This is a genomic window from Nostoc sp. (assembly GCF_036917155.1).
Classification (GTDB): Bacteria; Cyanobacteriota; Cyanobacteriia; order Cyanobacteriales; family Nostocaceae; genus Nostoc.
Map to the genome: position 1 here is coordinate 1 of NZ_JBALDZ010000161.1, position 57,671 is coordinate 57,671.

Annotated in this window: 49 protein-coding genes and 2 pseudogenes; 25 read left to right on the forward strand and 26 right to left on the reverse strand. The window is 42.4% G+C overall.

Features of this window, described 5'->3' with window-relative positions; genetic code table 11:
• Positions 1-136 precede the first annotated feature (136 nt).
• Both V7K67_RS21365 and V7K67_RS21370 read right to left on the reverse strand, forming a co-directional pair.
• Positions 137-673 carry a peroxiredoxin family protein gene (locus tag V7K67_RS21365; protein ID WP_334731996.1) on the reverse strand — a complete coding sequence of 179 codons (537 nt, stop codon included), beginning with the start codon at positions 671-673 and terminating at the stop codon, positions 137-139.
• A gap of 252 nt (positions 674-925) precedes the next feature.
• Positions 926-1,537 carry a peroxiredoxin gene (locus tag V7K67_RS21370; protein WP_179072718.1) on the reverse strand — a complete coding sequence of 204 codons (612 nt, stop codon included), beginning with the start codon at positions 1,535-1,537 and terminating at the stop codon, positions 926-928.
• Between the two features lie 131 nt (positions 1,538-1,668).
• Here V7K67_RS21370 and V7K67_RS21375 point away from each other — a divergent pair, with 131 nt between their 5' ends.
• Positions 1,669-4,074: an amylo-alpha-1,6-glucosidase gene (locus tag V7K67_RS21375; RefSeq protein WP_335168304.1), complete on the forward strand. Its 2,406-nt coding sequence runs from the start codon at positions 1,669-1,671 to the stop codon at positions 4,072-4,074.
• A gap of 25 nt (positions 4,075-4,099) precedes the next feature.
• Here the strand turns inward: V7K67_RS21375 and V7K67_RS21380 are convergent, their stop codons facing one another.
• On the reverse strand, positions 4,100-4,519 hold the full coding sequence (locus V7K67_RS21380; RefSeq protein ID WP_334731998.1) for a DUF2358 domain-containing protein: 420 nt from the start codon (positions 4,517-4,519) through the stop codon (positions 4,100-4,102).
• Positions 4,520-4,530: 11 nt separating this feature from the next.
• Positions 4,531-5,676 (reverse strand): glycoside hydrolase family 10 protein, encoded by a 1,146-nt coding sequence (locus tag V7K67_RS21385; RefSeq protein WP_335168306.1) that lies wholly within the window; start codon positions 5,674-5,676, stop codon positions 4,531-4,533.
• Positions 5,677-5,894: 218 nt separating this feature from the next.
• Here V7K67_RS21385 and V7K67_RS21390 point away from each other — a divergent pair, with 218 nt between their 5' ends.
• The 4 genes from V7K67_RS21390 to V7K67_RS21405 all read left to right on the forward strand — a co-directional run bounded on the left by V7K67_RS21390 (position 5,895) and on the right by V7K67_RS21405 (position 9,319).
• Positions 5,895-6,758: an alpha/beta fold hydrolase gene (locus tag V7K67_RS21390; RefSeq protein ID WP_334732000.1), complete on the forward strand. Its 864-nt coding sequence runs from the start codon at positions 5,895-5,897 to the stop codon at positions 6,756-6,758.
• Positions 6,759-7,048: 290 nt separating this feature from the next.
• A complete protein-coding gene (locus tag V7K67_RS21395; protein WP_334732001.1) occupies positions 7,049-7,513 on the forward strand; it encodes a pentapeptide repeat-containing protein in 465 nt (154 codons plus the stop codon).
• Between the two features lie 318 nt (positions 7,514-7,831).
• Positions 7,832-8,077: an MFS transporter gene (locus tag V7K67_RS21400; RefSeq protein WP_335168308.1), complete on the forward strand. Its 246-nt coding sequence runs from the start codon at positions 7,832-7,834 to the stop codon at positions 8,075-8,077.
• A gap of 57 nt (positions 8,078-8,134) precedes the next feature.
• On the forward strand, positions 8,135-9,319 hold the full coding sequence (locus tag V7K67_RS21405; RefSeq protein ID WP_335168311.1) for an anion transporter: 1,185 nt from the start codon (positions 8,135-8,137) through the stop codon (positions 9,317-9,319).
• 84 nt (positions 9,320-9,403) lie between these two features.
• Here the strand turns inward: V7K67_RS21405 and V7K67_RS21410 are convergent, their stop codons facing one another.
• The 3 genes from V7K67_RS21410 to V7K67_RS21420 form a co-directional block, all read right to left on the reverse strand.
• Entirely contained in the window at positions 9,404-10,807 is a 1,404-nt protein-coding gene (locus tag V7K67_RS21410; RefSeq protein ID WP_335168313.1) for an RNA polymerase factor sigma-54, read from the reverse strand.
• Between the two features lie 66 nt (positions 10,808-10,873).
• The gene (locus V7K67_RS21415; RefSeq protein WP_334732005.1) at positions 10,874-12,199 is read right to left on the reverse strand and encodes a sigma-54-dependent transcriptional regulator; all 1,326 of its coding nucleotides are present in this window, start codon (positions 12,197-12,199) and stop codon (positions 10,874-10,876) included.
• Positions 12,192-13,652 carry a sensor histidine kinase gene (locus V7K67_RS21420; RefSeq protein WP_335168315.1) on the reverse strand — a complete coding sequence of 487 codons (1,461 nt, stop codon included), beginning with the start codon at positions 13,650-13,652 and terminating at the stop codon, positions 12,192-12,194. Before V7K67_RS21420 ends, V7K67_RS21415 begins: the two co-directional genes overlap by 8 nt.
• Before the next feature lie 148 nt (positions 13,653-13,800).
• On the opposite strand from V7K67_RS21420, the gene V7K67_RS21425 reads away from it, so the two are divergent.
• Positions 13,801-14,763 carry a hypothetical protein gene (locus V7K67_RS21425; protein WP_335168317.1) on the forward strand — a complete coding sequence of 321 codons (963 nt, stop codon included), beginning with the start codon at positions 13,801-13,803 and terminating at the stop codon, positions 14,761-14,763.
• A gap of 475 nt (positions 14,764-15,238) precedes the next feature.
• On the opposite strand, the gene metK is transcribed toward V7K67_RS21425, so the two are convergent.
• Entirely contained in the window at positions 15,239-16,513 is a 1,275-nt protein-coding gene (gene metK, locus V7K67_RS21430) for a methionine adenosyltransferase (protein WP_334732008.1), read from the reverse strand.
• A gap of 434 nt (positions 16,514-16,947) precedes the next feature.
• A complete protein-coding gene (locus V7K67_RS21435; RefSeq protein ID WP_334711242.1) occupies positions 16,948-17,952 on the reverse strand; it encodes a phosphoribulokinase in 1,005 nt (334 codons plus the stop codon).
• A gap of 1,202 nt (positions 17,953-19,154) precedes the next feature.
• Between V7K67_RS21435 and petH the strand changes: the two genes are divergently transcribed.
• The 6 genes from petH to V7K67_RS21465 all read left to right on the forward strand — a co-directional run bounded on the left by petH (position 19,155) and on the right by V7K67_RS21465 (position 24,549).
• Positions 19,155-20,501, forward strand: coding sequence for a ferredoxin--NADP reductase (petH, locus tag V7K67_RS21440; RefSeq protein WP_334732009.1), 1,347 nt, complete (start codon positions 19,155-19,157; stop codon positions 20,499-20,501).
• Between the two features lie 250 nt (positions 20,502-20,751).
• Complete coding sequence (locus V7K67_RS21445) at positions 20,752-22,038, forward strand: homoserine dehydrogenase (RefSeq protein WP_334732010.1); 1,287 nt, start codon at positions 20,752-20,754, stop codon at positions 22,036-22,038.
• A gap of 162 nt (positions 22,039-22,200) precedes the next feature.
• Positions 22,201-22,986 carry a Uma2 family endonuclease gene (locus tag V7K67_RS21450; protein ID WP_335168320.1) on the forward strand — a complete coding sequence of 262 codons (786 nt, stop codon included), beginning with the start codon at positions 22,201-22,203 and terminating at the stop codon, positions 22,984-22,986.
• Positions 22,987-23,039: 53 nt separating this feature from the next.
• Positions 23,040-23,867 carry a Uma2 family endonuclease gene (locus tag V7K67_RS21455; RefSeq protein WP_335168322.1) on the forward strand — a complete coding sequence of 276 codons (828 nt, stop codon included), beginning with the start codon at positions 23,040-23,042 and terminating at the stop codon, positions 23,865-23,867.
• Positions 23,868-23,884: 17 nt separating this feature from the next.
• A complete protein-coding gene (locus V7K67_RS21460) occupies positions 23,885-24,199 on the forward strand; it encodes a hypothetical protein (RefSeq protein WP_335168324.1) in 315 nt (104 codons plus the stop codon).
• A 152-nt stretch (positions 24,200-24,351) separates the two neighbouring features.
• Positions 24,352-24,549, forward strand: a complete 198-nt coding sequence (locus V7K67_RS21465; protein WP_334708787.1) for a hypothetical protein — start codon at positions 24,352-24,354, stop codon at positions 24,547-24,549.
• 294 nt (positions 24,550-24,843) lie between these two features.
• On the opposite strand, the gene V7K67_RS21470 is transcribed toward V7K67_RS21465, so the two are convergent.
• The 6 genes from V7K67_RS21470 to V7K67_RS21495 form a co-directional block, all read right to left on the reverse strand.
• A complete protein-coding gene (locus tag V7K67_RS21470; protein WP_335168326.1) occupies positions 24,844-26,112 on the reverse strand; it encodes a serine/threonine protein kinase in 1,269 nt (422 codons plus the stop codon).
• Positions 26,113-26,254: 142 nt separating this feature from the next.
• Positions 26,255-27,289 carry a serine/threonine protein kinase gene (locus V7K67_RS21475; protein WP_335168327.1) on the reverse strand — a complete coding sequence of 345 codons (1,035 nt, stop codon included), beginning with the start codon at positions 27,287-27,289 and terminating at the stop codon, positions 26,255-26,257.
• Positions 27,290-27,382: 93 nt separating this feature from the next.
• The gene (locus V7K67_RS21480) at positions 27,383-27,610 is read right to left on the reverse strand and encodes a hypothetical protein (protein ID WP_335168329.1); all 228 of its coding nucleotides are present in this window, start codon (positions 27,608-27,610) and stop codon (positions 27,383-27,385) included.
• A 19-nt stretch (positions 27,611-27,629) separates the two neighbouring features.
• Entirely contained in the window at positions 27,630-29,987 is a 2,358-nt protein-coding gene (locus V7K67_RS21485) for a heavy metal translocating P-type ATPase (protein ID WP_335168331.1), read from the reverse strand.
• 173 nt (positions 29,988-30,160) lie between these two features.
• The gene (locus V7K67_RS21490; RefSeq protein WP_335168333.1) at positions 30,161-30,367 is read right to left on the reverse strand and encodes a hypothetical protein; all 207 of its coding nucleotides are present in this window, start codon (positions 30,365-30,367) and stop codon (positions 30,161-30,163) included.
• Positions 30,360-30,554, reverse strand: a complete 195-nt coding sequence (locus tag V7K67_RS21495; RefSeq protein ID WP_292720653.1) for a heavy-metal-associated domain-containing protein — start codon at positions 30,552-30,554, stop codon at positions 30,360-30,362. The genes V7K67_RS21490 and V7K67_RS21495 overlap by 8 nt, the downstream gene beginning before the upstream one ends.
• Before the next feature lie 685 nt (positions 30,555-31,239).
• Between V7K67_RS21495 and V7K67_RS21500 the strand changes: the two genes are divergently transcribed.
• Positions 31,240-32,679, forward strand: a complete 1,440-nt coding sequence (locus V7K67_RS21500) for an RtcB family protein (protein ID WP_334733829.1) — start codon at positions 31,240-31,242, stop codon at positions 32,677-32,679.
• Positions 32,680-33,877: 1,198 nt separating this feature from the next.
• Here V7K67_RS21500 and V7K67_RS21505 read toward each other — a convergent pair.
• Positions 33,878-35,002, reverse strand: a complete 1,125-nt coding sequence (locus V7K67_RS21505) for an ATP-binding response regulator (RefSeq protein WP_334733827.1) — start codon at positions 35,000-35,002, stop codon at positions 33,878-33,880.
• Between the two features lie 26 nt (positions 35,003-35,028).
• Positions 35,029-36,364 (reverse strand): annotated as a pseudogene (locus V7K67_RS21510) (ATP-binding response regulator).
• Positions 36,365-37,448: 1,084 nt separating this feature from the next.
• On the opposite strand from V7K67_RS21510, the gene V7K67_RS21515 reads away from it, so the two are divergent.
• Positions 37,449-38,171 (forward strand): response regulator transcription factor, encoded by a 723-nt coding sequence (locus V7K67_RS21515; RefSeq protein ID WP_179064032.1) that lies wholly within the window; start codon positions 37,449-37,451, stop codon positions 38,169-38,171.
• A gap of 165 nt (positions 38,172-38,336) precedes the next feature.
• On the opposite strand, the gene V7K67_RS21520 is transcribed toward V7K67_RS21515, so the two are convergent.
• Complete coding sequence (locus V7K67_RS21520; protein WP_334733826.1) at positions 38,337-39,686, reverse strand: lipid-A-disaccharide synthase-related protein; 1,350 nt, start codon at positions 39,684-39,686, stop codon at positions 38,337-38,339.
• A gap of 254 nt (positions 39,687-39,940) precedes the next feature.
• On the opposite strand from V7K67_RS21520, the gene V7K67_RS34485 reads away from it, so the two are divergent.
• Positions 39,941-40,069, forward strand: a complete 129-nt coding sequence (locus V7K67_RS34485) for a hypothetical protein (protein ID WP_375495423.1) — start codon at positions 39,941-39,943, stop codon at positions 40,067-40,069.
• 196 nt (positions 40,070-40,265) lie between these two features.
• Positions 40,266-40,856, forward strand: a complete 591-nt coding sequence (locus tag V7K67_RS21530; RefSeq protein ID WP_334733825.1) for a Uma2 family endonuclease — start codon at positions 40,266-40,268, stop codon at positions 40,854-40,856.
• A 69-nt stretch (positions 40,857-40,925) separates the two neighbouring features.
• Here V7K67_RS21530 and V7K67_RS21535 read toward each other — a convergent pair whose 3' ends face one another.
• From V7K67_RS21535 to V7K67_RS21550, 4 genes and pseudogenes are all read right to left on the reverse strand, one after another.
• Complete coding sequence (locus tag V7K67_RS21535) at positions 40,926-41,720, reverse strand: hypothetical protein (RefSeq protein ID WP_335168335.1); 795 nt, start codon at positions 41,718-41,720, stop codon at positions 40,926-40,928.
• 150 nt (positions 41,721-41,870) lie between these two features.
• Positions 41,871-42,512, reverse strand: a complete 642-nt coding sequence (locus V7K67_RS21540) for an HAD family hydrolase (RefSeq protein ID WP_334733823.1) — start codon at positions 42,510-42,512, stop codon at positions 41,871-41,873.
• A 17-nt stretch (positions 42,513-42,529) separates the two neighbouring features.
• Positions 42,530-43,501: an ROK family protein gene (locus V7K67_RS21545; protein ID WP_334733822.1), complete on the reverse strand. Its 972-nt coding sequence runs from the start codon at positions 43,499-43,501 to the stop codon at positions 42,530-42,532.
• A gap of 92 nt (positions 43,502-43,593) precedes the next feature.
• Positions 43,594-44,854 (reverse strand): annotated as a pseudogene (locus tag V7K67_RS21550) (RNA-guided endonuclease InsQ/TnpB family protein).
• 46 nt (positions 44,855-44,900) lie between these two features.
• On the opposite strand from V7K67_RS21550, the gene V7K67_RS21555 reads away from it, so the two are divergent.
• Positions 44,901-45,179 (forward strand): hypothetical protein, encoded by a 279-nt coding sequence (locus V7K67_RS21555; protein WP_334733821.1) that lies wholly within the window; start codon positions 44,901-44,903, stop codon positions 45,177-45,179.
• Here V7K67_RS21555 and V7K67_RS34490 read toward each other — a convergent pair.
• Genes V7K67_RS34490 through V7K67_RS21560 form a run of 3 tightly spaced genes read right to left on the reverse strand, consistent with a single transcriptional unit; the run spans position 45,157 to position 46,198 of the window.
• Entirely contained in the window at positions 45,157-45,333 is a 177-nt protein-coding gene (locus V7K67_RS34490) for a DUF6887 family protein (RefSeq protein ID WP_334706098.1), read from the reverse strand. The genes V7K67_RS21555 and V7K67_RS34490 overlap by 23 nt on opposite strands.
• Positions 45,330-45,545 carry a DUF6888 family protein gene (locus V7K67_RS34495; protein WP_442943889.1) on the reverse strand — a complete coding sequence of 72 codons (216 nt, stop codon included), beginning with the start codon at positions 45,543-45,545 and terminating at the stop codon, positions 45,330-45,332. Before V7K67_RS34495 ends, V7K67_RS34490 begins: the two co-directional genes overlap by 4 nt.
• Before the next feature lie 38 nt (positions 45,546-45,583).
• Positions 45,584-46,198, reverse strand: coding sequence for a Uma2 family endonuclease (locus V7K67_RS21560; RefSeq protein WP_334733820.1), 615 nt, complete (start codon positions 46,196-46,198; stop codon positions 45,584-45,586).
• Positions 46,199-47,547: 1,349 nt separating this feature from the next.
• Here V7K67_RS21560 and V7K67_RS21565 point away from each other — a divergent pair.
• Complete coding sequence (locus tag V7K67_RS21565) at positions 47,548-48,525, forward strand: sucrase ferredoxin (protein ID WP_335168338.1); 978 nt, start codon at positions 47,548-47,550, stop codon at positions 48,523-48,525.
• A 140-nt stretch (positions 48,526-48,665) separates the two neighbouring features.
• On the opposite strand, the gene V7K67_RS21570 is transcribed toward V7K67_RS21565, so the two are convergent.
• A complete protein-coding gene (locus V7K67_RS21570; protein WP_334733818.1) occupies positions 48,666-50,261 on the reverse strand; it encodes a helix-turn-helix domain-containing protein in 1,596 nt (531 codons plus the stop codon).
• Positions 50,262-51,283: 1,022 nt separating this feature from the next.
• On the opposite strand from V7K67_RS21570, the gene fdxB reads away from it, so the two are divergent.
• From fdxB to V7K67_RS21605, 7 genes are all read left to right on the forward strand, one after another.
• Positions 51,284-51,577 (forward strand): ferredoxin III, nif-specific, encoded by a 294-nt coding sequence (gene fdxB, locus V7K67_RS21575; protein WP_190730863.1) that lies wholly within the window; start codon positions 51,284-51,286, stop codon positions 51,575-51,577.
• A gap of 530 nt (positions 51,578-52,107) precedes the next feature.
• A complete protein-coding gene (locus V7K67_RS21580; protein WP_335168340.1) occupies positions 52,108-53,097 on the forward strand; it encodes a cytochrome c oxidase subunit II in 990 nt (329 codons plus the stop codon).
• A gap of 140 nt (positions 53,098-53,237) precedes the next feature.
• Complete coding sequence (gene ctaD / locus V7K67_RS21585) at positions 53,238-54,923, forward strand: cytochrome c oxidase subunit I (protein WP_334733816.1); 1,686 nt, start codon at positions 53,238-53,240, stop codon at positions 54,921-54,923.
• A gap of 204 nt (positions 54,924-55,127) precedes the next feature.
• A complete protein-coding gene (locus V7K67_RS21590) occupies positions 55,128-55,727 on the forward strand; it encodes a cytochrome c oxidase subunit 3 (protein WP_292700158.1) in 600 nt (199 codons plus the stop codon).
• Positions 55,728-55,827: 100 nt separating this feature from the next.
• Positions 55,828-56,313, forward strand: a complete 486-nt coding sequence (locus V7K67_RS21595; RefSeq protein WP_334733815.1) for a hypothetical protein — start codon at positions 55,828-55,830, stop codon at positions 56,311-56,313.
• Between the two features lie 199 nt (positions 56,314-56,512).
• Entirely contained in the window at positions 56,513-57,124 is a 612-nt protein-coding gene (locus tag V7K67_RS21600; protein ID WP_335168342.1) for a cupin, read from the forward strand.
• A 56-nt stretch (positions 57,125-57,180) separates the two neighbouring features.
• Positions 57,181-57,666: an ArsC/Spx/MgsR family protein gene (locus V7K67_RS21605; protein ID WP_334733813.1), complete on the forward strand. Its 486-nt coding sequence runs from the start codon at positions 57,181-57,183 to the stop codon at positions 57,664-57,666.
• Positions 57,667-57,671 lie beyond the last annotated feature (5 nt).

Sequence of the window (57,671 nt, forward strand, 5' to 3'; positions counted from 1 at the left end):
TCTTGCTCTAAACGGTTAGTCTGGTCAGGTGAAGTCTCCTACAAGCCCCTAGCTTCAGCTATGGGGTTGGTACTCAACTAGAGAACCCTGACAGTTTCATAAGTAAGGCGGACAATGCCAATTTTATACCTTATACTCAATTGAATTGTTCTAACAATATCTCAACGCTAGCATTATGATCCAGAAAAGAAAATAAATGCCAGTAGCGGAGTTTTCCTTCTTTATCTAATACAAACTGTGCTGGCAAAGGCGCTCCCAGTGCCTGTCCTACTTGATAGGTACGAAATACTCTACAACTAGGATCACTCAATAATGGCATTTGTAAGCCTAAATCTCTCACAACTATTTGACTCTGCCGTTCATCGGTACTAGTAATCATTAAAACTTCTATACCAAGTTTTTTAAATTGTTCATAGTTTTCATTTAACTCTTTGATGTGAGGAAAACAAAAAGGACAATATTGCTTTTCAGTAAAGATGCGAGTAAAGGCAATTAACACAGGTTGTTTGCCTTTATAATCAGACAATTTTACTAATCTTCCGTTGGTAATATCTGGTAATTGAAATTCTGGTGTTCCCACTCCCAATCTGAGTTTATTGCTAGCTGGAACTGGTAAAAAATTACGGAAGAAACGCTCATTTAATAAGCCACGAAAATCAGTTGAAGTAAGCATAATAAAATTTTAGATTTTGGATTTTGGATTGTTAAAGAGGGATTTGATACGCTTTTGAGCGCTTCATCGGTAAGAATCAATGTCAAAAATGTATTATTTTTTCACATTGATATTGTTTAAATACCATTTAATGAAAAAACCATAGATATATACGGAGGTTGACATTGTTGAATGTATATCTCTGTTTATCTATGGTTTTCATTGATTTTGCTCTCAACTCCAACAGTATGGATTAGAGTTTGCTAGCGAAATTTAGACAGCAGAGAAGTAGACTTTAGACTTCACTGGGTCAGGATTCATTGTCTTGTCACCAGGTTGCCAACCAGCTGGGCAAACTTCGTCGGGGTGAGACTGAACATGCTGAATTGCTTGTAATGTCCGCAAGGTTTCATCAACGCTACGACCAAAAGCTAGATTGTTAATGGTAGCGTGCTGTATGATACCATCTTTATCGATGATGAACAGACCACGCAATGCAATGCCTGCTGCTGGGTCAAGAACGTTGTAAGCGGCGCTAATTTCTTTCTTGATGTCGGAGACTAGAGGATAATTCAAGTCGCCAACACCACCAGACTTACGATCTGTTTGAATCCAAGCGAGGTGGGAGAATTCACTATCAACGGAAGCCCCAAGGACTTCAGTATTGATTTTCTTGAATTCTTCGTAGCGATCGCTAAATGCTGTGATTTCAGTAGGACAAACAAAGGTAAAGTCTAGTGGGTAGAAAAACAGGACGACATACTTACCGCGATAATCGGAAAGTTTGATTGTCTTAAATTCCTGATCTACCACAGCGGTTGCTGTGAAATCGGGAGCTTGTTGACCAACGCGGAGGCTTCCTTCGGTTCCGTAAGTAAGGGACATTAACCTAATTCTCCTTTATCGGTTTAGTAGCGTTGGAATTCGGGTCAAGTAAAACTCACCCATCTACGCTCTCACAGTTTAATTACGATCTGTTACGACTATATCATACTCATAACGATTTTGAGTAGCAAATGCCTGATTTAGATACAAGAGAATGGTTGCTTACCAATGGCTTAGGAAGTTTTGCCAGTGGTACTGTTTCTGGCGTCCGCACGCGTACTTATCATGGTTGGCTGTTTGCCGCGACAAACCCGCCTTCTGGGAGGACTCTGCTGTTTTCGCACCTAGAAGCTAGTTTGGAAGTATTAGGGAGCGTTGTGTCACTAGGGACAAATTTCTGGGGTAAAAATCAGATTGAGCGGACAGGCTACGAACTGCTACGCAATTTTGATATTAACCCAGTTCCAAAATGGACTTGGGGTCAAGATAACTGGCAGTTAACCAGAGAATTGGTGATGCCTTATGGGTTGGTGGGGGCTGGGGACTGGGGACTGGGGATTGGGGGCTGGGGATTGGGGACTGGGGACTGGGGACTGGGGGCAAGGGGACAAGGGAACAAGGGGACAAGCAATGCCCCATGCCCCATGCCCAATGACGCCAGTTGCTTCAAGTCGGCAAAGCTGCCCAACGCACTGGCTCCCCAATGCCCAATTCCCAATTCCCCTGCCCAATTTTGCCATCGAATTTTAATTCAGTATCGCTACGAGGGAAGTCATACAGCGATTTTACGGTTGCGACTGTTGATAGCAGAACGTGACTTTCACCACCAGCAGACATATAGTCAAGAATTAAAGTTCTCACAATTACTAGGGCAACAGCAAGTCTGTCTACAAGCAATCAATTCTGGACATTTCGGTATACCTTGGCACTTGCGCTGGACACAGGGAAATTATCAACCAGATGCCGTTTGGTATTGGGATTATGGATTGTCTGAGGAGACGAAACGGGGATTAGGCGATAAGGAAGACCTCTACAGTCCTGGTTACTTGATAGTCACACTGCAACCAGGAGATACAGTAACTCTAGAAGCACGAGTAGGTTTTCCCGACTCGGTGTCAGGTATTCTCACCCCCGAAACCTTTGTAGAAGCCGTGGAGGCAGAGCAAGAAAGGCTCTCAAAGATTTTTGGATGGAGTGGGGGAGGTAGAGGGGCAGGGGAGCAGGGGAGCAGGGGAGCAGAGGAGCAGGGGAGCAGAGGGGCAGGGGAGCAGGGGAGCAGGGGAGCAGGGGAGCAGGGGAGCAGGGGAGCAGGGGAGCAGAGGGGCAGGGGAGCAGGGGAGCAGGGGAGCAGAGGGGCAGGGGAGCAGGGGAATAATTACGAATGTCCAATACCCAATGCCCCATGCCCAATGCCCCATGCCCAATCCCCAATCTGGCAACAATTACTCAAAGCAAGCGATCAATTTATCGTCTATCGAGCCTCAATTGCAGGCCCTACGGTGATTGCTGGTTATCACTGGTTTAATGACTGGGGACGCGACACATTAATCGCCTTACCGGGGTTGGCACTAGTTCCACAACGCTTTGATCTGGCAAAAGGAGTATTGCGAACTTTTGGGCATTATTGTCGCCACGGTTTGATTCCTAATGCATTTCCTGATGTCAATGGTGAACCCATTTATAACAGTATTGATGCAGCCTTGTGGTGGATTGAAACTTTAGGACTTTATTTAGAAGCAACTCAAGACTGGGATTTTTTGGCAGAGCAATTCCCCGTAGTACAGCAAATCTACAAAGCATTTGTCGGTGGTACACATTTCAATATCCAGGTCGATGCTACTGATGGGCTAGTTAGTTGGGATACTCGTGGTGTAGCCCTCACTTGGATGGATGTGGTAATTACGTCATATCCCGTCACTCCCCGTCACGGAAAGCCAGTGGAAATCAATGCCTTGTGGTATTCTGCTTTATGTTGGCTGAGTCAGTGGGCAGAGCGCTTGAGCCAACTTGAGTATGGCTCGCCAGTGCGTCTCACTAAGCAATCACAGCGTTATGCTCAACAAGCACAACTTGTAAAAACCTCGCTGCAAAAGTTTTGGAATCCTCAGCTAGGTTATCTATACGATACTATTGAGCCGGACGATCGCCGGAATTTTCAAATTCGTCCCAATGCCGTTTTGGCGCTGTCGCTGCACCATTGCGGGTTTGCTGAACAGCAAGGGTGTCAGATATTAGATTTGGCAACTACCAGCTTGCTCACTCCCTATGGTCTTCGTAGTCTCGATCCAGGAGATCCTGAATATAAAGGGAAATATGAGGGCAACCAAGAGCAACGCGATCGCGCTTATCATCAAGGTACTGTTTGGACTTGGCTAATTGGGCCATATATTCGGGCTTGGCAACGTTTTTATCCGCAACAATCGCTGCCTTTTGATTGGCAACCCCTGCTAGATCACTTCCGATTTGACGCTTGTATTGGTTCTATTTCTGAGATTTTTGATGGTGATTCACCTCACACACCCAGAGGAGCGATCGCTCAAGCTTGGTCGGTTGCCGAAGTAATTCGCCACTACAGGGGATTGGGTAATGAGGGCTAGAGATTGGTAAAAATTTGGTATCTAATTAGCTACTTTGCCAAAACTGCCGTAAAATCTCACCAGGTTTGCGATCCCAGGTGTCGATATGCTCGTATATAAAATTATCTTGATTGAGTTTATATGTTGAATAGCCATTAAAAAGCAAACCTGCTTTCCAGGGAACGCGTAACACTCCGCGCACTGTCCACTTTGCTAAAATCGTATCTTCGCCTGACTGATAAACCTCATGTACATCAAAGTAAATTTGGGTAAAAAATAGCCGAGCGTGAAATCGCAAAGTCCAAAATATAATGCGATAGTTAAATTTATATTTGAATGTATTCACCGGGTCTTTAAAATAGATATCCTGTGTATAAATGTAATATGAGATATCTTTTTCAAAGAGTGTTGGTAAATCTTTTCTTAGAGTTTTAATGACCCGTTCCACCGATAATTGAGATCCCACGCGTATTTTCCTTAAAAAATCTTTTTTAACAACCTTTGCCAAATTGAAGATGTACTTTTATCACTTACGCTACCCACACTTAAATCTGAGAGAGTTGGAAATGATGCAGACTTAGCATAAGGCCCATTTCGCAGAACTTTAGCTAGACTATTATTATTTTCGCTCAAACCCTCGTAAAAAAAGAATACCTCTCCTTGAATACCAAGTTGACGATTGTACTCAATTGCCTGCACCAGATATTCTGGACTAATACAGTAAGAGCCAAGCTTCATCAGTATTCCTGGTGCTAACTTGGGCAGAGTTACATCTGTGAACTGCTGGTTTACCAGTTTATCAGCGATCGCCTGATAACTCCTAAAGTCACGGCGATAAATCTGCGGCTGAATCAGATCAACTATTCCCCGCTTCAGCCATGTAGGCGAGTCTTGCAGATATTCCTGGAATGCCCAATCATAAATATTAGGTGCGATCGCTACTAGCAAATTAGGATTCACCGCTTTCACTTCCCTGTAGAGACGCGCCAAGAAGTCAGTCAGAATATCTACACGCCACCGTAACCATTGCCTATCCTTGGGGTTCTGTGGCGGATTGCGATCGAATTCCTGGCGATAACGGCTGACAGTTCCCTCATCATACCCACCTTCAGAGGGTAATGCCGGGAAGCGATCGTCACCTTGAACACCATCCACATCATAATTATTTACAACTTCCAGTACCAAGTTCAAAAAGAATTCCTGCACCTCTGGATTGAGTGCATTCAACCACTCAAAGCCGTTTTTCTTCAGTAAATTGCCGTTATAATCACGCGCCGCCCATTCCGGTTTTTTCTGTAAAAGTACACCGCCATTCAAATTGTAGGAACTGGCAAAGCCGTATTCAAACCAAGGAATGACTTTCAACCCAACTCGCTGCGCTTCAACTACCACTTCTTCTAAGGGGTCGCGACCTACAGATAGAGGGTCAATTTCAACTCCAAAAGTCTGCCGCATTGTTTGACTAGGATACAAAGTTACTGCCTTGTTCCAAACAACGGGAAACACCACATTAAATCCCGTCTCGGCCAGAAAATCCATCGCCTCAGCAATTCCTTGCTTTGACCTGAGAACTTTACTATCGGTAGTAGCCAGCCAAATACCACGCGTTTCTATTATGCTCATTTTATTTGTATCTCAAATGAATGAAGAAACTACTAAATAACTTTCATCAAGGGCATTTTGTTAATCCAGGTTGATATATTCTAGTATTTGTATGAAACTCTGTTGATTTATTATCAATATCTATCTAAAGGTGAATTGCAATTTTCAACCTATCTTTTAACAGATGTTTTGAAGAAAAATATTACACATAATAACTATCATCAACAAAAACACAACACATGTCTGTAATAGAACGAACTTGGAAACACGATTATATAACTACAAATGGGGTGAACCTACACTACGTTACCCAAGGTGAAGGCCCCTTAATGTTGATGTTGCATGGTTTTCCTGAATTTTGGTACTCTTGGCGGCATCAAATACCCGAATTTGCTCAAGATTTTAAAGTCGTCGCCATTGACTTGCGTGGCTACAACAATAGTGATAAGCCAAATGAGCAATCAGCTTATGTAATGGATGAATTTATCAAAGATGTTGAGGGAGTAATTAAAGCATTAGGATACCAAAAATGTGTTTTAGCTGGACATGATTGGGGCGGTGCGATCGCTTGGGCTTTTGCTTATGCTCATCCCGAAATGGTAGAGCGATTAATTATCCTTAACCTGCCTCATCCTGCCAAATTTGCCCAAGGCTTCCGCACTCTCCAACAGTTGCAGCGTAGTTACTACATCTTCCTCTTTCAACTACCCTGGATACCAGAAATATTCTTACAATCTTCAGACTATCAAGCAATTGAAACAATTTTTAAAGGTACAGCAGTTAACAAGAGTGCTTTCACCAAATCGGATATTGACGCCTATAAAGATGCTGCTGCCAAACGCGGTGCCCTCACAGCAATGTTGAACTATTACCGCAATATTTTTCAGCAGAGAATGCTAAATCCAAATTGGGACGTTCTAGAAGTGCCAACACTGATGATTTGGGGAGAAAATGACACTGCACTCGGTAAAGAACTAACCTACAACACCGCCGCTTATGTCAGGGATTTTCAAATCAAGTACATTCCTAATTGTGGCCATTGGGTGCAGCAAGAACAGCCTGAATTGGTTAATCAGTATATGCGAGAATTTCTGAGGAATTAAGCTCAACCATAAATTGATAAAGTATAAATACTTATCAAACCAGCTATGGCGAGTAAATCCAGTTTTTCAAAAGATTTAATACTGGCTTTTTTTGAGGAATTATCTGGTAAAAATCGCCATAAATCAGAATTAATAGAATTTGTTACATTACTTTATATTCCTCTTTCAGATCACAACTAACCTGTCAGGAGATAGATTGTCACAAGATAGATTGACCTTACGAAGTTTAGTGAGATAATAGAGTTGTGAGGGACAGAACGGACGCAACTTGATTATTAAGGGGGAAAATTATGAAACTCCAGCTATTAGCGGCCATGGTCTTAGCAACTCCCCTATTTTTCGCTAGCTCGGTTAGAGCCGAGAATCCACAGGATTTACAAAAGCTGCTTTCAACCGGGGAATGTGTTAAGTGCGATCTATCAGGAGCTAACCTCAATGGCGCTCATTTAATTGGTGCTGACTTGAGAGGCTCGAAGCTCCAAGGAGCCAACCTTGTAGGAGCTAACCTCGAAGGTGCTGACTTAACTGGTGCAAACTTGGCAGGTGCTAACCTAACATCTGCTTATGTAACCAATGTGAATTTGAAGCAAGTCAATCTCAACGGAGTAAATTTTACTCGCGCTACGATTCACGATTCTAACGTGTATCAAGCATCAATGAACGATCTCAACCTTACCGATGCAGAAGTATTTAACACTGGAATCGGTATTGGTGGAGAAGATTCCAGCGGCCCCATCATTCCTGATTGGAAATAGCCTCAATAAGTTGGCAGGTTAAAATCAACACAACATCGGTTTTGGCGGGTTTTAAATTAAATAAACTAGTTTTTTGCCAGAATTATCCTTAAAACCTGCCTCTACAAAAATATTAAGATAAATGAAACCCCTCTGCCTTGTAATCACTTTACTATGACAAAAGCAGAGGGGGTTTCTTTTTGCGATCGCACTGATATCCACACAAAAAAGTGCAATCAAAATCTAAAAATCTTTACCTGGACTTGATATGATTTGGCACGATTTTTGCATAAGAGTATTGTGACCTCTCCATAGCTCACAAAATATCACTAAAGACTTATGCAAAAACAGCGAAGACTGAGTAAGGAGAGTTTGCGATCGCTTGATTACTTGAATGTGTTTCTCGCAGATGTGCGCGATGGTGTTGGGCCATATTTGAGTATTTACCTGAAAGCTTCAGCAAATTGGAACCCAGCCCAGATTGGATTGGCGATGTCAGCTTCGGCAATTGCCACAGTTATTGCTCAAACACCAGCGGGTGCATTGGTTGACAGGCTACGTCAGAAACTGACCAATGACCTATGACCAATGACCAATGACCAATGACCAATGACTACTTAATCAAAAGCATCTAGCGAAATCATGATTTTTTTCAGATACATCATCATTGGGCTGACTTATATCGGTTTGGGTTTAGGATATATCCCTGGTTTGCGGATGAACCGAGCCAGTATTGCTTTAGTTGGTGCATCTTTGCTGATGGCATTCGGGGTATTAGACCTCAAAGAAGCATGGCAAGCCATAGACTATAAAACGCTGATTTTCCTGTTTGGCATGATGGTCATCAGCACAAACTTAGCTTACGCTGGTTTTTTTCAACTAACCCTTGATACAGTTACACATTTTACTCGCAGCCCTTTGGGTTTGCTAATTGTTTTAACTTTTGGCAGTGGAATTCTCTCCGCTTTTTTTCTGAATGATACTATCGCTTTAATTTTGACTCCTTTGGTTCTCGGTTTAACCCAAACTTTGAGCCTCAATCCTATTCCTTACTTACTGGCCTTGGCGGGAGCAACTAATCTGGGTTCAGTGGCTACCTTAAGTGGTAATCCGCAAAATATTTTGATTGGTTCCTTCTCTGGTATCAGCTATCTCGATTTTGCGAAAGCATTGACTCCCATCGCATTAGTAAGTTTATTGATCCAAATTGGGTTATTGTGGTGGCTTTATCCTGATGTTCGTTCTACTAAGTCTTGTCCGAGTGTAACCCTCGTGCGTTACCGGATATTTAAACCGTTGCTTACTAAAAGCCTATTGATCACCGGAGGACTATTAATTGCATTTTTAATTGGGATACCTCCAGCCCAAGCAACACTTGTAGCTGCTGCTTTACTGTTTATTACTAGGCGAATCAAACCGCAACGAGTTTTAAATAAAGTAGATTGGGATTTACTGGTGATGTTTTCTGGACTGTTTATTGTTACCGCTGGAGTAGAAAAATTAGGAATATTGAATTTATTTAGCGGTTTAGTTTATACTCCTCTGAACATATTAGGAATCACTGCTCTCCTTTCAAATTTAGTTTCTAATGTTCCAGCAGTATTGTTACTACAACATTTAATTCCCCATCCAGATACAAAAACCTGGTTACTATTAGCAGCAGGATCTACCTTAGCAGGTAATCTAACTTTGTTAGGTTCAGTTGCTAATTTAATTGTTGCTGAGGCTGTTGCAAAACTTGGTTATCAATTGTCATTCTGGGAACATCTGCGTTTTGGTCTACCGTTAACTGTACTAACTCTCATTCTGGCTTATTTTTGGATTTAGTCATTAGTCAACAATCAAACTTAAAATTTCAGGCTCAAAGGCTCAACGTTTAGGTTCAAAGGCTCAACGTTCAGGCTTAAAGGCTCAATTTTGATATTTCAAGAAACTTCCTTGCTTCCTGCTCTTGCTTCCCATCTTTTTATCAGTCAACTTGCGCTGATGTGATGACTTTATCTCAGCAATTTTACGGTATTTTGTGACTGTTCTGCGAGTGATTGGGAGACAAAATCGGATTTTCAAAAGCTGGGCTAATTGCTCATCAGTATAAGGATTGGCGGGTGATTCTTCTACAATTAACTGTAATAGCATCTGTTGGATTTGTTGAGGAGTACGTCCGCCTATTCCTACAGGAACACATAGTGAATGCAACGGAATTATCCGACTGTTTTGGTTACAAACTAATATATACCGTCCCCGCACAATCCGGCTGACTGTAGAGTTACTAAGTCCCACCGATTGAGCTACTAGTTGCTGAGGGGTAGACACTAAGTCTAATTTATCCCGACTATGCAAAAAAGCTTGCTGGCGCTCAACTAAAAATTTACCAACTTTGAGCAGATTTTCTTGCCACTGTTGCAAAGCTGTGAGTAAATTTCTAGCTTTTTGTAATAATGCTTCTAGTTGTTGGGTATCTCGCCTTGCTTTCGGTGATTCCTGCAAAAGCTTAATGGCTTCGGAATTCAGACAAAAACGTTGTTTGACTTCATAGGCTAAAGAAATTTGCCAACTTCCAGCTATTAACTCAACTTTTAAATCAGGGGTGACGATGGGAGCATCCCTACCACCGAAGTTTCTGGCGGGACGGGGTTCTAATTCTTGAATCTCATGAATAGCATCGGTGATTTTATCGATGTCAATATCAATATTTTGGTGATTTTGATTCAGTTTTTGCAATAGTACTTGACAATTGTGCTTTGACTCTGAAGTATTACCAATACAATTTGCTATGTCTTCTAAATAATTTTTAACTAGTAGAAAAGCTAGACTTTCAGGCTGGTCTTTGAGTTGTACTAACAGACATTCTTGTAGGGAGCGCGTACCAATTCCAGGTGGATCTAAACTTTGGAGGAGAGGCACAATAGCCTCTAATTCTTTTGCACTCCAGATACTACCATCTGCCCAAACTTCTGGCGTTTCTTCTAAGTAACCGGAGTTTGATAACCACTGAGTTAGATAGGTGAATGCTTCACGTTGTCTTGATGGGATTGATAAAGCTGATATTTGTCCAAGAAGATGCTCGCTTAAACTTAATTCCTGGGCGATGGGACTATACCAATTAGGTAGAATATCGTCTAAAAGTGCTTCGCTGTTCTGGAAATCAGAATTTTCTATTATAAATGGATTGTGTTTAGATTCTTCTCGAAGATGGTCGAATACTCGTTTACCATCCCACGGCAAAAAGCGAACTAAATACTGTAGGGTTGGGTAAATAACAGTTTGAGTTTCTAGGTGTGTTTCTAGTGTAGATGCGGAGTTTAAGGAATTCATGATACGAACCGCAGAGGCGCAGAGGACACAGAGAGTAGGAAAAATGCTTAACTCAAGGGTATTGTGCTATAAATTCCATTGTTGCTTTTTTTGCTCAAAGCTTTCGGCGGAAATTCCTAATGCTTTGTGGGGTTCTTGGGGATAAAGTGCTAAAGCATGGCGGATAAAGTTTATTTCTAACTGAGCGATCGCTTGTTCTAAGTTCAAATTCATCTGATATTCTTGATTAAAAATGAGATGCTCTGAAAGAATGGTTCTTCCTCCAGAAAAAACTGCTGCTCTCTCTAAAGTATTTTGTAGTTCTCGCACATTTCCTGGCCAAGCGTAATCTCTGAGTTTTTCTAGGGCGGTTGAGGTGATTGCTAAATTTTTAATCCCATTTCTTAGGGCAATAGAACTTAGAAAATGTTGGGTAAGTTGTTCTAAATCTTCGGGGCGATCGCACAAAGGTGGTAGTTCAATTCGTACTACATTAAAGCGATAGTAAAGGTCTTCTCGAAACTGATTGAGGCGTACCAATTGTTCTAAATTCCGATTGGTGGCAGCTAAAATGCGGACATCTACAGTTTTGGTTTGATTACTACCCAAGCGCTCGAAGGATTTATCCTGTAATACTCGCAACAATTTTCCTTGAATAATCTGGCTCAATTCTCCGACTTCATCCAGAAAAATTGTGCCGCCATTGGCTTGTTCAAAGCGACCAATTCGCAAGTGATTAGCTCCAGTGAAGGCTCCTTTTTCGTGACCAAATAATTCTGCTTCTAACAAATGTTCTGGAAGGGCTGCACAGTTAACTTTTACCAAAGGGCCGCGACTGCGAGGACTAGCATTATGTAGTGTGGAAGCGACTAACTCTTTGCCTGTACCTGATTCGCCAACAATCAAAACTGTGGTGTTTCCTTGGGCAAGTCTACCAATAAGTTTAAAAACTTCTGCCATTTTAGGCGATCGCCCCAACAGTTCTTCTGGCTGTCCGAGATTTTGGGTATTTGCTTCACCAATTTGCTCGGCTGATGCTTGGGAATGAGCTAAAGCTTTTTGCGCCAAGTTGACTAAATCTTCTAAATCGAAGGGTTTAGTCAAGTAATCATAGGCTCCCAACTGCATAGCTTCAATGGCTGTACGACTTGTTCCATAAGCTGTCATCACAATGACTGGCAGTTCAAATAGAATCTTACTACCTAAAGCTTTTAAAACAGCATTACCCTGAGTTTTAGGCATTTTCAAATCCAGAAACACCAAGTCAGGACGAGATGTGATATCTTGTTGAATTATCTTCAGTCCTTGCTCTCCGTCTCCTGCCTCTACAACGTCGTGACCTTCATCTTTTAAAATTTGCGCCATCGCTTGACGCAAAGCTTTTTCATCATCAATAATCAAAATTTTAGCCATCGTTGTGATTCTTCGGTAAATAAACGCTAAAAACGGTGCAACCTGGTTGAGATTTCAAATCAATATGCCCTCCGTGTCGCGTGACAATCTCGTGGCTAATCGCTAAACCTAAACCTGTTCCTTGGGGTTTTGTGGAATAAAAAGGATCGAAAATGCGATCGCATTCTTCTAGTGCTAAACCTGCGCCAGTGTCTTTTACCCAAGTCACTAAGTAGTCTTGCTCTTGGCTTACACCAATCTCAACTTCGCTTTCTGATGGACTTGCTTGGATGGCATTTAAGATTAAGTTAACCATTACCTGTCCTAACTCGCGACGGCGTAGTGGTACTTGGGGCAAAGGTTCAGCAGCAGAGCGATAAAAAAGTGTTACTCCCTGTTCTTCGGCTTTGAGACGCAACAGAGAAACTGACTCAAAAGCGATCGCTTCTAAGGAAGAAATTACCATTTCTTCTTGCTGATTTTGGTCAAAATACAATAGCCGTCGCACCAGCATCTCTAAACGGTCTACTTGCTCTAGTAAACTAGCGATCGGTAAAGTTGTAATTCCCTGTTTTTTTAATTGTCGTTCTGTATATTGCAAGTTGAGACGCATACTAGCTAAGGGATTGCGGACTTCGTGAGCTACCCCCGCCACCAGTTGTCCCAGAGAAGCCAAGCGCTCAACTCGGTGCAAGCGCTGCTCTAACTCTTGGCGGTGGTATTGCATACTATTTATTGCAGTTCCCAACAGTCCCATTTCTGCGGGTAGGGGAGGAATGAGTGAAGCTTTATCCTCTTCCATTGCTTTAATACTTTGCTGGAGTCGCTGCACTCCCCACTGAAGTTGTAAGGCAATATAAAAAGTCCAAACTCCTACGACTAAAATTCCTAAAACCACGAAAACACTTAAAACTTTTTGATTGCTATCTTCTAGATGAGGCATACGTTTCATCGTCCACACTGCACCCCACAGAGGTAGAGGATCAGCCCGCAGTACCAAGATATCAAGACCAGGGTGCAGTACTAATTCCTGGGGTAAACCTTGGCTTGTGGCTCTCCGAGTCAATTGCAAAATTGTGTCTCGTTCAACGGGAGGAATATCTTTTTTGGGGATAGGACCACCGTGGGTAGGATAGGCATAGCCTAAAAGCTGGTCTTGTTGCAGCAGGTAAAATCCCCCTTCCACCCTTGGGAAAGCAGTTAGGGCATCGTTTGAGAGTTCCGCCAACGGTTTGCTTGACTGCTCACTTGGCTTTGGTATTTGCCCAAGATTTGATTCCCAAAACAACTTAATTAGTCTGGTGTTGGCAAAGGCTAGTTCTCTCTGATTTCTGGCAACAACAGCACCTTCCAGACTTTGAAATAGTTGTACTACTAACCACAAAGCAGCTCCACTTAAACCTAAAAAAAGGATGCTGAGGATTGTTAGCTGTCGCCGCAGTGTCCAACGTTGAGGTAACACAATAGGTTGCATGGAATAAGGGTTAGAACTTCTAGAAGTGCAAAAACTATGCCAAATTCCAGTCGCTTATTTTTCATCCTGCCTTACTAACTAGCGAGTGTCTTGTATCTATGGCACGAGTTTTGCACTCTTACAGTTCAGGGTAATTGAATTAAAGCAGATGAATAACTCCAAAGTTCGCATTCCGAAAGAAATTGCTCCCGATGTTTTTGCCTTGGCGGCTCAGTTGTATGCCCAAGAAAATCAGGATTATTCTTTAGAAGAAATCATGCAAGCTGGTGCAGAAGTACAAATTCCTCCAGAGGTGATTCAACAAGCTATACAGCAGATTCAAGCCAAGCAAATTCGAGAGCGCGATCGCCAAGGCAGGTTAAAGTTAATTTTAACTAGTGGCGGCATCGGAGCCGCGATCGCACTTTTCGGTTTTTGGACATACAATACTTTCGCTAGTAATGCTACACCAAGCGGGCGATCGCTAGAAGCTAATCTCCCAAGTGCCAATTTAGCCAATGCTAATCCTCTAGATATTCCTCCAGCACCCCCACCAGGATTACCCCCCGCAGTCGGAACCACTTTCACCGGAGAGGTAAAACAGTATCTTCTCAACCCTGAAGGTAAGGTGGATGGGCTATTACTCAATAACGGGCTACAGGTGAAATTTCCTCCCCAGATGGCAGACAGTTTAGTGGGGATGATTATCCCAAACACGAAAGTGAGCATTTTTGGCGATGCTGGCTTTTCAACTCGCTTCGGACAGGAAGTGAGAGCCAAAAGCATCACCAATTCTCAAACTAGACAGACTTTAGTCGAACAACCTCCCACAACCGCGCCTCAACCCCCCACCTTGAACAACTACAGTACCTTATCTACGGAGGGAACTGCTCAGAATTGGTTGGTGGGACATCGAGGAGAAATTAACGGAGTCATTATCTCTAATGGCACAATTGTCAAATTCCCGCCCCATGTAGGCGAACAGCTAGCCAGTATGGCAAACATCGGAAACACAATTCAAGCCAAAGGATTTGGTACTCGCAATCGTTACGGCCAGATTTTAGAAGCCACGGTGTTGTCAGTTAATGGGCAATCTGTATCTTTGCAACCAAAAGCCATCACCGGCCCGTAATACCATTGACAAAAATCTTTGCAACAGATGAATCTGCTGTCGGGGTGCCTAGCCAATACGGTTCGGTTAGGGTTTTTTGATGAAAATTCTAGATCACAAAGACGCGATAAATCGCCGTCAAGACGAAGAACTGATTATTGTAGAGACGGCGATTTATCGCGTCTCTTGCCTTAACCGAACCGTATTGGGTGTCTAGCTTGACAAAATAGTAGTTTTACTAAACGGGTTTCCGGTTTAAGTATTGCCGAAAGGATGGATGATTTTAAGGTACGTCGATGAACTAAGAAACGAGCGTGTCTTCTCCCTTGGCGTTAGCCTCTCCCTTTGGGAGAAGGGGAGACGCCAAGGGCGAACAGACCTGAGAGTGTCAATTTTCGATATTCACTCGGCGAACAAAAAATGAGGGCATCGGTAACTTGTTAAGTTACCAATACCCTCACGTAGATAAACTAAGTTTTTGCAGTAGCGTATAAGTCTAAGTTACTGCCTGAGCAACTACTGCCGAAAGTGACTCCTTTACTGCTTGCTTCAACAACTCGGCTTTATCGGTCTGTTCCCAAGGCAAGTCTAAATCAGCCCGCCCAAAATGACCGTAAGCCGCGACGTCCTGATAAAAACGTCCGCCTCGTTCACTTGGTAAGTTGCGTAAGTTGAAAGTATGGATAATCCCCGCTGGACGGAGTTCAAAGTGCTTATTGATTAATTCCAGTAAGGTTTCTTCATCCACTTTGCCAGTACCAAAGGTATCCACTAGGATACTTGTTGGTCGTGCTACGCCAATCGCATAGGATAGCTGGATTTCAACTTTGTCTGCCAATCCGGCAGCGACAATATTTTTTGCCACATAGCGAGCCGCATAAGCAGCAGAACGGTCTACCTTCGTGGGGTCTTTGCCAGAAAAAGCACCGCCACCATGCCGTGAATAACCACCGTAGGTATCAACGATTATTTTCCGTCCTGTCAGACCAGAATCTCCCTGAGGGCCACCAACGACAAATTTGCCAGTGGGGTTGACTAAAAAACGTGTCTGATCGTTAGGCTTAATGTCAATATCGCCAAAAACAGGTTCGACCACTGCTGACCAGAGGTCTTGTTTAATTTTGGCTTGTACCGCTGCCTCATCTGTGATTTCCCCAATAGTGGCTGCATGTTGGGTAGAAATCAGAATAGTATCAATACCTACTGGGCGTCCATCTTCGTAAGCTACAGTTACTTGGGTTTTGCCGTCAGGACGCAGGTATGGCAATTCCCCCGTTTTGCGGACTGCTGCCAATCGGCGGGCAATGCGGTGCGCGAGACTGATGGGCAATGGTGTCAGTTCGGGTGTTTCGTTGCTAGCAAAACCGAACATTATACCTTGATCGCCCGCACCAATTTTGTCGAATTGTTCATCACTATCTTGCTCGCGGGTTTCTTGGGCGGTGTTAACGCCTTGAGCAATATCAGGTGATTGTTCGTCTAAAGCTACCAGAACACTGGTGCTGTTGGCAGAAAAGCCATTATCGGCATTGGTATAGCCAATTTCGGCAATTTTTTTGCGGGCGAGATTGACGAAATTCACATTGGCTTTGGTGGTTATTTCACCAGTGATTAGCACCAAACCAGTGTTAACTACTACTTCAGCAGCAACACGGCTACTGGGGTCTTGTGTCAATAGAGCATCCAGGATGGTATCAGAAATCTGATCGCAAATTTTATCTGGATGACCTTCGGTGACTGACTCGGAGGTAAATAAATATCGACGAGACAAAGGAAATTCCTCCATCGAGAGTTTTTCGTTGACTAAATGTGAGTATTTAGTTCAACTACTAATTTATGAAATCATAACAATATTTATACTTCAGTCGTTAGTATCTTTTCGATATTGATAAAAACCACTAACCATAAGGTAAATATCCGTAAATAATATAAATATATGGTGATTCTTTTTCAATAAAAATGTATTTAATAACACAAAAAAAGGGGACACCCGGAAGCATTGGTGTCAACTTCAGCCCCGGCGAATGGAATTCGCGGCTACACTGGCATTGTCCGCCTCCGCGGACTAAAGTCAAATTAAGGGTTTGAAACCCACGGAGGTGGGTTTTGTTTGTGTAGACGCGGTTTCTAACCGCCCGTTTCGCGTTAAGTTGACACCAATAACCCGGAAGCGTCCCCACAAGCTTTGACACAAACACTGCTGCTTTAAACCTGAACCGCTAACTTTGCTTCCGTAGCTGTCAAACGCTCATAGGCAGCACGCATCTTCAAACCTGTAAGCACTTGGAAGAAACCAGTACCATTATTGGAACCTGGATACTCGCGGTGCTGGAGTAACAAGTGAGTCAATTCACCCTGATATTTGGTGGATGTATTGCTGAGATGGGTTTCGATGTAAATTACTTCTTCCAAGTTGTCAAATTGACCATCCACCTCTAGTACTGAGACATAGCGGCCGTAGTAAACATCTGAACCGTAGTACAACTGCATACCAGGGTAAGAACAGGTCAGTTTGCGTCCACAAGGAGTCCAATTAATTGTTGACCCTTCATCAAATAGATAGGTTGGATCAAAGCCTTCCTTACCTTCACGCTGGAGCATGCGTACCCTTAAGACTCTACGCTCGGTGTCGTTTTTGATCAAGTTTGTGGGTAATACTTGGAGAACTACATCGGCAAATTCTCTTTGTGGCTCGATAAACTTTTCAAAGTCAGGTTTGCGGGAATTGATTTGCGCTAAAACATCTTCGTAGCGATGACCGCGTTCAGCCATATCTCGCTGGATTTTCCAGGCAATTTTGACTTCATCACTAATGTCAAAATAAACACTGAAGTCGATTAGCGATCGCACCCGCTCATCATATAAAGGATGCAGTCCTTCAACAACTATAATGTGATTCGGCTCTACCCGCTCTGGCGGGTCAATCAAGCCGGTTTCGTGGTTGTAAATCGGCTTATCAATACCTTGGCCACTTTTGAGCGCTTTAATTTGCTCATACATCAAGTCAAAATTGTTCGCCCTGGGGTCTAGTGCCGTTATCCCTGTTTCTTTGCGCTGTTTACGATCCAGGGAGTGATAATCATCCAAACAGATGACTGTCATTAAATCTTCACCAAACAAATCTATCAAACGACGCAAAAACGTAGATTTACCGCATCCAGAGTCTCCGGCTACTCCAATTAGTACCACGCGTTCCGGCTTACTTGTCATAAATCTCCTCTAAAATACTAAAGTTGTGTCAATAATTTTTCACACAGCAGATTCCGAAGCCAGGAGTTTACCTCTTTTGGTTTATCCTGCGTTCTTGCTACCTAGCACATCTATAAGACACCAAACGCGTAGACAACAAAGTAATAAGTTGCTACTCGCCGGACTAGCCTGAATGTTGGTGCCGGTAAGTATTTAATCCTAGTGGTATATTTGATTTTAACAGAAGGGGGTATCCCATACAAGATTTGCCCTCAAGAAGAATTAGCGTAGTTCATCAATGATTTTGTTGATTTAGTTGTTAATTTAAAAATGGGGATCGCTATCGCCATAAGTGTTGCAGCGCTGTCATTCTGCTACTTGTGACTCTATATAATCAAGTATATAAGGTATAATTTACTCTGACAGCGAGTTTTTTAATTTTCCTAAATTGTAATTCCTGTTCGACAATGCTTGAGCTATTCAAAGCCAAAATCTATCCAACGAATGAGTCAACAACTTGCATTAGTCAAATTATTGCCTGTAAATTTATGGATATGCTCAAATAGGAAGTGTCGGTGTTATGGCAAAGTACTGATAGAGGTTGACAGATTTTTCACATCAAGTGAAACTAATTACAGTTGCTTAAATTCTGGTTATGTCTGTAGTAAGATTTGTCCTATCCATGTAGTTATCCATAGAAGGGTTATGAATTATCGCTAAATAATATTTTGGTAGAGTAGTAAATTTAGAGAAGTAAAATCAATCGGGAGAAAACCTTCCGAGATTTGGATTTTTCGATTTAAACTCTTGAAATAGGCAAGTACAACGGCAACTTTTGGAGGTAAGTAAACAGAGCGGTAGCTTTTACTAATTAAAGCATCTCTCCAGCAATATCCACTATTGTAAGTTACTCGTTGAGTAGTAAGATAAAAAGCTATCTCCCTAAGGGGGGTGGTAGTTAACGAAAAAAAGATTAAATTGACTCATTATTAACATTCTCCCCAAGACTTATCCTTTACCTTAGAAGGTGAACAGGTGTGTTTTTTGCCATGCCTGCATGTCTTTGGTGAGTGTACTTAGCAAGGCATTAATTTAATGATGCCGTTTTTCCTTCTTTCTCCAGTTTTGTGAAACGAAAATCCGGTAAACTAAAGCTGGCATAAGATGGGAATAGTTTTTTTGAAAAACAAACGGTTAAGTAAATTATCGGAGTGGTAGAACGAATGTACAATCAAGGTGCTGTTGAGGGTGCTGCCAACACAGAATTAGGTAGCCGCATCTTCCTTTATGAAGTAGTGGGTTTGCGTCAGAGTGAAGAAACCGATCAAACTAACTACCCAATTCGGAAAAGTGGCAGTGTGTTCATCAGAGTGCCTTACAACCGCATGAATCAAGAAATGCGACGTATCACTCGTCTAGGCGGCACAATTGTTAGCATCCAGCCTGTAACTGCTCTAGAGCCAGTTAATGGTAAAGCCTCATTTGGGAATGCTACAAGCGAAGTCAGCGAGTTAGCTACATCTGGGGAAACTGCTAACAGTGAAGGGAATGGTAAAGCCACACCTGTAAATACTCATAGTGAAGCCAAAGGTTTCGCTAAACCACCAGCTGAAGAACAGCTCAAGAACAAGGACAAGAAAGGCAACACCATGACTCAAGCGAAAGCCAAAAAAGACCACGGTGACGTTCCTGTTAACACTTACCGTCCCAATGCTCCGTTTATTGGCAAGGTAATATCTAATGAACCACTAGTCAAAGAAGGTGGTATTGGCATTGTTCAACACCTTAAATTTGACCTATCTGGCAGTGATTTGAAGTATATAGAAGGTCAAAGTATTGGGATTATCCCACCAGGATTAGACAAGAACGGCAAGCCAGAAAAACTTAGACTCTATTCCATCGCCTCAACTCGTCATGGGGATGATGTGGATGATAAGACAGTATCACTGTGCGTCCGCCAATTGGAATACAAGCACCCAGAAACGGGCGAAACAGTCTACGGTGTTTGCTCTACACACCTGTGTTTCCTAGAACCAGGGGCAGACATAAAAATTACTGGGCCTGTGGGTAAGGAAATGTTGTTACCCGAAGATCCCGAAGCTAATGTCATCATGTTGGCAACTGGAACGGGTATTGCCCCGATGCGGGCTTATCTGTGGCGTCAGTTTAAAGATCCAGAAAGAGCAGCTAACCCAGAATACCAATTTAAAGGATTCTCTTGGCTAATATTTGGCGTTCCCACAACTCCAAACCTCTTATATAAGGAAGAACTGGAAGAAATTCAACAAAAATATCCTGATAACTTCCGCCTCACTGCTGCCATCAGCCGCGAACAAAAAAATCCCCAAGGCGGTAGAATGTACATCCAAGACCGCGTAGCGGAACATGCAGATGAATTGTGGCAATTGATTAAAAATGAAAAAACTCACACCTACATCTGTGGTTTGCGCGGTATGGAAGAAGGTATTGATGCAGCCTTAACAACTGCTGCTGCTAAAGAAGGCGTAACCTGGAGTGTTTACCAGAAAGAACTCAAGAAAGCTCATCGCTGGCACGTAGAAACTTACTAATTTAGTCATTGGTCATTAGTCATTGGTCATTAGTTTTAGACAAAGGACGAAGGACAAAGGACAAATGACAAAGGAAGCAGGATAATCAGTAGGTAGGGCAAACGCTCTACCTACAATTGTTTTGTTATGAATATTGTAAATAGCTGAGGCAAGAGTTCTAAGTTCTGAAGAGTAGAGTACTAAATAATACTTGTTACTACTCAGCACTCAGCACTCAACACTCAGCACTAAAAAATAAATTGGGTGCAAAATGGGTGTGAAACTAGGAATACTGGGATTAGGCACCGTGGGAACGGGAACAGTGCAGTTGTTGCAAGATAGCGCTGGGCGTCACCCATTGTTGCAAGAGATAGAAATTTATCGGGTGGGAGTGCGATCGCTAGATAAACCCCGTGCAGTAGAATTGTCTACGGAAGTATTAACTACAGATTTAGATTCTATTGTCAACGATCCAGCGGTAGATATAGTTGTTGAGGTGATGGGTGGACTAGAGCCGGCGCGATCGCTCATTCTCAAAGCTTTAAGTAATGGTAAGCATGTAGTCACCGCCAATAAAGCTGCGATCGCCCGCTTTGGGGCAGAAATTTTCACAACTGCCAATCAAGCCGGCGTATACGTCATGCTAGAAGCGGCTGTGGGTGGTGGGATTCCGGTGATTCAACCCTTAAAGCAGTCTTTAAGCGTTAACCGCATTCACACAATAACAGGTATCGTTAACGGTACAACGAACTACATCCTGACGCGGATGCAAACAGAAGGCAGCAACTTCAGCGATGTCTTAGCTGATGCCCAGCGTTTGGGTTATGCTGAGGCTGACCCCACCGCTGATGTCGATGGTTTAGATGCGGGCGATAAAATTGCTATCCTGGCATCATTAGGCTTTGGTGGACGCATCAACTTACAAGATGTTTATACTGAAGGGATTCGGCAAGTAAGTAAGACAGATATTGCCTACGCCGAAAAATTGGGATTTGTGATTAAATTGTTAGCGATCGCTAAACGTGATACTCCCTCATCTCCCCTCTCCGTCAGAGTTCATCCTACTTTAGTGCCCAAAGCCCACCCTTTGGCTAGCATCAACGGCGTTTACAACGCCATTCTTGTGGAAGGAGAACCAATCGGCCAGGTAATGTTTTTCGGCCCCGGTGCTGGTGCTGGTGCAACCGCCAGTGCTGTCACATCAGATATTTTGAATTTAGTTGCTGTCCTCAAAACCAATACAGCAGTTGCAAATCCCCTATTAGCTTGTGGACATCAAGAATACTGCCAAATTGCACCGATGGCAGAATTGATAACTCGATTTTACGCCCGTTTCCTCACCAATGACCAGCCTGGAGTTATCGGTAAATTAGGGACTTGCTTTGGCAACTATGGCGTTAGCTTAGAGTCAATTGTCCAAACTGGCTTTCAAGAGGAACTAGCAGAGATTGTGGTTGTTACCCATGATGTGCGGGAAGGCAATTTTCGGCAAGCTTTGGCAGAAATCCGGGATTTGTCAGCAATTGAAAGCATTCCCAGCTTACTACGTGTACTTTGAGATTAGTCGGGAGTGAAGCTCGTCAGCTTGCTTTGCTCCAATTTTTAATTACCCCGAAGGATTACAATCTCCATTTTATACAAACCAAGCTGCGAGTAAAACTTGGTTAACTAAGCAAGCTAAACTAAAAAATAAACTTCACCCCAGCGCGAGGCTAGACCTATGACCTCTGCAACCGATCCATCCACCGCCCTCACACCTTTCCCCGACCATACGCAGCTACCAGAGTCTGATGGTACTTTCGTGAAAAATTGGCAAGAGCATCCCCAAAGCATTTTACTCACTGACTCGATTACACCCGTCCTCAAACAATTACACCCTGAAGGTGAATATTGTATCGGTCAGGACTTAGGTATTTACTGGCGCTTGACAGACCCCCTAGAGAAAGGTGCAGAAGCACCAGATTGGTTTTATGTAGGAAATGTACCGCCCTTACTTGATGGACAAACACGGAGGTCTTATGTATTGTGGCGAGAGTATATTGCCCCCTTGATTGCCTTGGAATTTGTCTCTGGCGATGGTAGCGAAGAACGAGATAAAACCCCTTGGAAGGGGAAATTTTGGATTTATGAGCAAGTAATTCATCCGGCCTTTTATGGCATTTATGAAGTGAATAAAGCCAGTGTAGAAGTTTATGAATTAATTGGTGGAAAATATCAGTTATTAACAGCAAATGAACGCGGACATTATCCGATTACGCCCTTGGGAGTTGAGTTAGGCTTATGGCAGGGAGAATATCAAAATGCCAAATTACCTTGGTTGCGTTGGTGGGATTTGCAGGGTAATTTGTTGTTGACTGGCGAGGAAAGAGCCGAACAGGAATCCCAACGGGCTGAACGAGAATCTCAACGGGCCGAACAGGAATCCCAACGGGCTGAACAGGAAAGACAAAGAGCCGATCGCCTAATTGCTCAATTGCGATCGCTCGGTATTGAACCAGAGGTTTAAGCCGAATGGCAAGCTAAACTAAGAACAACCCTTACTCCTGCAAAGGTAGTCTTATGACCTCTGCAACCGACCCATCCACCGCCCTCACACCTTTCCCCGACCATACGCAGCTACCAGAGTCTGATGGTACTTTCGTGAAAAATTGGCAAGAGCATCCCCAAAGCATTTTACTCACTGACTCGATTACACCCGTCCTCAAACAATTACACCCTGAAGGTGAATATTGTATCGGTCAGGACTTAGGTATTTACTGGCGCTTGACAGACCCCCTAGAGAAAGGTGCAGAAGCACCAGATTGGTTTTATGTAGGAAATGTACCGCCCTTACTTGATGGACAAACACGGAGGTCTTATGTATTGTGGCGAGAGTATATTGCCCCCTTGATTGCCTTGGAATTTGTCTCTGGCGATGGTAGCGAAGAACGAGATAAAACCCCTTGGAAGGGGAAATTTTGGATTTATGAGCAAGTAATTCATCCGGCCTTTTATGGCATTTATGAAGTGAATAAAGCCAGTGTAGAAGTTTATGAATTAATTGGTGGAAAATATCAGTTATTAACAGCAAATGAACGCGGACATTATCCGATTACGCCCTTGGGAGTTGAGTTAGGCTTATGGCAGGGAGAATATCAAAATGCAGAATTACCTTGGCTGCGTTGGTGGGATTTGCAAGGTAATTTGTTGTTGACTGGCGAAGAAAGAGCCGAACAGGAATCCCAACGGGCTGAACGAGAATCTCAACGGGCAAAACAGGAATCTCAACGGGCAAAACAGGAATCCCAACGGGCAAAACAGGAATCCCAACGGGCTGAACAGGAAAGACAAAGAGCCGATCGCCTAACTGCTCAATTGCGATCGCTCGGTGTTGAACCGGAAGCCTAAGTCTTTGGCTGATTTGTATGAGAAAAACCCCGGTTGATTTGTACCGTATGGGAAATACGACTTCTTCGAGAGTAGATAACATTCGTTCAAAAGATATTGAAACTTACGAAGAAGATGGTGATATTTGGGTTATAGCAGGTTCAGGCGGAATTTCAACGTTTGCTATTCAGGGGGTTGGAAGCAATTGGTGGAAGTTGGATAGGGGAACTGATATTCCCAACGAACTCCGCTTGGTCAATGATTACGGTAATCACTGGTTGTGGGAACCAAGCTACACTATGCGAACGGAAGACTACAAGACTGGATTACGGTTAGGGACTTCCAACAAATAAATTACCCAATCTTGTGGGGTGGGCATCTTGCCCGCCCATATACAAGGGCGGGCGAGACGCCCACCCCACAATAAGTAGTTGAGTATTTTTTTATTTGGAAGTCCCTTAGTTGGTGAGGCATTTTATAAAATCAATTAAGGGAGTTGTTGAACGTGAATTTTTCTCCTAAAGCAATTCGATTTATTGTTGAGGCGCTGGAATATAAGATTGAAGCTTATCAAAAGCGATTAGAAACAGAAAATTTGAATGATGATGAGGTTTCAGACATCACCAATGACATGATGTTTTTGGAATCTTTGTCGCAAGAATTAAAGAAGGAACTCTCAACAATTGCGCCATCCATTTTTTAATGAGTTTAATAGGCGAAAGAATAAACAATTGCTCTATGTTGAACCAGAAGTTTAGGTGTTTTGGTTAAAGGTGCGTAGACGCAAAGCGGCTTGTCGTCAGACATCGCTTCTCCACTCGATACAATAGCTACAAGATATTTTGCCAGTTAGGAATAAGAATTAAATAACATACAATTTATGTCCCTGGTTTACCTCACCCTCAATCCCTCTCCGATATATTGGAGAGGGAAGCTAGAGACAGGACGAAGTTTTGCATCTTATTTAATCCACGTTCCTTAGCTTCAGATGATATAGCTATGAACCTGTATTAAAAATCCTATGTCCTAACCATCCCAAACCCAAGCCTAGACTAGAAGTGCTAGCTAAAATTAGAAAAGTATGAACCTTGCTAAAAGATTCTTGTAATTTATCTCCAGCCCCAGCCACAGCCCAAGGCACAGCCCAAGCCCAAGCCACAGCCACAGCCACAGCCCAAGCCACAGCCACAGCCACAGCCCAAGCCACAGCCACAGCCACAGCCCAAGCCACAGCCACAGCCACAGCTATGTACGAAGCGTTAGATGCGGCTAATAAATACCCTATTAATAGGTAACTTAATAATACAACAGCTAACCAGCCCCAAGGAATAATTTTAGGTGATTTAGTAGCTGGTTTTTCTGGAATTGCCTCTGAGTTTAGCTTGGCTTTGGGACGAACAACTTCTTTTCTATAAACTCGATCAACAGGTGGTGGAGGCGTTGCTTTTGGTTCTTCTAAGATTGCTAACCATACCTGCATCGACTGAGGGCGGTCTTTTGCCTCCAGTGCCATCCCCTCGATAATTGCTTGATTTAATCTGTCACTGATGCTTGGATTAATTTGTTTAGGTGGAGTCAGGGAGGTATTCTCTAGCTTGCGAGCTAGAGAAGTTGTGGGGCGTTGACCTGTCACAGCATAATAAAGCGTGGCAGCTAGACAGTAAATATCTACCGTTGGCTCTCGACTGCCGCTGCTCATCTGCTCGTAAGGCGCAAACCCTTTATTACCTGCAATGTCTTTTGAACTCAGAGTTTTAGGCACGAGTTCTTTAGCGATGCCAAAGTCAATCAGAACTGCTTTGTTAATGCTCCGCAACATAATGTTTCCTGGGTGGGCATCCCGATGTACTAGACCTGCCTGATGCACCACCGCTAAAGCTTCCCCAATTTGGCGGATACAGGGCACAATCTCTGCTTCTGTTAACCCCCCCCTGCGTCTCACTGTCTCAAACAAATTTTCTCCCGGTACAAAATCCATCACCAAGCAGTGGATAGCGCCTTCCTTAAACAAGTCAATCACTCCCACAATGTGAGGATGAGGGTCTTGAGATAAGCGTGCTAGTGTCCGCCCTTCTTGGATAAATCGCTCTACATACTTGTCATACTCTGGGTCAAGGCTGAGATATTCATTGGGTGTCTTGATGACAACTTTCTGGTTTAGCTCAACATGCAATGCCTTATAAGTAATCCCGAATCCCCCCTGTCCGAGGACTTGCTCAATTACATATTTGCCAGCCTGTAATCTTTCTCCAGCTGTCCAAGGCATGAAAACCTCTAATAATTCGTAATTCGTAATTAAAACACTTTAAAAAAGCTAAACACGGGTATTTTATCTGACTGAACTGTGTTTCACCAATAATACAGTTTTGCAGAATTTTGTACAACACACAATGAAAGTTGAGCTAAGTTTACGGGGTTTTGGTAGATGAAGGACTAGGTGACTGTGACGGTTGATTGGAAGATGGAGATGGGTGGAAAATAGGAATCCAGCCAACTATGCCTGAAAGTAAGGTTCCAATGGCAGCGATCGCAGCTATCACCACTCCCCAAAACTGGATATTTCGCTCCCAATTGGATTTGGTGTTAGGTGGTATAATTACTGAAGACTGCGAGTTTTCCCCAGTCAAACCCAAAGAATCGAGCCATTCTCGTACTGACTGCGATCGCTCTTTATGATCTAGCTTCATACCTGTTAAAATTGCGCGGTTTGTGCGATCGCTAATCTGAGGATTAAGGTCTTTTGGAGACACTAAATGCTCACCGTTCAGTTTGCGGTTTACTGCATCGACAGGTGTTTTTCCCGTCAGAAGTTTATAGAGCGTAGCTGCCAGTGAATAAATATCGCTATACGCATGAGTTATACTACCTTTAGCATAAAGTTCAGGAGGTGTAAATCCATCAGACACTTCCTTGGTTCGGCTTGTGGTTAAGATATGGTCAAAATCTAGAGCTAGACCAAAATCGATTAACACCGCTTCTAACTGCCCCTCTCGGTTCCGCAACAAGATATTTCCTGGATGTACATCCCGATGAATCAGTCCATTTTTATGTACAACTATTAGTGCTTCCCCAATTTGCTGAATGTAACGTAGTGCGTCAGGTTCCGAAAGTTTTGGTGGACGGAGGTCAGCCAAACTCACTCCATCCACATACTCCATTACCAGACACGGATAATCTCCTTCCTTAAAAGGTGTTCTAAACTGTACAATATGCTGATGCTGACATCGGGTGAGATTTACCGCCTCCTGCCAAAACATCGTCTCTAATCGAGCGCGTTCCGACTTGCTAAGGGATTGGAGTAGGTTATCATTTAAGGTTTTAATGACTAAGCGATCGCTATTCCTATTTTTTACCAAATAAGTAATACCAAATCGTCCCCTTCCCAATTCCCTTTCAATCGTGTATTTGCCACCTTGCAACCGATCGCCTGCTATCCAAGCCACATTTGTAGCCCCAAAATACTTATATTAATTTTCACATAAGAAAGCCTGAAGAACCGGAGCCTAGCTTTGTAGAAATACTGCGATCCCTCAGGATTAGGACTCAGAACTTTTATAAAGAAGAAACCACCACAACTCTATTCCAATTAAGGCGAAACCTGCGATCGCAACACCAACTTTCAAGCCCAAAGGTTGCTCAATGCGTTGAAATTGGCTAGTTTGCTCTGATGAATGGGCTGGCATTTCTGCGAATGCTACACTTGATGCTCCAGCGAGAAGCACTAAAGCTATCAGGCTTCCCCAAAGCGTTTTTTGACTGAACATTTGCTAAATTACCCTGAATTTATGAGCTAATTTTTGGTTGAAAGTTACGCAATCTGAGGGCGTTGCTAACAACAGAGAGCGAAGAAAGAGCCATCGCAGCGCCAGCAATAATTGGATTGAGCAACCAACCAAAAATGGGGAACAGAATTCCCGCCGCAATGGGAATACCAATGACGTTGTAAATAAAAGCAAAGAAGAGATTTTGTTTAATATTGTTGATGGTGGCACGGCTGAGTTGAATTGCTGTGACAATTCCTTGCAAATCTCCAGAAATTAGAGTGATATCGCTAGCTGCGATCGCTACATCTGTTCCCGTCCCAATGGCAATTCCCACGTCAGCCTGTGCTAGAGCTGGCGCATCATTTATGCCATCACCTACCATTGCAACAAGGGATTGGGGATTGGGGAGTGGGGAGTGAGGAGTGGGGAGTGAGGAGTTAGGAGTTAGGAGTGAGAATTTATGAGAATTCTTTCTCTGTGCCCTTCTGTACCCTATTTCCCCTTGCAAGGATTGGATAATTGCCACTTTCTGATCTGGACGCACTTCGGCAAAGATTCGCTGGATGCCAACTTGTAGAGCGATCGCATCAGCCGTTTTACGATTGTCTCCGGTAAGCATTACTACTTCTAAACCTAACTTCTGTAAGGCTTTCACCACTGCTGCTGATGAAGGTTTAAGGGCATCGGCAATACCCATTATTCCTTGTAGTTCGCCTTCTACAGCAATCAAAATAACTGTTTTTCCAGCGGCTTCCCAGGCATCTTTATACTGCTGGAGACTTATGGTATTAATTCCAAGTTCTGTTAACCAGCGTTGTGTACCAATTTGTACAAGCTGATTTGCAACAACTGCTTGCACACCACTACCTGCATTAGCTGCGAAGTTCTTTGCATCTATTAAACTCACCTCTTGTGACTGGGCATATTTTACAACCGCCTCAGCTAAAGGATGCTCAGAATTGCGTTCTACCGTTGCTGCTAACTGTAAAAGGTTGATTTCATTACCATTAGCTGTGCCGTTGACAGTCACAAAGTCTGTAACTGTCGGTTTCCCCTGAGTCAAAGTGCCAGTTTTATCTAGAACGATGGTTTTAATTTTGTGTGCTAGTTCTAAGCTGTCCGCACCCTTAATCAAAATGCCATTTTCTGCACCTTTGCCCGTCCCCACCATTACAGATGTGGGGGTAGCTAAACCCAAAGCACAAGGACAAGCGATAATCAATACACCTACCATTGTCATTGTGGCTAGGGTAAGGTTGCCAGTGAAATTAAACCAAATGACAAAAGTGGCGATCGCAACGGCAATCACAGCAGGTACAAACCATCCTGTTACTTGATCTGCCAAGCGCTGAATTGGTGCTTTAGAACCTTGCGCTTGTTGCACTAGTTTGACAATTTGAGCCAAAAATGTATCATTTCCGACTCGTGTCACCCGAAACTGAAATGCACCCGCACCGTTAATCGTCGCCCCAATTACCTCATCTCCTGGCTGCTTTTTGACTGGCAAACTTTCACCCGTTACCATCGCTTCATCTACTGTCGAAGCGCCTGCAATCACCTCGCCATCTACCGGAATCTTTTCACCAGGACGCACCAAAATCACATCGTTGATTTTGACTTCGGTGATGGGAACATCAATTTCTCTACCATCACGGATAACTCTGGCATCTCTAGCTTGTAATCCGATGAGTTTGCGGATAGCTTCAGAAGTTTGTCCCCTAGCGCGATTTTCCAGCAACCGCCCCAGCAAAATTAAGGTAATGACAAAGGCGGCAACTTCGTAATAAATATGAGGTATCAAGCCTTGAGCAATAAAAAATTCTGGAAAAACAGTGACAAATAAAGAATATAGATATGCTGCACTTGTACCCAAAGCAATCAGGGTGTCCATCGTCGCCGTATGGCGCTTGAGGGATTTCCAGCCATTGCGGTAAAAAGATCCACCACACCACAACACGACGGGTGTTGTCAGCACTAACTGCACCCAAGGATTTTGCAGGAAACTTGGAATTAAAGGTAAATTTAGCCCAGTCATCATGGGCAACGACCCCAAAAGTAGGAAAATGCTGATTACACCTCCCACCGCTACTTTGAGGAAGAGTTGGCGTTGTAATGCTTGCCTACTCGCTTTCTCAGCATCATCCTCTTCGGAGAGCAATTCTTCTTGGAGTGAGTCAGAAGAGTATCCCGCAGATGCGATCGCACCTTGGATTTTCTCTAAATTTGCTAGAGAGCGATCGTACTTAATAGTGGCTTGTTCTGCTCCAAAATTAACGTTGCAGTCAATTACCCCAGAAACAGAGCGAATCGCCTTTTCGATGTTATTGGCGCAAGCGGCACAACTCATGCCTCGAAGTTTGAGTGTGAGAGTATCCATGTTGGGGATTGGGGATTAGGGATTGGGGATTAGGGATTAGGGATTAGGGATTAGGGATTAGGGATTGGGGATTAGGGATTGGGGATTAGGGATTGGGGATTAGGGATTGGGGATTAGGGATTGGGGATTAGGGATTGGGGATTAGGGATTGGGGATTAGGGATTGGCAATTGGTCATTCTCCCAGTACCCAGTACCCAGTACCCAGTCCCCAGTACCCAGTCCCCAGTACCCAGTACCCAGTCCCCAGTACCCAGTCCCCAGTACCCAGTCCCCAGTACCCAGTACCCAGTCCCCAGTACCCAGTCCCCAGTCCCCAGTACCCAGTACCCAGTACCCAGTACCCAGTACCCAGTCCCCAGTCCCCAGTCCCCTTAAGCAACTGGATAACCAGCAGCAGCCAATGCTTCCTTAATTGCTGTTTCTGATGCTTGAGTTTCTACATTGACCAGCTTGGTTGTTGGATCAGCCTGAACGCTAGCATTGGCATCGACTGCCTGAAGTGCTTTGGTGATCTTGCTTGCACAAACAGAACAAGACATGCTGGGAACTGTGAGTTGGAGAGTCATAGATTTACGGGATAAAATAAACAACCTTGCCAGACCAAGCTGGATGACTGAGACGTATCCCTCACACATCAGAAATTTCTGGTTGAGGGTCGCCTTGAATTCATCCTAGACTCTCTAGCCGGCTAGAGAGTCTAGAGATTTTTAAAAGTTTTTCGCCAAACTTCAAATTGATAAGAAGAATTCAGAACTCAGGAGTCAGAATTCAGTATGAATTCTGTACGAGCGGGTGATAGCGCCGGCGGCAAGCGAGTATTTTCGAGTCGCGTCTGAATATTGGTTAAAACCGTACAACTCTTAGAGACGCTACCGCGAACGTCCCGCTACGCGCTTTCGCCCCTGGTGGGCGAAAAAATTAAAATATTCTCGCCTTAAAACTCTATCCCTTTATTGGGTAGAGTATTCTGAATTCTGAATTCTGTATTCTGACTCCTGTTTTATTTACAAGTTTGTTTGAACTGAGTAACCATTGCCCATAAAAAATACAACGTACTACAAAACACTTGTCATCCGATGAAAGTGTGTGTTATTAAGGCTATATAACTACATTAGTCAGAATTAACCTGTTGTTTTCCCCACAGTTCTGGGAAAACGACCCTCTGCACCACTTGAGACGCGGCTGCTGAACCCAAGTCTCCCTATCTCTTCACAACCAAGGGTCTTTTTTAAGACTCTATTTGGAGTTTTCATGCAGCCAAAAAATCTTAAACGTCTCCTGCGTGCCTTAGAGCGGCAAGGTTTAGATGTAACTTATAACAATCGCACTTATTCAGTTCGTTTAGTTAATTCTCCTGATGCGCCTGTAGCAGAAGTGCTACTACCAGAAGACTTACCCGTAGAAGCTAAGGCATTAAAGCAGTTAGCGAATTTAGCAAGCGTCCGCCACCCGTCAGGTGGATGTGTTTGTCGTGCTTGTGCTACGCCTGACTTTCACCCAGGTGATGCTGGTGTTGCCATTGGTTCAGTCATAGAAACTGTGGGTCAGGTGATTCCTGGTGCTGTCGGTTCTGACATCAATTGTGGGATGCGCCTGCATGTTGTTGATTTGACAATCGACGAATTCCTCGCAAAGCGCGACCAATTAGTAGAACGGATGAAGGGGGATTACTTTTTCGGTACGCGTGATGTAACGATGACTGCTCAAGCAATGCGATCGCTATTTCAGTACGGTGTTCCCGGTTGGCTGGATGCCATGCTAGATGAGCCTACGGGGAGTGTAGTCAAGTCTGATTTGCAGCAACTTGCCCAAGAGAGCGAACGCATTTTTTTAGGTGGTTCAATGGATGGTGACTGGAAATTAGCGCCGGAAGAATTGGTTCCTGATGCTGGACTAGTACGCGATGGCGGACTGGCAACCATTGGTGGTGGTAATCATTTTGTCGAAGTGCAACGGGTTGATAAGGTCGAAAATCGCTCGCTTGCCCACGCCTGGGGAGTGCGCGAGGGACAGCTAGCTTTTATGATTCACTCTGGTTCTCGAAATGTGGGTAAGTATATCGGGGGAATGTGGCGAGATAAAGCTAAGGCGACTTGGCAAAAAGGTCTAAAGTACCCTGATTCTCAGATTTTTCCTCTCTCTACTTATTCCCACCCCGAATTAGTTGCCAGTTATCTGCAAGCTGAGGCCACTGCTGCTAACTATGCTTTTGTCAATCGCCTGCTGTTAGCAGAATTGCTACGTCTGCGTTTACGAGAAGTATACAAAGATGTGGAAGCACCTCTAGTTTATGATTTGCCCCATAACATCACCTTAGCAGAAGGTGAAGGATGGGTGACACGCAAGGGCGCTTGTCCTGCTCATGTAGAGCAACCAGTGATTATCCCTGGTTCAATGGGTGCTTATTCTTATCTGATGGTGGGTAGAGGCAATCCAGCATTTTGTAATTCGGCGTCACATGGGGCGGGAAGAATTCGTTCTCGCTTCGATCTCAGTCGCAAAGGTGCATCTCAAAGCGAGTCGGAACTGGGATTAACTGGCGTAGACTGCATTACCCTGCGTGAAGAACGCCGAATTGAGGAAGCACCTGCTGCCTACAAACCGATTCAGTCTGTGATTGATGTGCAGGTTGAGGCAGAAATGGTGGATGTTGTAGCACGATTAAGTCCCGTGCTGACGTTTAAGGCGTAGCTGCTAAATAAAAAGCCCCTGGTTGACATCCAGGGGCATCCATCTTTATTCCCTCATTTAGAATCGCATTTGTGAAGCTATAGTAAATCCGTATTAATGCAATAAACACATAAACTCGATGATTATTTTGCAATTAACTGGTTGCGTGGGAATTTCCCCAGCTTCATGCATAAGAGCGATGTCTACTGGCATGGCAAGCAAAAAAATTGTGCATTAGACGTAGGTTGGGTGGAGCGGAGCGCAACCCAACAGATATACCCGCATTTCTCACAAGCTTGAAATGCAGAGGGGCAGAGGGGCAGAGGGGAAAGAACTTGTTGTACAAATCTCTCCCCTGCTCCTCTGCTCCCCTGCTCAAGAGCACAAGGTTTTGAGAGATGTGGTGAGAAATCCGGGTATAGCCCAGATCTAGTAAGGTACACCCGTAGGGGCACGGCAGTGCCCCTACACCTTGCGATATAATGTTGTACCTCATCTGAATGGGAACCGCTATATCAGGATGTTGGGTTACGCAAAGCCTCCACCCAACCTACAATTTTTTTACTAATACAAAATCAAGGGTTTTTAACCTGCGGAGGCAGGTTTTGCCTGTGTAGCCGCGATTTCTAATCGCTGAGGCAAGTAAGAAATTAGACTTTTCAAACAACTTCTAAGCTCGACTTTATCCAAAATTAAGAACTCGGTTTTCTTTATCTGGTAAAAACCCTGGCTTTTTGGCAAATACTTTTTCCACGTCACTGATTCTCGATGAAGTAAAAAAAGTAAAACTACCGCCCCACAAAGCTTTCAGCGATAGCGATCGCATTGCGAAAACAATGGATAAAGTCGAGCTTAGTGCTTAAGCAGATATCCCAGATTAATTTAGTTTTGATAAAAAAACACCCTGGGTATTATTCCAGGGTGCATAGACATTTTTCAGGCATTAATTAAGCTGAATAATAACTTTGTAAAATAGTTATTTCTACTATCCATAGAATGATCTAAATATTGCTCTATATATGGTATTAATGATTTTTTTATGGTGTTCCATAAAACTAGATTTGCAGATTTTTATGATATTTTCTATTACTTTAGTGTTAGGTAAAATATTCCATAATCTGATATTAATATTTTATTTAGAGTCAAAAATAAACTCAAATTGAATGTAATTTGTGAGAGAATACCCTCAAGGTAATCTCGCGATCGCTAATAAGTAGACTTAAGTGTTTTTAGGTAGTTTTACAGTAAATAAGCTACCTTTACCTACTTCCGAAACGACCTGGATACTTCCTGCGTGTCCTTTGACAATCCGGTGAGATAGATGTAGTCCTAAGCCACTACCTGAGCGTTTATTTTTACCTTGGCGAAATCGCTCAAAAATGGTTGCCTGATCTTCTGGCGCAATCCCATATCCTGTATCTTCTATCTCAATTGTTACCAAATCTGGATTTCCTGGCTGAGGTGGTGTTTCAAAAATGCGGATGGTTATGCCTCCTGCATCTGTAAATTTGATGGCATTTGCAACCAGATTGTTTAGCACTCGCCGTAGTTCTAAGCGATCGCCCATAATAATACCAGCGTTTGGACTCAGTGGTTCTAATTCACTGGTATCTATTTCTAGATTCAAGCCTTTTTCATTTGTTAAGGGACTAAGTTCACTGACTACTTCTTGAGATATTTCACGTAAATCGCACTCTTCCCAATTCAACGTTTTTTTACCTGCCTCGAAGCGATAGACTTCTAACAGGGTGTTCACCATTTCCATCAAATTTTGGTTACTGCGAATCATCACTGCGATCGCCTGTTTCATTTCCGGCGAAATTTTGCAGAATGTTTCCATTTCAAACAAATTCAACATCCGATCGGCGGCTACTAGGGGAGTTCGCAAATCATGAGTCAGGCGGGAAACAAAGTCTTCCCGTTGGCGGGCCATTTTTTGCTGTTCGTCTAGACTATGCTTGAGACGCAATAGCGATCGCACTCTTGCCAGTAGTTCATCAGTATCAAATGGTTTACGAATAAAATCGTCAGCACCAGCATCTAAACCTTCGACAACGCTGGATTGGTGAAAGGCAGTAATCAACAAAATTGGAATATAAGAAATTGCAGGGTTCTTCCGAATCCGACGTGTGACTTCATAACCATCTATCCCCGGCATCATCACATCTAACAGAATCAGATCGGGTGGAGATTGGTCAATTTTGTGCAAAGCCTTTATTCCATCTGAAGCCAAATCAATTTCATAGCCCTCACTTTCTAAAATTGCTTGAACTAAAATGAGATTATCTCGAGTGTCGTCAACTACGAGGATACGATAAATTTTATTATTTTCAACTACAGACATGATTTATCAGTTTTTTTTGAAGTAATTTATAGTTTAAATTTAGGATATCCTATTTGATGCTTTTCTACCTCGCGAAGATGACTGAGGAGGATTTTTAGCAGGGCAAAAAAAATCGTCATCATCTAACTGTGAAGTTGGAGCATCAGCTTCTACAGTCGGTAATGTAATTTGACGTGGCAATTCAATTTTAAACATTGAACCAACCCCTACTTTGCTCTCCAGAAATATTTTGCCACCCATCATTCGCACCAGTGAATCGATAATTGCCAAACCCAGACCTGTACCTGGATATTTGCGAGTGATAGTTTGATCGACTTGCCGAAATGCTTCAAAAATATGTTTAAAATCTTTCGGTGCTATGCCAACACCTGTATCCTGAACAATAATTACCACTCGATTTGCAGGTAGTTCTTTAACTGCAACCCAAATTTCACCAGATTCGGTGAATTTAATGGCGTTGGAGAGTAGGTTAATTAAAATCTGTTTGATCCGAACTGGATCGTTAAATACCAAAGGATTTTGTAAATTGGTTTTTACTAATAACGAAAGATTTTTTGCCTCAGCTAGGGAGCGTATTTCACCAACTGCGAGATTTATTACCTTTGATATATCAAATATTTCTGCCTTTAAGTCTAATCCTCCTCCCTCCAGCTTGGAAAAGTCGAGAACTTCATTGAGTAACATTAGCAAATGCTTTCCATTATTCAAGATCCGCTCAAGCATATCTCTTTGCTGGTGCGTTAGTTGACCGAACTTAGGACGCAATAGGACTTGCGAAAAACCAATAATCGCATTCATCGGCGTTCTAAGTTCGTGAGACATAGTTGCTAAAAAGAGTGATTTTAGACGTGATGCCTCCAATAACTTGAAGTTTTGCATTTGAATCTGTTGCTGTTGTCTCTCCAGTTCTTGGTTCTTAGAAATTAGTTCTTCATGACTTTCTCTAAGCTGCTGACTTGCCAAATCTGCCTGCATTTCAGCCTGATAAATGCGAATCGCACTCCGCAAAACCTGCGACAAAGTTTCTGGGGATATTCTAGACTTAGAGAGATAGTCTGTAGCACCAGCTTTCAATAACTGGAGAGTAATTTGTTCATCTCCCTGACCTGTTAGGACTACTAAAGGAACTTTAATTTCTGAAGAACGTAGCTGTTGAATCAAGGTTAGTCCATCCTGGTCTGGTAAGCGATAGTCGAGGAAAACACAATGATATGCAGTAGTGCTTAAGGCAGAAAATGCATCATTACCATCGCCTACTTCAGACAGTTCCATCTGAACACCGGCTTGAGTCAGCGCAGAACGAATTGCTATCCGGTCTACTTCGTCATCGTCTACAACCAAAATTTTCAGCGTCTCTTCCATCGTTTTTTATTTTTGCCGCCAAAGATAGGTTGATATATAACATTTCTATTTTCAGATTATCCAACTAAAGAATATAATATTTTCGGACATCTAAAATCTGTAACTTGATTGACTAAGACATTTTGTATAATGTCCGATAGTTGTTGATCATTGCCCTGATCTCAACGTTTCGGACTTTGCAACGTTTCGGACTTTGCCTTGGGTTCAATTCAGTCTGTTGTATCTTCAATCTGGTTAACTTACCAGAGTTTGGGAATAAAACTCTTAGCAAACAATCGATAGCTCTCAAAAAATTAGCAATTAACAAACTGAAAACTATTGATCTGAAGACAGCAAATAGAACTGATATAAAGTAAAATAGAATACTTTACCAAGCTTAAGACAATTGTAATTGAGTGAGCAAGTGACCGTCGTCAGTCATTGGTGAGAGTTGCATACTATTATCCTGTACCATAAGCTTGAACAGTTTTACCCTTTAGATTGATTAGACTAGGTAAATAAGAAAATACTGTCTATACCTATTTGTGAATCTGAAGTCATTCTACCTGCTGGAATTTCGACAATTTTCTTAGCGATCTCTAGACCAAGTACTAGTAATTTTACAGATATATTGTAATTACAATGTTCTTAAAATTACTAATATTTAACCCCTAAGAAAGCTTCCTGACAAAGGCTCCATCAATCGAATGAATCCAAAGGTTTGCTTAAAAACCGCTTGAAACCATCGTTTACTTTCTCGTAAAGCAACTTCGACACGTTGTAATTTTTTCATTTTCGTAAGCTTTTTTTAAAGTTGTATACAAAATAATACTAAATGGAACATGGCAACTCAAAGCTGAATTATAAGCAGGGAGTAGCAATTTGGCATTCGTTTCAATATTTCATACTTTTTGTGTAAGTATCCATATATCTTCAGCTAGATTTGTCCTCTATCTAAATATAAAAATTTCGGGTATTTATTATTTCTATCGGTGGATGCAGACTGCTTGAAATATCATCTATCTTTAGTTTGGGAAAATAAGAGATAGTAGTTACAAAAGGTAATACTTTGAAAGATGCAAACAGCGCAAGAGTGAGTGTAGCGATGAATGAAATTAGTATTATTTTAATTGAAGATCATGACTTAACACGAATGGGACTACGAGCAGCATTACAGTCTCATAGTGCATTGAAAGTAATTGGCGAAGCGGCAAATGCAACCCAAGGATTAAAACTTTTAGAAACGGCAAAGCCAGACGTAGCGGTTGTAGATATCGGCTTGCCTGATATGGATGGCATCGAACTTACTCGTAAATTCAGACGCTATCAGGCGGAAACTGGGCAATCAAATACGAAGATTCTCATCTTGACAATGGATCATACAGAAGATGCTGTACTGGCAGCCTTTGCAGCTGGTGCCGATTCTTATTATATGAAAGAAACCAGCATCAGTAAATTAACTGAGGCGATCCAAGCAACTCACGGCGGTAACTCTTGGATTGATCCGGCAATTGCCAATGTGGTATTGCGGAAGATGCGCCAAGGTATTCCTGGAGAAATTCAAGGTTCTGACAAGCCGAAAACTGTAAAAATTGAGGCACTGGCATCAGAATATGAGCAAGTTTTAGAAACATACCCCCTAACTCAACGGGAATTGGAAATACTAGAGTTGATTGTAGGTGGGTGTAGCAATGGGCAAATTGCCGAGAAACTCTACATTACAGTTGGTACTGTAAAAACCCATGTTCGCAATATTCTAAATAAACTCTGTGCTGATGATCGTACACAAGCTGCTGTCAGGGCCTTACGTTCTGGGTTGGTAGCATGAGGAGTGCTGAGTTAAGAGTGCTGAGTTAAGAGTGCTGAGTTAAGAGTGCTGAGTTAAGAGTGCTGAGTTAAGAGTGCTGAGTTAAGAGTGCTGAGTTAAGAGTGCTGAGTTAAGAGTTAGGAATTTTATTTCCCCTCTGCCCAATGCCCAATGCCCAATGCCCATTCAAAATCGTTCCTGTAAACATTCCGCAATGCGTAGTGCGGCTCCTGGTTTACCCATGCGTCGCCCACCATTTTCGGCAATAATTTGCAAAATATCAGGATCTTTGAAGAGGGACTGTACGACCTTGGCAATTTCTGCTGGCTGATCGATTAAAATCAAAGACGATCCGAGAAGACGACTTTGAGCTTCAGCAAAGGCAGGGTTATATTGCGGCCCATTACCGGGAATTGCGATCGCAGGTTTCCCTAAACCGATAAACTGTTCTGTGGCTGTACCTGCCATTGCGATCGCTATATCTCCCAAATGCAAGCAATCATTATAGGCTTGTTGTGTCAAAACTAAATAAGCATTTCTTTGTTTAAATGTCAAGGCATTTGGATCGGAGATTTGGATAGGAGATACTGATTCAGTACGCCAGCCTTGAGATTGCACACTTTGGGATAAAATATTAGAGTCTAAACCAGGAGCGATCGCACCTAAAAATACCACTGTTTTAGAAGTATAGAAGATCGAATCTCTCTCCTGGAAACTTGCCATCAATGCAGATACGGCAATCATAATTGTTTCCCAGTTGGTATATGCCTCTGGCGGGCGAGAACCAGGAAGAAGAGTTACTACAAAAGGTCTAACTATCTCTCGCTGTTGGACATCCTGACTATAAAATTGTTGGCGTGAAAACGTTGGTTCTAGACCATCCATCATGGGATTACCCAAACTTAAAGCTGGAATTGGCCATTGTTTTAATGTTTCCGTCGTCAACCCATCTCTAGGAAAAACCGCCTTACAACGGCGACGACTCATTAACCAACGTTCCCAAGGATGGTAAACTGAACCGGAAAAGTTTTCCCAACGCGCATTTTTAGATTTCCGTGGCAATAATCCAGCTTCATCCCGCACGTAATATTCAGATTTCGCCGTACCGACAAAAGCATAATTAGCGCCACTGAAAGTTGCAAATAACAAGGGGACAATATCTCCCACTGCTAAAATTGCTCTTTTATTACCTAATTTTTTTTGAGAACTTACCCAACGGCGGACAGATTTAATCTGGCTGAGGGTAAGTTGCAATAAACCACCGCGTACATCCCGCGCTAATTGACGACCATCCATATAGATAAAGCCGCCAGAAGGCATAGTGCGGACTGAACCGATGAGCGGGATATCTAACTGTTGGTAAGCATGTCCTTCACCCACCAGAGGTAAAGCAAATATCTCTGGTGGGTTTGGTTGTCGTTGGAGTTCTTGCAAAATCCGAACTGCAATTACATCTTCCCCATGACCATTACTTAATACAAGTAATCGCAAAGGAGGGGAGTTAGAAGCTAGAGATGACCGAGATACATTACTCATAGAAACAAAATATCAAAATTAACTGTCTGTTTGGGTGAGAGGTATAAATAGGGAAATCGACGAAGCAGCTGGAAGTTATGCCAATTCTGCATGAAGATGCACATAATAATACCCCCCTGTAGTCTCCCTTTGGTAAGCTACGGTGTACATACAAGTCAAATGGGAGCATCCCAGTTTTTATTCTTCTGATAAAAATAAATGAGGTGTGAGATGGTAAAGATGTAGTCCACGCGCTCGCTGAAGCAGGAAAAGTTATGACAGAAGAAGAAAACCAACTTTTGATCCAGTACGGTCGTGCGATGCCTGCGGCGGGCTACGCCTACGCTAAAATACTCTACAAAAATGCTCCAGTTGAGGAACTAACAAGCGTCAGGGTTGATTGAAGAAGTAGTACGCGCTCAAATGCAGGAATATGTTATGCCAGAAGTAGGGGTTTTTTTACCCTTAAATGTCATAGGAGAAAACACAGGACACAAGCGAGAAATAAAAAGTATCATCGTGAAAGTGCAATTACGAGTTCTCAAGCACAAATCGATAAGATAAATTTCGTAAATACTAACTGAGAGAGTAAAAAATATTATGACTCAAACGTTAGAAAATGCTGTTAACTTACCAGAAGAACAACGCTTCTTTCGACATGGATTAAGTTGGGAACAGTTTAAAGCGATTCAAGCTAGCTTTGAAAATGTACCAGGAGTGCGGTTATTTTATTGTGATGGAGTCTTAGAAATAGTGACTATTGGTAAGCCTCATGAGGCGATTAAGTGTTTAATTGCTGCACTACTGATTACTTATTTTGAAGTCAAGGGTATTGAATTTTTCCCCAGTAGGAGTTTTAGCCAGATTGTTCCCAAGATAGTAGAATATCAAGCTGACTTATCTTATTGCTTTGGAAGTGACAAACCTATACCAGACCTCTGTATTGAAGTAGTGATTACTAGCGGTAGTCCCATAAAATTACAGAAGTACAAATTAATGGGAGTCCCAGAAGTTTGGTTTTGGGAAGATGGCACAATTGAAGTCTACTGCTTACGAGAACAAGAATATGAGAAAGTTGTTAAAAGTGAGCTATTAACAGAATTAGATTTATCCCTGCTCAATCGTTGTGTTTTGTTATCGTCTCCCTTGGAAGCAATTAGGGAGTTTCGCCAAGATATTCAACAGCAATAGTAGGTTTAAACGCAATAAGATGGGATATTAGTGTTGTGATTTCTACAGCAAAAAATGGGAAAAAATTTGTTAACGTTCATATATTTTGCTCCTGCCAATAGCAATCGGCAATTCATGAAATTTTGCCCTAGTGTTGAACTGAAACGCCACAGGAGCGCCGTTAGCATCGACTCGAAACACAATAGTACCGCAACCTATTCCAGTACTATTTGGTGAGCGCGTGTCATCATTATGGCGAATAGCAGTTGAATCATAAACCTTTACACTGACTGTACCATCGGAGTTCATCACAGGTTTTGCTGCCACAAACATGACGTGTCCTGTATCCGCGTGTTCAGTAATCGGTTCCATTGCCCAGGCGATAATGTCACCAGGCATTGCATCCATGAGTTGGTTGATTGCCTTCCATTCCCGTACCGAAGTAGAGTGTTGTTGCAATTGATGAAAGTATTCGTAGTATTTAAAGGCACGGGGTCTGGGCTGTTTCGGTTCCTTGGGAATCAGCGCCAGATATTCAGGTGCAATCTGATTCAACACATAACCTACAAATCCAGAACAATCCATATCGTAAACTCCATTGATTTTATCAACGAAGGTTTTGTGGGTGTAGTGCGTCTCCCGCATCGTGTTCAAGATGTGTTTTGCTGCGATCGCTAATGGATTAACATCAATCTTCTCGCTATGGTTAGGGCGTTTTTCTACTGAAGATGATATGGCATCACTACTAGTAAATTTGATATTGCCTTCAACAAAACTTTCTAATGGCTGTTGAGCCGCTCGGCTAAATACGCCAGATGTATCTAAAATGAGCAGGCTGAGTGTAACTACTCTCAATGTCAGAAGCGTAAATGTGTTAAATGTCATAATTCACCAAATGATGAACTGTAAAAAATAGCTTAAGTGATATTCCACCTTATTGGCTAATAGACATCTCCAGAAATTAAATATGCGTTATCCAGAACCCTTGTAGAGACGTAGCACTGCTACGTCTCTACATTCATTTTCACCAGATGTCTAATGATGTAACAACAAAGAAGGTAGTTGATACATTGAGTAAAAGACATACGCTCCAGATGCCTCAAGTAGATGAGCCTCACTTTGCTCGGTGTAACCTAAAACTCTCATCCCAGCGGCAACACCTGCACGTACACCCAAAACGCTATCTTCTACAACCGTACAGGATGCAGCTTGAAACCCCATACTTTTAGCCGTATGTAAGAATAAGTCGGGTGCTGGCTTCCAACTTCCAACTTGATATGAGCTAAAGATACGTCCTTCAAATCGAGGCAGTAGGTTAGTTACACGCAAAGCTAACTTAATTTTTTCGGGTGGGCCACTGGAAGCAACGCAAATGGGTAGATTAATCTTGTCTAAAGCTGCTTCTATTCCCTCTACAGGACGTAGTTCACGCTCGAATGCTTCAGCAGTGCGGGTACGAAGTTGAGTTACAAAATCTGGCGGCATCTTTTTCCCAAGTCTTTGCTCAATGACAGCAACACAATCAGCCATTTTGCAACCCTTAAATAACAAAATAGCTTCTTCAAGTTTCATTGCCAGCCCAAACTCAGCGACAAATTCCACAAGAACACGATTGCCTAATCCTTCGCTGTCTACCAATACTCCATCACAATCAAAAATAACTAATTCTGTTTGCACTTAGAGAACTCCACACCTCACTCATTTATTGCCATAGAAGCGATCGCCACACCGCCCCACAACGGCGCATCATCCCCCAGCACCGCCGGCACAATTTCAAAATCAACCTCCGGTAAAGCTGTCTCCCGCGCCACCTGACGCACCACCCGCCAAAAATTCTCCCCCGCCTTTGTCACACCGCCTCCCAACACAAAGCGCTGCGGATTCATCAAATTCGCCACATTGCCAATACCCACACCCAGCGCCCAAGCAGCCTTATCCAAAACTTCCTTCGCCAAATCATCTCCAGCCGCCGCCGCCTCACTTACCAACTGTCCCGTCAGCAACGTTAAATCATCCCCCACCAAACCCCTCAAAATCTCTCCATCTCTGAGTCCTCCGCGCCTCTGTGGTTCGAGTTCCAAAATTTCCCTAACATTTTGCGCCATATAAGGCCCCGACGCCAAACGTTCCACACATCCCCGCTTCCCACACAAACAAACTGGCCCAGCAGGATCTACAACAATATGTCCAATCTCACCAGCCATCCCACCAGCACCTCGCCAAGGTTGGCCATTGAGTATCCAACCACCACCCACGCCAGTGCTGACAGTAATATAAAACAGGCTATCGTATCCTTGTCCCGCACCAAAACGGTGTTCACCCAAAGCCGCAATATTAGCATCATTATCTACATCGACAGGAACGCCAAACTCCTCCTCCAACAAGGCTTTGAGAGGAATATTTTCCCATCCAGCCACATGATGAGATAGTCGCACCGTCCCCGTGGAAGCATCAACAGGGCCACCAAAGCTGACACCGATCGCAGCAGGTTTTGTGTCTTCCAGCAAAGAGTAAATGAGCGATCGCATTATTTCCAAGTCAGTGCTAGCATCTGCATTCACTGGCGAGAGACGACGTTCATAACGCAACCACTTTCTCGAACCAAGATTTACCAATGCTGCTGCTAGCTTAGTTCCGCCAAAATCGAGAGCTAAAATTAATGTCATGGTTTTGAACCTTTCCAATAAATGCGATCGCACATTTTCTGGCACTCGATCAATAATGGATTGCTATACGAAAGTGCTTTTGTCAGAGTGAACTACCCCAACTTACCGAGTACGGTTGAAGTTGTGGCTTCTGTAATCACAGGGGAGTGCCATTACTATAGACTTTCGTCCGAGATTAGGGCTTACCTCCCCTCCTACAGCAGAGACGGCTGATAGCGAAGCGTTAGCGAGTCTTCGAGCGTCACCTTCCGCCTTTATCATTCTGATACCTTCTGCTCTTATGTTCTTCGCCGCATTTTCATCACGATCATGATGAGTACTGCAATGAGGACAAGTCCATTCACGGACATCCAATGGCATCTCACCTATTTGATAGAAACAATTAGAACAGAGCTTAGAACTGGGGAACCATCTATCAATCTCAACTAACTTTGCACCTTTGCGTTCTAGCTTATAAGCTAGAAAGTTAGTAAATGTTCCCCAGCCACAATCAGATATTGATTTCGCCAATTTGTGATTACGAACCATGCCTTTGACATGAAGATTTTCTACTATGACAGCTTGGCTTACGCTGACCAACTTATAACTAAGTTTATGTAGAAAATCCTGCCGCGAATTACTAACTCGCTCGTACACCTTGGCAACAACTTTTCTATATCTATTTCTTGACTTACTTCCTTTCTGTTTACGTGCTAATTTTTTCTGCTTACGTTTGAGGTTAAACTCATGTTTGGCAAGGTGCTTGGGATTATCGTATTTGGAAACCTTTTCGCCGTCAGTGACGACAGCAAAGTGTTTCAAACCTAGATCAATCCCATATATCTTACCTTCTGAAATAACCGGATTTTCGCCTTCAATCTCAGTCAAGATAGATGCAAGGTATTTGCCAGAAGGCGTTTTGCTTACAGTAACAGTTTTGACTTTCCCCTCAATCGCTCTGTGTATTTTGGCTTTGACTATCCCGATATTGCCAGGGAGTTTGACATTGCCATCTACAATCTTAACGTTTTGAGGATACTGGATAGACTGTTTACCATGCTTAGATTTGAATTTAGGAAACCCCGCACGGTTTTCAAAAAAGTTTTTGTAGGCTGTAGTTAGATTCAGTGTCGTAGCCTGTAAAACTTGGCTGTAACAATCAGCTAACCACACAGTCTCTTCTGCCTTTTTGAGTGTAGGAAGAAATGCGTTGAGTGCAACACGGCTAAGTCCCTTGCCCGTTTCCTTATAAGTTTCAATCGACTTATTTAGAGCATAATTCCACCACCAACGAGCGCAACCAAATGTTTGAGCTAGTTGAGTTTGCTGTTCTTGTGACGGATATAAACGGACTTGTACAACCTTGTGCAACACTTGACATCACCTCCTTAATAGGATTACTTTAACATAAATATATTTTATGATAAAGCAATCAAATAAAATAATTGGTGACTTCTCAAACACCTCACTCCAAAATCCACCTGCGGTTGATATTAGTCGGAGGCGTTTTCGTCGTCACCCGACTATCCATCCCCGCCCTGTAGAGGGACGGGGAATTCCGCCGAATTTGTTAAAGGTTAGCTTTCAGTTGGATCGCTGCGTCCAATGCCAAGCGATCGCACTTGTCACTACCAAGCCGCGATCGCCCTTAAGAATCACTTCAATGGTAAATTTTTTCAAGAAGCCAGCCTTTTCCTGATCTCAGCCTCAAATTGTTCATTTGTTGCTGTAATTACTCGTCCTGGCTTTGCTCGCATGATGTTAAGGAAATGCTGAAATGCCTCTTCATCCTGTGGATGTGCGATTACATATTTCCTCAGTTCAGATTCATTCAAACTCATGTACTCGGTCATCCTGTTATTGTCTCCCCATTACTAAGTATTTCTACTTGAATTGTTTCTCCAACCAGCATCACTATTCTGTTGGTGCGTTCATCGTAGCGGACAAGCTCTATGCTTTGAAGCAAGTTGCTAACTGTAACGCATTTGATGAAAAAGGCTTTTAGCTGTTCATTTGTAGGTATGGAAATATTAAATAAAGCTCTTAATGGGCGCTGAGAAGAGATTTAGTACAGATTAATAATAAATTATGGCAGGATATGCGTTAGTTAGCTGCATCAAAAATCTGTTGTGCGGTTAAATTTAATTGAGGAAAGGTAAGTGATGAAATCGCAGTGTTGCCTTGAAATGGTGTCATTTGATATTCACCATCAACTAATTCGCAGACAAAAATAGTGGGTTGCTTAGGATTGCCAATAAACTTTCTTGCGCCCAATGCAGCATAATCAGCAATCCAATATTCAGGAATGCCCATTTCCTCATAATCCCTAAATTTATTGTAATAATCATCTCGCCAGTTAGTTGAAACAACTTCAATAACTATTGGAACCGATGCTGCTTGGCTTACTGTTGACTGTTTTTGAAAAAGCGGTTCATTGTCGAGATTATTAAGATTTAGCAGTAAAACATCAGGCGAATAAGCGGATTCGGCAGTAGGAGTTTTGACTAATGCGGTTTTGGGTATAGTGTAGGGAAGGTTCAAGCGATCAAACTCGACAGTTAGCTTACGAGCTATAAATCCTACAACTTTTTCATGCGATCCGGTTGGGGGTGGCATTTCAACAATTACTCCCTTGTGCAATTCATAGCGTTTACCATCGTTGGGATACCATTCGCTAAATTCATTGAAGGTGAGTAACTTGGGCAAGGCTTGGGTCATAATCTTACCTCCACATCTGTTTTACTTTATCAAAATATTCACAATTTCCGTTGGAATAATTAAGTTTTGCATGGAAGTAGAAATATGCGATCGCCACAGCTAGATATTTGGATTAGTAAGTGTGCCTTTACTAGCAACAATTTGTCACAATTGCCAAGCTTTATCTATTAAATTGAAACTATCAATGCTTGTTCTAGTAAGCTATCTCCACGATGAAATCCCTGTTCACTGTGATTTAAGCAACATCCTAGAGACAACAAACTGTAAAGAAGTCATAAAGATTCTTAAATACTTGCATTTCTTATTGACTTCAGTTAGAGTCAAAGCAGATGCCTATCATCAAACCCTGACATGAGCTTCAGGAAGTTAGATTAGGTAAAACGCTAAATACCAAATTTGTTAATGTTGATTTCAGTGACGCTGATAACAATTAGTCACTAGTTTTCATTATTAACTTATCGCACATCAAGTACGGGGCTGTAAAGCATTTGCCCCCAATTTTATTGTCTTTATTTTTCTCATCTAATTAAGAATTATTTGCAATATGGATCGATAGATAGATAGATAGTGGGGAAGAAATCTTAAAACAGTATGGCTTACCAGAGCGATCGCTGTTTATTAAGTGTTTTCGCATCTACCTTTAGGAATATGTCTCCCACGAGAGCGGCACAGAATTATATCTTTATGTGTAAAAACAGGAGCTATAAGTAGCTATGTAGATAATTTCAGTAAAACTTTAAACAATTAGATTGTTGCTAAAAATATTTTTGATTGTAGTATCAGCTACATCGATATTGCAAGCAAGTTAATCGTCGTTAAAAGGGAACAGGGAACGGGCAACAGGCAACAGGGAAATCCCCATAATTAAAATCAGGGGATTTGTACAAGGACACATTGAAACATCGTGGCTGACGCCATCTCGTTTCAAATATTTTTATCTCTTTTCATAAATAAATTTAGGGGCTTTAAACCCTGTATTCGGGGCTAATTTTTTTTCTGTTCCCTGTTAAGAGTTCCCTGTTCCCGCCCCGAAGGGGCTTGGTAACGTCCAGAAAAGCCGAGTTTCCGCAAGTGAAAATTTATGGAATACCAGATAACAATAAAACTAGATACAAAATTAACGCCACTCATACGGAAAAATATCTCTTGACACTGTTTATCTCTATTGTGGAGAATTTATTAACCGGAAAGACCTCGATCAATAATGATGTTATAAAGTGGCTACCTAGTTTTAACTGGGAAATGAATATTGTTCTTTTTATCTCCTTTGGCCAAGGATTTGTAGCTAAGAACACAATTGTATTTTGTAATACCTTTTGTCCATAAAATACGCTAATGAGTACAGCGAGATGAATACTTTTTTTTGTTCTGATGATTCACGTCAAGTAGGAGAAGATGTTATTGGTAGTGCCACCAATTATCAAACTTATATTTTAGTTGAGTGTCATTTACCTTGGACATCAGAAGCCTTTAATTCCAAATGGGTGCCTCAGAATTTGAGGATTTTGGTAGAGGAAGTGAAGCGTGCTAAACTACCGATTAGATTCCTCTTAATTGCTAATGATGTATCACACAAAGTAAACCATACTACGCTTTTGATTTATCAAAAAGAAGAGGGGCTAAGTAATGGATACCATAAGCAAGAGTTTAAGCTGGCAAATATTGAGCAAGTAGCAGGAGTTGTCCAAAAATGGATATGGGGTATCGATTCTAATTTGGAAGTAGAAACTAGTACAACTAGAGATATTTTAATTTGTACCCACGGTAGCCATGATAAATGTTGTGCGAGATATGGCGCTCCTTTTTACTTCCATATAACAGCGAGTAATGCTGATTTGTGTTTAGATAATGTGCGAATCTGGAAATCATCGCACTTTGGTGGACATCGGTTTGCACCAACAGTCATAGACTTACCAGAAGGAAGATACTATGGTCGTCTAGATCAAGATTCATTTAGATCGATTTTGACTCGGACTGGTGATATTCAATGCTTGCATCAAGTCTATCGAGGCTGGGGAATTCTGCCTGCTGCACTTCAGGTTTTGGAAAGAGAACTAATTCTCTCTAAAGGATGGGATTGGTTTAACTACAAAGTTGCAGGCAAAATTTTAGAGCAAAGTTTAGACAATAATACTATCCTAGCTGAACTAAGTTTTGAACAACCTTCTGGTTCTCTCTACACTTACCAGGCTAAACTTGTGAAAGATGAAACCAAGACTCAACAACTCAAGAGTTCATGTAATGCCACAAGAGAGTTGGTAGTTACTAAATATGCTGTCGGTAGTCTTTGGATTAGCTCTAGTAAGGTGATGAGTTATAGTACGTAAAAGAGGAAGAGTTTTTAAACGCAGAGGGACGCAAAGGGAAGCGCAGAGGATCGCAGAGGATTGCTAAGTTTAGTTCACTGTATTTAGTATAACATCTTTGCGTTCCTTTGCGATTTCCTCTGTGCCCCTCTGCGTTTAAATCAAGATGAAGCCATATTTAAGACTTTTCGTAACAGTACTTGGTCTTCTAATTTGGCTTTTAAACGACCATTTTCAATATCTCGAATCCAGCTTTGGCTTTTACCTGTAAGTTTTGCTAACTCTCTCTGAGAAAGATTCAAATTTTTTCGCGCCTGCAAAATCTGTTCGCCTAGCAAATCGTTTGTAGCTTTGGGCTTCCTTTTGGCTTTGGCAGTTCTTGTTTTCTTTTTTTCTGATTCTGAAATTTGCTGTTCCCATTCTGGTGGGAGTTCAAAAGCCAAAATCCGCGCATTCATTAGCAGATTCCATTTACCACGGGGGCCTGTGTCTGTGAGGCGTGTTTCAGCACCACCGTCATTAGTCCAAAATTCTAATGCTTCATCTGGATCTTCGGGAAGATCAACTAATTTTGCCCACAAAGGTTGAATTTCTGGTGGGTAGGTAACTGGATCGAAAAGTGGTTTCATTCCATAGTGATTGAGAATTTCTAAATCGCTTTCAAAGGTTCGCAGCAAACGTTTGCGTTCTTCCCGTTGTCTGGATGCAAGGGCGACTTTTTCTTCACCGTAAGCAATACGCAGCAAGGTAGGAATGGTGATGCGTTGTTCTTTGCCCATTTTGGTTTTAAACAGCAACCACAACATTAGTCGGACTGCGCCTTCATGTTGCTGCCAAATGCTCATAACTGTGGTTAGCAGCGTTTTGGGGAGACTGCCGTATTGATAGAATGCGGTTCGCTCTTTACACGCTTGTTTGTTTAAGAAATATTGTGCCCAAATACCTGCTTTTACTTTAAAAGTTAGCCCAATTAGATATTTGCATCCGAGATTGTCTTCTTGGAAGTGGTGCTGAATATCTACTAAGTGCCATAAGCGGCTGTTTGTAACAGAGAATCCGTTAATTCGACCTTGTTGGGGCCAGTCAATGGAGATAATCAGAGAGCAAGCTTGCTGAACGATATTTTTCATTAAAGCTAGCTTGGCAGCTTTGCTCAAATCCTTGCGTTTCTCCATCCCCAAATATTTCTCGATTTGTCGCTCATCGATCGCAAATTCTTGCTCCCAAGGTTGCTCTAAGGCTGTAGCATAAGCTGCAAAAATTAGATGTATGCAGGCGGCTCTGATGTCAAGCCCCTCAATTGCTGCTATATCTGTGGCCTTGTCGTTAACTTTTAATGGATCTTGGATGTGAAATGCGATCGCACCTCGTCCTTGATTGACTTGTCGGCTGTAACTTATATAGCCTTCTTCATCGGTTTCCCAATGTAGGGATGTGCGTTGCGCTAGGACATTACAAGCTTCCCAAATTGCGATCGCTGACGCAAATGGGTTATTCTTACCATTAGAAAACAAGTCTAAGCTGCTAGCATCTCTCGGTTCAACTTTGCATCTCCCTTTTTTTGCCTGCCAAGGAATGGGAGAATTAGTTGGACAAGCTATTACACATTGCGGTTTAGAATAATAGCCCTCACAATTATTACAAAGACCAGGATCAACCCAGTATTCATTGTCCTCTATTTTGATTGCACCCGTAGGACATTGGGGGCGGCAGTTGTCACATCCAACGCAACTGTTGTTAGGAATTGTATAAGGCATAAGGCTCTTTTCCCACTCTAATCGTTGAGATGTCTGTATCAGGTCTCCCCTGGATGAGTCCTGTTTATTCATGACTCGCTACCACATTATCTTTCTGGCGAGAATAATCTTTTCTCGCCACATTCACTTCCCACATCCATATTTGGCTTTGTATCCAATTGGAAGCTATTTAAGGCTTTAAAACCAAACCTAATAAAACTTCTTATTAACTATACATTTCATGAAAAAAATGATTAATTTGTTCGTATCGAGCTTAGAAAAAAATCTTAACATTTATTTAATTACGTATTTAATGAACAATTTAGCTTTGACCATAAAACCTTACCCAAAGTCTTTTTAGGAAAAGAATAAGCCTCTTAGAATTGGACTTCATCTGATTTGTTAACAATTTTAATATTTAAGCCATGATAATATTCTGCCATAAAGTTTACAGTTCCTTCATAAATTAATTCTGTTTATTTCGGTCAAGTAATAATATTCCTTTTGTCACCATTTATCTAAATATTTAAATCAAAATAACTTGAAAATTGTTGCTTTCTAAACTACATATTGCAGATATCAAAATGTAACTGCTGAACATATAGTCTGGTATACATGTATACTGTTTATATAAATTTATTTGCCTAAATGTAAAAATATTTGCAAAAGAATATCATTACTCTTATAGATATAGTTGCATTTGCTAGAAATAATAGTTAAATCGGCAGTTCTACTTTTTATTTATGCTCTGTATGGAAATGGCTGATTGTGGTCTGCTGCCTCCAGTCAGATATTGAGTCAGAGACTCGATTAATGCATTACCAAGCGGAGCATGGGAACGAAAAATAAGAAAGATTTATAATAATTATTAGCAATAATTATTATCTATAAACTGAAATAAAAAACAATTTGGGATTGTGTTCAAAGTCATCGAAATTTGATGAGATAAAAGTAAGTTTTGAATACAAAAGAATAAAAGATTAGGATAGTATGATGATTAATGCACAAACAGATTGACAGGCAAAATTGCCGAGGATTTATTCATGGCACAACTAACAGGTTTGACATTTGGCGGTAAGGCTTGGACACCAAAATTTGCTCAGGAAATTGACAAAGATAAATGTATCGGCTGTGGCAGATGCGTTAAAGTCTGCGGGTACAATGTGCTTGGATTGAAAGCACTCAATGAAGAAGGCGAATTTGTGGAAGATGAAGATGATGAAGAAATTGAACGGAAAGTAATGGCAGTTACTTCTCCAGAGAATTGTATTGGTTGTGAAGCTTGTTCACGGATTTGTCCGAAGAACTGCTACACTCATGTTGCATTAAATAATTAAGGTTTTTAGAGTTAGTCAAAATTGTTGTTAATTCAAGGAGGCACTGTTTTTAATCAGCGCCAAGGCGCTAGGCAAGGTAACTTGAGGGGAATATTAAATATTTACTGGAAACAATCAAAAGTTCACAGTAAACAAATCCGTAAATCGTAAATTGTTCGCTATTAACAAATTTAAACTTGCTGCTAATATAGCCTAATCAACATTAGGATTAACAGTGCCCCTTGGAACAACTAGCTTTTCTGAAAGCAAGGGGCTAATTTTGTGGTATGAGTTGAAATATAATTTGTAATTTTTTGGGGGAAGGATATGGAAAAAATCTGGAAGTTTCCCCCTTTTTTAATGGCTGCACGTTAGAAAGTTAATAAGTGAAAAGGAAATGGGAAATGGGGAATAGGGAAAGAACAAGGGAATAGGGTACAGGTTACAGGGAATAGATGAATTCCTATTATCTGTAACCTGTAACCTCTCCCCTAAAACCTAAACTCAGAAAATAACACCTCTAAAGACGGTTTACAAAGCAGGTAGCAGGTATGCAACAAGTTCCTGTTTCACTATGGACTCTGGTTGCTGGGATAGTAGTTACAGCAATCAGTATTTGGATTGGTCAAAACCACACTCTCATGCCGGTGCAGGCATCGTTACAAGCGCCTTTGGTAGACGGTTTTTTCAACGTCATGTTTACCATTGCGATCGCACTCTTCTTGGTGGTAGAAGGAACTATTCTGATTTTTTTGGTTAAGTTTCGTCGCCGTCGCGGTGATGATACCGATGGTTTACCAATAGAAGGTAACGTTCCCTTAGAAATCTTTTGGACAGCAATTCCAACAGTGATTGTCCTTGGTTTGGGTATCTACAGCGTAGATGTTTTTAACCAAATGGGCGGTTTTGAGCCTGCCGGTCATCCTCATTCAGCTGCTCATGTTGCTCATCAGCCGGGAACTGCTCTTGCAGCGACACTCAGCGATGCTTCTGAAGCAACAACAGCCCCGACAATTGCCCCGACAATCGGTATCGGCGCGTCACCTCAAACCCTAAACAAACCAGCCGACTTAGTTGTTGATGTCAAAGGCATACAGTACGCCTGGATATTTAATTACCCCGATAGTGGCATTACCTCTGGGGAATTGCACATACCCGTTGGTGCTGATGTGCAACTCAATCTTTCAGCAGACGATGTAATTCACTCATTCTGGGTGCCAAACTTCCGCCTAAAGCAAGATGCACTTCCCGGTATCCCTACCGAACTACGATTTGTTGCCACCAAACCAGGTACATATCCCGTAGTTTGTGCTGAGTTGTGCGGTGGTTATCACGGTTCCATGCGGACACAGGTAATTGTCCACACACCAGAAGAATATGATAGCTGGCGGACAGAAAACCAGATTGCTCAACAACAAAACCTAAATCAAGTTGTTGCAATTAATCCAGCCGACTTATCAACCTCAGAGTTTCTCGCGCCTCACACCCATGATATGGGAATTAGTGCAGCAACTTTAGAGTCATTGGTCATTGGTCATTAGTCATTGGTCATTGGTCATTAGTCATTGGTCATTGGTCATTAGTCATTGGTAACTGACGAATGACAACGGACAAATGACAACGGACAAATGAAAACGGACAAAAGGCAAAGGACAAATGACAAAGGACAAAGGACAAAAATATGACGCAGGTAGAATTTCCACGGAATACTCCACCAGAAGAAAATAAACCGGAAACTCTGGTGGCTGGCCACACCTCACATCCGAAGGCGTGGAAATGGCAAGACTATTTTACATTTAATGTTGACCACAAGGTTATTGGTATTCAATACCTGGTGACAGCGTTTGTGTTCTATCTCATCGGTGGACTGATGGCTGTTGCTCTCCGTGTGGAATTAGCAACACCAGAGGCAGACTTGCTCGACCCCAATCTCTATAACGCTTTCATGACCAATCACGGGACGATCATGATCTTCCTGTGGATTGTCCCTAGTGCCATTGGGGGATTTGGTAACTTTTTGGTGCCCTTGATGGTTGGTGCTAGGGATATGGCTTTCCCGAAGCTGAATGCGATCGCCTTTTGGTTAAACCCACCAGCCGGATTACTCATTTTAGGTAGTTTCTTTTTTGGTGGTTCCCAATCTGGTTGGACAGCTTACCCACCTTTGAGTTTGGTGACAGCCCCAATCGCTCAAACTATGTGGATATTAGCGATCGTCTTGGTGGGAACTTCTTCAATTTTGGGTTCACTGAACTTTGTGATCACCATTTTGATGATGAAGGTTCCTAGCATGAAATGGGATCAAGTACCCTTATTTTGCTGGGCAATCTTGGCAACTTCCTTGCTGGCGCTTCTCTCCACACCTGTATTAGCAGCTGGTTTAATTCTGCTGTTATTTGACCTCAACTTCGGCACCTCTTTCTTTAAACCAGATGCAGGTGGTAACGTTGTAATTTATCAACACTTATTCTGGTTTTATTCTCACCCGGCAGTATATTTAATGATTCTGCCCATCTTCGGCATCATGTCGGAGGTAATTCCAGTCCACGCCCGTAAGCCAATCTTTGGTTATAAAGCGATCGCTTATTCTAGTGTAGCCATCTGCGTTGTCGGTTTGTTTGTCTGGGTACACCACATGTTTACCAGCGGCACACCTGGTTGGATGCGGATGTTCTTCACCATCTCCACCCTGATAGTTGCAGTTCCCACCGGCGTAAAGATTTTTGCCTGGGTTGCTACCCTCTGGGGTGGTAAAATCCGCTTCACCACGGCGATGCTTTTCGCCATTGGCTTGTTGTCTATGTTTGTTATGGGCGGCTTAAGCGGTGTGACGATGGGAACAGCCCCCTTTGATGTTCACGTCCACGACACATATTATGTTGTCGGACATTTCCACTACGTTCTGTTTGGCGGTTCCGTGTTTGGCATCTACGCCGGCATTTATCACTGGTTCCCCAAAATGACCGGACGAATGCTGAATGAAACTTGGGGACGCGTTCATTTCGCCCTCACCTTCATCGGTACTAATCTGACCTTTTTACCCATGCACGAATTGGGTTTGAAAGGAATGCCCCGACGAGTGGCAATGTATGACCCCCAATTTATCGACCTCAATCAGATTTGTACCTTTGGTTCATTTGTTTTGGCGATATCAGTAATTCCTTTCGCCATCAACATCATCTACAGTTGGCTGAAAGGGCCTTTGGCTGGTGATAATCCTTGGCAAGCTTTGACCTTAGAATGGACAACTAGCTCACCACCAGCAATTGAAAACTGGGAAGTGTTGCCGGTTGTGACTCATGGCCCTTATGACTACGGGCATAGTACTGAAATACAGCCATCTGCAACATCAGAAGCTAGTGCTTAGTAGACAGTTTCGTAAATTCGTGGCGAATTGAGGGTTTAAGTTTAAACGCAAAGAGGCGCAGAGGTAAACGCAGAGGAGCGCAAAGTTTGTTTGAGTCCATTTGCTACGAGATGAGGTAAAACTCTGCGTTCCTTTGCGTTTACTTTGCGTTCCTATGCGTTTAAAAAAGACTTCATTCTCCACAACAGTATTGTCAAAAAATCTATGACTATAGCTACAACCACGAGCGAAGATCACAGTGCAGGACACGAAGAACATCCAGATTTAAGAGTTTGGGGACTATTAACGTTCCTCGCCTCTGAATCCCTGATGTTTGGAGGATTTTTTGCCACCTATTTGTTTTTCCGAGGTACGACAGCGGTTTGGCCTCCAGAAGGAAGTGAAGTAGAACTACTTGTACCGACAATTAACACCATTATTTTGGTGTCTAGTAGCTTCGTGATTCACTTCGGTGATACGGCGATTAAAAAGAATAACGTCAAGGGAATGCAACTGTGGTATGCAATTACTGCACTCATGGGGGCAATTTTCTTGGGTGGTCAGGTTTATGAGTACTCAACTTTAGGATACGGACTGACTACCAACGTCTTCGCCAACTGCTTTTATATCATGACCGGGTTCCACGGTTTGCACGTTTTTGTGGGACTGTTATTGATATTACGTGTATTGTGGCGATCGCGTCTTCCCGGTGAATATTCTGCAACCAATCATACTTTCATCGAAATGGCAGAAATTTACTGGCACTTCGTAGACATTATTTGGATTGTTTTATTCACTTTGGTGTACGTTCTTACTTTGTTTTAACAAAAGTTAGGAGTGAGGAGTGAGAAGTGAAGAGTTAAGAATTTATAACTCAGAATTTACAACTCCTAACTCCTAACTCCTAACTATCCGAGAGTTCATTATGCAAGCTAATACAAACAAATTCTCATGGTTTCAGGTTCCAGAAGATATCAAAAACCTATTAATTTTAGCTGCACAAAACTGGGAAAATACATCAGAATCGGAAAAATATATTCAGCAAGCTTTAGCAAAAACTGGTGAAAATACAGATGTGTTGGTAGCAGCATATAGATTTTTCTATTATAAAAATAATTATTCTCTTGCACTACAAACAACAATCAAATTATTAGATAAAATTAAAGAACTAGAAAAATTCCCTGATGAATGGGAGCAACTTAAGCCTATATTAGTCAATCGCAAAGAAGACCCACAAATTCGATTGTACTTAAATGCTTATGCTGCTTCTGGATTAGTACTAGCAAAGTTGGGAGCAATCGAAGAAGCAAAAGAAATCAGCACCAAAGTCAAACAGATAGACGACAAGAATGATTTTGGTTCTGGAATTCTGCTGGATATTTTGACACGCCCAGCAGAAGAAGACGATTAATTAGTCAGCAATGAAAAGTCAAGGTGAAAATCATGAACAATTGGTTATCTACCAAATCCTATTCTCTATTAGGAGCGGCTACTGATAGTAACTCTATCTTTCCTCCTATCAACATACCTACAAAATTTCCTGTAGGTAATATCCCTAATATCTCACCGATCATTGTGATCCAATCTTCTCCGTTATCAATTTAAAAGTTATGAAAGGTAGGGATTGGCTGCTAACAGGAGACGGTCAGTATCAAGCCTGTAAATCTGTAAGAGCATGGGATTTATTGAGAGAAAATTACCGCCTTTATCGGTTTTTAACTGAGGTGGAAGATGTTCTCAATGGCAGTGATAATGAAACCAATTGTCTGCCAGAAATTCGGATGCTTGTAAGGCGCTTGATAGTAAATTCCTACTGGGTGCGAAGTCAACATTTAGAGCCTTCGCCTAAAACGGGAACCTCTGTTTTACTCCTATATGATGAATTGGGTTTTCCGTTGACGGTGCAAACAGTAACATTTGCACCAGGAACCCGTTCAAACATTCATAATCATGGGACGTGGGGAATCGTGGCGATTCTAAAAGGCCAGGAAAAAAATACTTTTTGGCGACGCACCAATAGCCCAGAATTTCAGGACAAAATTGAAGCAACGGGAGAAGTAACTCTCTTCCCCGGAGACATTATTAGCTTGACTCCCGATGCAATTCACAGTGTAGAAGCAGTGGGTGAGGAACCAACTGTGACTTTTAATATTTATGGCGAAACCGATCCGAATGAGAGGTTTGAGTTTGACTTAGTTAGCCATCAAGCTAGGAATTTTTAATTTCATCGGTTCGTAGTTGGCGCTTTAGCGCTAAAAAGTAATTAGGAGATAGTTGCATGGCAAGAGTAAGTTTCTATAGCAAACCAGGCTGTAAAGGTGGTACTAAGCAAAAAGTTTTGCTCACTGCTGCCGGTCATGAGGTGATACCATACAACCTGCTAAAAGAACCTTGGACAGTTGAACGGTTGCGCTCATTTTTTGGCGATCGCCCCGTAGCCGAATGGTTTAATCTTTCCGCCCCCAAGGTAAAATCTGGTGAGGTAGTCCCGGAAAAAATCGATGCCCAAACCGCTTTGGCGCTGATGCTGAAAGAACCACTGTTAATTCGCCGTCCTTTGTTAGAAGTAGGCGAACAGCGTGAGGTAGGATTTGATGTACAAAAGATTGATGCTTGGATTGGCTTACAAGCTGTGGATGAATCCTTGCAAGAAATCAGCGACAAGCTTTTGAAGCAAGATTTGCAAAACTGTTCCCACGGTAAAGATCATAATCATGGTCAAGGTTCTCAACAACACCAAAAGCAAGGCAACTGTAAACATTAGTACCG

Excerpts from the sequence above, each read along its gene's own strand:
- V7K67_RS21595 (WP_334733815.1), top strand. The coding sequence starts at position 55,828 with ATGCAAGCTAATACAAACAAATTCTCATGGTTTCAGGTTCCAGAAGAT.
- V7K67_RS21605 (WP_334733813.1), top strand. The coding sequence starts at position 57,181 with ATGGCAAGAGTAAGTTTCTATAGCAAACCAGGCTGTAAAGGTGGTACT.
- V7K67_RS21555 (WP_334733821.1), top strand. The coding sequence starts at position 44,901 with ATGATAAAGCAATCAAATAAAATAATTGGTGACTTCTCAAACACCTCA.
- V7K67_RS21565 (WP_335168338.1), top strand. The coding sequence starts at position 47,548 with ATGAATACTTTTTTTTGTTCTGATGATTCACGTCAAGTAGGAGAAGAT.
- V7K67_RS21570 (WP_334733818.1), bottom strand. The coding sequence starts at position 50,261 with ATGCCTTATACAATTCCTAACAACAGTTGCGTTGGATGTGACAACTGC.
- V7K67_RS21485 (WP_335168331.1), bottom strand. The coding sequence starts at position 29,987 with ATGGATACTCTCACACTCAAACTTCGAGGCATGAGTTGTGCCGCTTGC.
- V7K67_RS21535 (WP_335168335.1), bottom strand. The coding sequence starts at position 41,720 with ATGACATTTAACACATTTACGCTTCTGACATTGAGAGTAGTTACACTC.
- V7K67_RS21470 (WP_335168326.1), bottom strand. The coding sequence starts at position 26,112 with ATGCCTTGGACAGCTGGAGAAAGATTACAGGCTGGCAAATATGTAATT.
- V7K67_RS21460 (WP_335168324.1), top strand. The coding sequence starts at position 23,885 with ATGAGAAAAACCCCGGTTGATTTGTACCGTATGGGAAATACGACTTCT.
- V7K67_RS21520 (WP_334733826.1), bottom strand. The coding sequence starts at position 39,686 with ATGAGTAATGTATCTCGGTCATCTCTAGCTTCTAACTCCCCTCCTTTG.
- V7K67_RS21375 (WP_335168304.1), top strand. The coding sequence starts at position 1,669 with ATGCCTGATTTAGATACAAGAGAATGGTTGCTTACCAATGGCTTAGGA.
- V7K67_RS21495 (WP_292720653.1), bottom strand. The coding sequence starts at position 30,554 with ATGACTCTCCAACTCACAGTTCCCAGCATGTCTTGTTCTGTTTGTGCA.
- V7K67_RS21580 (WP_335168340.1), top strand. The coding sequence starts at position 52,108 with ATGCAACAAGTTCCTGTTTCACTATGGACTCTGGTTGCTGGGATAGTA.
- V7K67_RS34490 (WP_334706098.1), bottom strand. The coding sequence starts at position 45,333 with ATGACCGAGTACATGAGTTTGAATGAATCTGAACTGAGGAAATATGTA.
- V7K67_RS21590 (WP_292700158.1), top strand. The coding sequence starts at position 55,128 with ATGACTATAGCTACAACCACGAGCGAAGATCACAGTGCAGGACACGAA.
- V7K67_RS21410 (WP_335168313.1), bottom strand. The coding sequence starts at position 10,807 with ATGAATTCCTTAAACTCCGCATCTACACTAGAAACACACCTAGAAACT.
- V7K67_RS21445 (WP_334732010.1), top strand. The coding sequence starts at position 20,752 with ATGGGTGTGAAACTAGGAATACTGGGATTAGGCACCGTGGGAACGGGA.
- V7K67_RS21395 (WP_334732001.1), top strand. The coding sequence starts at position 7,049 with ATGAAACTCCAGCTATTAGCGGCCATGGTCTTAGCAACTCCCCTATTT.
- V7K67_RS21365 (WP_334731996.1), bottom strand. The coding sequence starts at position 673 with ATGCTTACTTCAACTGATTTTCGTGGCTTATTAAATGAGCGTTTCTTC.
- V7K67_RS21600 (WP_335168342.1), top strand. The coding sequence starts at position 56,513 with ATGAAAGGTAGGGATTGGCTGCTAACAGGAGACGGTCAGTATCAAGCC.
- V7K67_RS21450 (WP_335168320.1), top strand. The coding sequence starts at position 22,201 with ATGACCTCTGCAACCGATCCATCCACCGCCCTCACACCTTTCCCCGAC.
- V7K67_RS21545 (WP_334733822.1), bottom strand. The coding sequence starts at position 43,501 with ATGACATTAATTTTAGCTCTCGATTTTGGCGGAACTAAGCTAGCAGCA.
- V7K67_RS21405 (WP_335168311.1), top strand. The coding sequence starts at position 8,135 with ATGATTTTTTTCAGATACATCATCATTGGGCTGACTTATATCGGTTTG.
- V7K67_RS21455 (WP_335168322.1), top strand. The coding sequence starts at position 23,040 with ATGACCTCTGCAACCGACCCATCCACCGCCCTCACACCTTTCCCCGAC.
- V7K67_RS34485 (WP_375495423.1), top strand. The coding sequence starts at position 39,941 with ATGACAGAAGAAGAAAACCAACTTTTGATCCAGTACGGTCGTGCGATG.
- petH (WP_334732009.1), top strand. The coding sequence starts at position 19,155 with ATGTACAATCAAGGTGCTGTTGAGGGTGCTGCCAACACAGAATTAGGT.
- V7K67_RS21400 (WP_335168308.1), top strand. The coding sequence starts at position 7,832 with ATGCAAAAACAGCGAAGACTGAGTAAGGAGAGTTTGCGATCGCTTGAT.
- ctaD (WP_334733816.1), top strand. The coding sequence starts at position 53,238 with ATGACGCAGGTAGAATTTCCACGGAATACTCCACCAGAAGAAAATAAA.
- V7K67_RS21530 (WP_334733825.1), top strand. The coding sequence starts at position 40,266 with ATGACTCAAACGTTAGAAAATGCTGTTAACTTACCAGAAGAACAACGC.
- V7K67_RS21505 (WP_334733827.1), bottom strand. The coding sequence starts at position 35,002 with ATGTCTGTAGTTGAAAATAATAAAATTTATCGTATCCTCGTAGTTGAC.
- V7K67_RS21415 (WP_334732005.1), bottom strand. The coding sequence starts at position 12,199 with ATGGCTAAAATTTTGATTATTGATGATGAAAAAGCTTTGCGTCAAGCG.
- V7K67_RS21435 (WP_334711242.1), bottom strand. The coding sequence starts at position 17,952 with ATGACAAGTAAGCCGGAACGCGTGGTACTAATTGGAGTAGCCGGAGAC.
- V7K67_RS21420 (WP_335168315.1), bottom strand. The coding sequence starts at position 13,652 with ATGCAACCTATTGTGTTACCTCAACGTTGGACACTGCGGCGACAGCTA.
- V7K67_RS21480 (WP_335168329.1), bottom strand. The coding sequence starts at position 27,610 with ATGTTCAGTCAAAAAACGCTTTGGGGAAGCCTGATAGCTTTAGTGCTT.
- V7K67_RS21370 (WP_179072718.1), bottom strand. The coding sequence starts at position 1,537 with ATGTCCCTTACTTACGGAACCGAAGGAAGCCTCCGCGTTGGTCAACAA.
- V7K67_RS21385 (WP_335168306.1), bottom strand. The coding sequence starts at position 5,676 with ATGAGCATAATAGAAACGCGTGGTATTTGGCTGGCTACTACCGATAGT.
- V7K67_RS21425 (WP_335168317.1), top strand. The coding sequence starts at position 13,801 with ATGAATAACTCCAAAGTTCGCATTCCGAAAGAAATTGCTCCCGATGTT.
- V7K67_RS21500 (WP_334733829.1), top strand. The coding sequence starts at position 31,240 with ATGCAGCCAAAAAATCTTAAACGTCTCCTGCGTGCCTTAGAGCGGCAA.
- V7K67_RS21515 (WP_179064032.1), top strand. The coding sequence starts at position 37,449 with ATGAATGAAATTAGTATTATTTTAATTGAAGATCATGACTTAACACGA.
- V7K67_RS21560 (WP_334733820.1), bottom strand. The coding sequence starts at position 46,198 with ATGACCCAAGCCTTGCCCAAGTTACTCACCTTCAATGAATTTAGCGAA.
- fdxB (WP_190730863.1), top strand. The coding sequence starts at position 51,284 with ATGGCACAACTAACAGGTTTGACATTTGGCGGTAAGGCTTGGACACCA.
- V7K67_RS21390 (WP_334732000.1), top strand. The coding sequence starts at position 5,895 with ATGTCTGTAATAGAACGAACTTGGAAACACGATTATATAACTACAAAT.